The organism is Serratia sp. PAMC26656 (genome assembly GCF_016469055.2).
Lineage (GTDB): Bacteria > Pseudomonadota > Gammaproteobacteria > Enterobacterales > Enterobacteriaceae > Serratia > Serratia plymuthica.
In genome coordinates this window covers 1-56,989 of sequence record NZ_CP150485.1, presented here as the reverse complement: position 1 = coordinate 56,989, position 56,989 = coordinate 1, and the positions used below count along the sequence as shown (strand labels likewise).

Annotated in this window: 58 protein-coding genes and 5 pseudogenes (1 of these 63 cut by a window edge); 51 read left to right on the top strand and 12 right to left on the bottom strand. The window is 53.3% G+C overall.

Annotated features, from left to right (window positions below; all coding sequences use genetic code 11):
* The 7 genes from JEM67_RS00315 to JEM67_RS00285 all read left to right on the top strand — a co-directional run.
* Positions 1-849 carry the end of a DUF637 domain-containing protein gene (locus tag JEM67_RS00315; protein WP_426406329.1) on the top strand. Its footprint begins 5,034 nt before the window's first position, so the window shows 849 of its 5,883 coding nt (coding positions 5,035-5,883); its start codon lies off the left edge, out of view; it ends in the stop codon at positions 847-849.
* A gap of 5 nt (positions 850-854) precedes the next feature.
* Positions 855-1,223 carry a DUF596 domain-containing protein gene (locus tag JEM67_RS00310; RefSeq protein ID WP_233527578.1) on the top strand — a complete coding sequence of 123 codons (369 nt, stop codon included), beginning with the start codon at positions 855-857 and terminating at the stop codon, positions 1,221-1,223.
* Between the two features lie 268 nt (positions 1,224-1,491).
* Positions 1,492-2,115: a hypothetical protein gene (locus JEM67_RS00305; protein WP_233527577.1), complete on the top strand. Its 624-nt coding sequence runs from the start codon at positions 1,492-1,494 to the stop codon at positions 2,113-2,115.
* A gap of 218 nt (positions 2,116-2,333) precedes the next feature.
* Positions 2,334-2,585: a type II toxin-antitoxin system Phd/YefM family antitoxin gene (locus JEM67_RS00300; protein ID WP_199635057.1), complete on the top strand. Its 252-nt coding sequence runs from the start codon at positions 2,334-2,336 to the stop codon at positions 2,583-2,585.
* A complete protein-coding gene (locus JEM67_RS00295; protein WP_199635056.1) occupies positions 2,582-2,869 on the top strand; it encodes a type II toxin-antitoxin system RelE family toxin in 288 nt (95 codons plus the stop codon). Before JEM67_RS00300 ends, JEM67_RS00295 begins: the two co-directional genes overlap by 4 nt.
* 984 nt (positions 2,870-3,853) lie before the next feature.
* Positions 3,854-4,681, top strand: a complete 828-nt coding sequence (locus tag JEM67_RS00290; RefSeq protein ID WP_199635055.1) for a DUF932 domain-containing protein — start codon at positions 3,854-3,856, stop codon at positions 4,679-4,681.
* Positions 4,682-4,771: 90 nt separating this feature from the next.
* Positions 4,772-5,068 carry a DUF5983 family protein gene (locus JEM67_RS00285; protein ID WP_370576131.1) on the top strand — a complete coding sequence of 99 codons (297 nt, stop codon included), beginning with the start codon at positions 4,772-4,774 and terminating at the stop codon, positions 5,066-5,068.
* Between the two features lie 281 nt (positions 5,069-5,349).
* On the opposite strand, the gene JEM67_RS00280 is transcribed toward JEM67_RS00285, so the two are convergent.
* On the bottom strand, positions 5,350-5,820 hold the full coding sequence (locus JEM67_RS00280; RefSeq protein WP_199635054.1) for a transglycosylase SLT domain-containing protein: 471 nt from the start codon (positions 5,818-5,820) through the stop codon (positions 5,350-5,352).
* A gap of 421 nt (positions 5,821-6,241) precedes the next feature.
* Here JEM67_RS00280 and traM point away from each other — a divergent pair, with 421 nt between their 5' ends.
* Positions 6,242-6,640, top strand: a complete 399-nt coding sequence (gene traM / locus JEM67_RS00275) for a conjugal transfer relaxosome DNA-binding protein TraM (protein ID WP_199635053.1) — start codon at positions 6,242-6,244, stop codon at positions 6,638-6,640.
* A 100-nt stretch (positions 6,641-6,740) separates the two neighbouring features.
* Here the strand turns inward: traM and JEM67_RS00270 are convergent, their stop codons facing one another.
* Both JEM67_RS00270 and JEM67_RS00265 read right to left on the bottom strand, forming a co-directional pair.
* On the bottom strand, positions 6,741-7,577 hold the full coding sequence (locus JEM67_RS00270; RefSeq protein ID WP_199635052.1) for a VUT family protein: 837 nt from the start codon (positions 7,575-7,577) through the stop codon (positions 6,741-6,743).
* Positions 7,568-8,155 (bottom strand): helix-turn-helix domain-containing protein, encoded by a 588-nt coding sequence (locus JEM67_RS00265; protein ID WP_199635051.1) that lies wholly within the window; start codon positions 8,153-8,155, stop codon positions 7,568-7,570. Before JEM67_RS00265 ends, JEM67_RS00270 begins: the two co-directional genes overlap by 10 nt.
* Positions 8,156-8,321: 166 nt before the next feature.
* On the opposite strand from JEM67_RS00265, the gene JEM67_RS00260 reads away from it, so the two are divergent.
* From JEM67_RS00260 to traD, 26 genes are all read left to right on the top strand, one after another.
* Positions 8,322-8,528, top strand: coding sequence for a TraY domain-containing protein (locus tag JEM67_RS00260; protein WP_199635050.1), 207 nt, complete (start codon positions 8,322-8,324; stop codon positions 8,526-8,528).
* Between the two features lie 110 nt (positions 8,529-8,638).
* The gene (gene traA / locus JEM67_RS00255; RefSeq protein ID WP_199635049.1) at positions 8,639-9,010 is read left to right on the top strand and encodes a type IV conjugative transfer system pilin TraA; all 372 of its coding nucleotides are present in this window, start codon (positions 8,639-8,641) and stop codon (positions 9,008-9,010) included.
* A gap of 11 nt (positions 9,011-9,021) precedes the next feature.
* On the top strand, positions 9,022-9,327 hold the full coding sequence (traL, locus tag JEM67_RS00250) for a type IV conjugative transfer system protein TraL (protein ID WP_199635048.1): 306 nt from the start codon (positions 9,022-9,024) through the stop codon (positions 9,325-9,327).
* Between the two features lie 10 nt (positions 9,328-9,337).
* Positions 9,338-9,904: a type IV conjugative transfer system protein TraE gene (gene traE / locus JEM67_RS00245; RefSeq protein ID WP_199635047.1), complete on the top strand. Its 567-nt coding sequence runs from the start codon at positions 9,338-9,340 to the stop codon at positions 9,902-9,904.
* On the top strand, positions 9,891-10,622 hold the full coding sequence (gene traK, locus JEM67_RS00240) for a type-F conjugative transfer system secretin TraK (protein ID WP_199635046.1): 732 nt from the start codon (positions 9,891-9,893) through the stop codon (positions 10,620-10,622). Before traE ends, traK begins: the two co-directional genes overlap by 14 nt.
* Complete coding sequence (traB, locus tag JEM67_RS00235; protein ID WP_199635045.1) at positions 10,622-12,016, top strand: F-type conjugal transfer pilus assembly protein TraB; 1,395 nt, start codon at positions 10,622-10,624, stop codon at positions 12,014-12,016. Before traK ends, traB begins: the two co-directional genes overlap by 1 nt.
* A gap of 253 nt (positions 12,017-12,269) precedes the next feature.
* On the top strand, positions 12,270-12,656 hold the full coding sequence (locus JEM67_RS00230) for a hypothetical protein (protein WP_199635044.1): 387 nt from the start codon (positions 12,270-12,272) through the stop codon (positions 12,654-12,656).
* Between the two features lie 9 nt (positions 12,657-12,665).
* Positions 12,666-13,220 (top strand): type IV conjugative transfer system lipoprotein TraV, encoded by a 555-nt coding sequence (gene traV / locus JEM67_RS00225; protein ID WP_370576130.1) that lies wholly within the window; start codon positions 12,666-12,668, stop codon positions 13,218-13,220.
* Between the two features lie 13 nt (positions 13,221-13,233).
* Positions 13,234-15,864, top strand: a complete 2,631-nt coding sequence (gene traC, locus JEM67_RS00220; protein WP_199635043.1) for a type IV secretion system protein TraC — start codon at positions 13,234-13,236, stop codon at positions 15,862-15,864.
* The gene (gene trbI, locus JEM67_RS00215; RefSeq protein ID WP_199635042.1) at positions 15,861-16,280 is read left to right on the top strand and encodes a type-F conjugative transfer system protein TrbI; all 420 of its coding nucleotides are present in this window, start codon (positions 15,861-15,863) and stop codon (positions 16,278-16,280) included. Before traC ends, trbI begins: the two co-directional genes overlap by 4 nt.
* Positions 16,277-17,143, top strand: coding sequence for a DsbA family protein (locus JEM67_RS00210; protein ID WP_199635041.1), 867 nt, complete (start codon positions 16,277-16,279; stop codon positions 17,141-17,143). The genes trbI and JEM67_RS00210 overlap by 4 nt, the downstream gene beginning before the upstream one ends.
* Entirely contained in the window at positions 17,143-17,778 is a 636-nt protein-coding gene (gene traW, locus JEM67_RS00205; RefSeq protein ID WP_233527576.1) for a type-F conjugative transfer system protein TraW, read from the top strand. Before JEM67_RS00210 ends, traW begins: the two co-directional genes overlap by 1 nt.
* A 14-nt stretch (positions 17,779-17,792) precedes the next feature.
* Complete coding sequence (locus JEM67_RS00200; protein WP_199635040.1) at positions 17,793-18,170, top strand: hypothetical protein; 378 nt, start codon at positions 17,793-17,795, stop codon at positions 18,168-18,170.
* Complete coding sequence (traU, locus tag JEM67_RS00195; RefSeq protein WP_199635039.1) at positions 18,167-19,165, top strand: conjugal transfer pilus assembly protein TraU; 999 nt, start codon at positions 18,167-18,169, stop codon at positions 19,163-19,165. Before JEM67_RS00200 ends, traU begins: the two co-directional genes overlap by 4 nt.
* 249 nt (positions 19,166-19,414) lie before the next feature.
* Positions 19,415-20,089: a type-F conjugative transfer system pilin assembly protein TrbC gene (gene trbC, locus JEM67_RS00190; RefSeq protein ID WP_233527575.1), complete on the top strand. Its 675-nt coding sequence runs from the start codon at positions 19,415-19,417 to the stop codon at positions 20,087-20,089.
* Positions 20,086-21,990 (top strand): type-F conjugative transfer system mating-pair stabilization protein TraN, encoded by a 1,905-nt coding sequence (gene traN, locus JEM67_RS00185; protein ID WP_199635038.1) that lies wholly within the window; start codon positions 20,086-20,088, stop codon positions 21,988-21,990. Before trbC ends, traN begins: the two co-directional genes overlap by 4 nt.
* A gap of 41 nt (positions 21,991-22,031) precedes the next feature.
* Positions 22,032-22,781, top strand: coding sequence for a type-F conjugative transfer system pilin assembly protein TraF (gene traF, locus JEM67_RS00180; RefSeq protein WP_370576133.1), 750 nt, complete (start codon positions 22,032-22,034; stop codon positions 22,779-22,781).
* A gap of 10 nt (positions 22,782-22,791) precedes the next feature.
* On the top strand, positions 22,792-23,118 hold the full coding sequence (locus JEM67_RS00175; RefSeq protein ID WP_199635036.1) for a type-F conjugative transfer system pilin chaperone TraQ: 327 nt from the start codon (positions 22,792-22,794) through the stop codon (positions 23,116-23,118).
* Positions 23,105-23,644, top strand: a complete 540-nt coding sequence (gene trbB, locus JEM67_RS00170) for a type-F conjugative transfer system pilin assembly thiol-disulfide isomerase TrbB (RefSeq protein ID WP_199635035.1) — start codon at positions 23,105-23,107, stop codon at positions 23,642-23,644. The genes JEM67_RS00175 and trbB overlap by 14 nt, the downstream gene beginning before the upstream one ends.
* A complete protein-coding gene (locus JEM67_RS00165; RefSeq protein ID WP_199635034.1) occupies positions 23,637-24,053 on the top strand; it encodes a hypothetical protein in 417 nt (138 codons plus the stop codon). Before trbB ends, JEM67_RS00165 begins: the two co-directional genes overlap by 8 nt.
* On the top strand, positions 24,050-25,417 hold the full coding sequence (gene traH, locus JEM67_RS00160; RefSeq protein WP_199635033.1) for a conjugal transfer pilus assembly protein TraH: 1,368 nt from the start codon (positions 24,050-24,052) through the stop codon (positions 25,415-25,417). Before JEM67_RS00165 ends, traH begins: the two co-directional genes overlap by 4 nt.
* Position 25,418: 1 nt before the next feature.
* The gene (gene traG / locus JEM67_RS00155) at positions 25,419-28,250 is read left to right on the top strand and encodes a conjugal transfer mating-pair stabilization protein TraG (protein ID WP_199635032.1); all 2,832 of its coding nucleotides are present in this window, start codon (positions 25,419-25,421) and stop codon (positions 28,248-28,250) included.
* Positions 28,247-28,780, top strand: coding sequence for a hypothetical protein (locus tag JEM67_RS00150; RefSeq protein ID WP_199635031.1), 534 nt, complete (start codon positions 28,247-28,249; stop codon positions 28,778-28,780). Before traG ends, JEM67_RS00150 begins: the two co-directional genes overlap by 4 nt.
* A gap of 7 nt (positions 28,781-28,787) precedes the next feature.
* Positions 28,788-29,441 carry a hypothetical protein gene (locus JEM67_RS00145; RefSeq protein ID WP_199635030.1) on the top strand — a complete coding sequence of 218 codons (654 nt, stop codon included), beginning with the start codon at positions 28,788-28,790 and terminating at the stop codon, positions 29,439-29,441.
* Positions 29,438-29,983, top strand: coding sequence for a hypothetical protein (locus JEM67_RS00140; protein WP_199635029.1), 546 nt, complete (start codon positions 29,438-29,440; stop codon positions 29,981-29,983). Before JEM67_RS00145 ends, JEM67_RS00140 begins: the two co-directional genes overlap by 4 nt.
* Positions 29,984-30,094: 111 nt before the next feature.
* Positions 30,095-32,293 carry a type IV conjugative transfer system coupling protein TraD gene (traD, locus tag JEM67_RS00135; RefSeq protein ID WP_199635028.1) on the top strand — a complete coding sequence of 733 codons (2,199 nt, stop codon included), beginning with the start codon at positions 30,095-30,097 and terminating at the stop codon, positions 32,291-32,293.
* 32 nt (positions 32,294-32,325) lie between these two features.
* On the opposite strand, the gene vapC is transcribed toward traD, so the two are convergent.
* Both vapC and vapB read right to left on the bottom strand, forming a co-directional pair.
* Entirely contained in the window at positions 32,326-32,724 is a 399-nt protein-coding gene (gene vapC, locus JEM67_RS00130) for a type II toxin-antitoxin system tRNA(fMet)-specific endonuclease VapC (protein ID WP_199635027.1), read from the bottom strand.
* A complete protein-coding gene (vapB, locus tag JEM67_RS00125; RefSeq protein WP_199635026.1) occupies positions 32,724-32,951 on the bottom strand; it encodes a toxin-antitoxin system antitoxin VapB in 228 nt (75 codons plus the stop codon). The genes vapC and vapB overlap by 1 nt, the downstream gene beginning before the upstream one ends.
* Before the next feature lie 117 nt (positions 32,952-33,068).
* On the opposite strand from vapB, the gene traI reads away from it, so the two are divergent.
* From traI to JEM67_RS00100, 5 genes are all read left to right on the top strand, one after another.
* Complete coding sequence (traI, locus tag JEM67_RS00120; RefSeq protein WP_199635025.1) at positions 33,069-38,375, top strand: conjugative transfer relaxase/helicase TraI; 5,307 nt, start codon at positions 33,069-33,071, stop codon at positions 38,373-38,375.
* A 337-nt stretch (positions 38,376-38,712) separates the two neighbouring features.
* Entirely contained in the window at positions 38,713-39,216 is a 504-nt protein-coding gene (locus JEM67_RS00115) for a phospholipase D family protein (RefSeq protein ID WP_199635062.1), read from the top strand.
* A gap of 14 nt (positions 39,217-39,230) precedes the next feature.
* Positions 39,231-40,013, top strand: a complete 783-nt coding sequence (gene traX / locus JEM67_RS00110) for a type-F conjugative transfer system pilin acetylase TraX (RefSeq protein WP_199635024.1) — start codon at positions 39,231-39,233, stop codon at positions 40,011-40,013.
* 341 nt (positions 40,014-40,354) lie between these two features.
* A complete protein-coding gene (locus JEM67_RS00105; RefSeq protein ID WP_370576129.1) occupies positions 40,355-41,446 on the top strand; it encodes a Replication protein in 1,092 nt (363 codons plus the stop codon).
* Positions 41,447-42,213: 767 nt separating this feature from the next.
* Entirely contained in the window at positions 42,214-42,747 is a 534-nt protein-coding gene (locus tag JEM67_RS00100) for a LysE family translocator (RefSeq protein WP_199635023.1), read from the top strand.
* Positions 42,748-42,988: 241 nt separating this feature from the next.
* On the opposite strand, the gene JEM67_RS00095 is transcribed toward JEM67_RS00100, so the two are convergent.
* Positions 42,989-43,888 (bottom strand): AraC family transcriptional regulator, encoded by a 900-nt coding sequence (locus tag JEM67_RS00095; RefSeq protein WP_199635022.1) that lies wholly within the window; start codon positions 43,886-43,888, stop codon positions 42,989-42,991.
* Between the two features lie 160 nt (positions 43,889-44,048).
* Here JEM67_RS00095 and JEM67_RS00090 point away from each other — a divergent pair, with 160 nt between their 5' ends.
* Positions 44,049-44,807, top strand: coding sequence for an SDR family NAD(P)-dependent oxidoreductase (locus JEM67_RS00090; RefSeq protein ID WP_199635021.1), 759 nt, complete (start codon positions 44,049-44,051; stop codon positions 44,805-44,807).
* Between the two features lie 231 nt (positions 44,808-45,038).
* Here the strand turns inward: JEM67_RS00090 and JEM67_RS00085 are convergent.
* Positions 45,039-45,236: pseudogene (locus JEM67_RS00085) on the bottom strand (Tn3 family transposase); the annotation flags it as partial.
* Positions 45,237-45,560: 324 nt separating this feature from the next.
* Here JEM67_RS00085 and JEM67_RS00080 point away from each other — a divergent pair.
* The 3 genes from JEM67_RS00080 to JEM67_RS00070 all read left to right on the top strand — a co-directional run bounded on the left by JEM67_RS00080 (position 45,561) and on the right by JEM67_RS00070 (position 46,658).
* Complete coding sequence (locus tag JEM67_RS00080) at positions 45,561-45,809, top strand: DUF883 family protein (RefSeq protein WP_199635020.1); 249 nt, start codon at positions 45,561-45,563, stop codon at positions 45,807-45,809.
* 157 nt (positions 45,810-45,966) lie between these two features.
* Positions 45,967-46,368, top strand: a complete 402-nt coding sequence (locus tag JEM67_RS00075; RefSeq protein ID WP_199635019.1) for a phage holin family protein — start codon at positions 45,967-45,969, stop codon at positions 46,366-46,368.
* Complete coding sequence (locus JEM67_RS00070) at positions 46,365-46,658, top strand: YqjK-like family protein (protein WP_199635018.1); 294 nt, start codon at positions 46,365-46,367, stop codon at positions 46,656-46,658. Before JEM67_RS00075 ends, JEM67_RS00070 begins: the two co-directional genes overlap by 4 nt.
* Positions 46,659-46,835: 177 nt before the next feature.
* Here the strand turns inward: JEM67_RS00070 and JEM67_RS00065 are convergent, their stop codons facing one another.
* Complete coding sequence (locus JEM67_RS00065) at positions 46,836-47,495, bottom strand: DUF421 domain-containing protein (RefSeq protein WP_199635017.1); 660 nt, start codon at positions 47,493-47,495, stop codon at positions 46,836-46,838.
* A gap of 101 nt (positions 47,496-47,596) precedes the next feature.
* Here JEM67_RS00065 and JEM67_RS00060 point away from each other — a divergent pair.
* Positions 47,597-47,757, top strand: a pseudogene (locus tag JEM67_RS00060) (transposase); the annotation flags it as partial.
* Positions 47,753-47,990, top strand: a pseudogene (locus JEM67_RS00055) (Tn3 family transposase); the annotation flags it as partial. The pseudogenes JEM67_RS00060 and JEM67_RS00055, both read left to right, overlap by 5 nt.
* Positions 47,991-48,593: 603 nt before the next feature.
* On the opposite strand, the gene JEM67_RS00050 reads toward JEM67_RS00055, so the two are convergent.
* From JEM67_RS00050 to JEM67_RS00040, 3 genes and pseudogenes are all read right to left on the bottom strand, one after another.
* Complete coding sequence (locus tag JEM67_RS00050) at positions 48,594-49,724, bottom strand: RNA-guided endonuclease InsQ/TnpB family protein (RefSeq protein WP_199635016.1); 1,131 nt, start codon at positions 49,722-49,724, stop codon at positions 48,594-48,596.
* 217 nt (positions 49,725-49,941) lie between these two features.
* A complete protein-coding gene (locus JEM67_RS00045; RefSeq protein ID WP_199635069.1) occupies positions 49,942-50,277 on the bottom strand; it encodes a hypothetical protein in 336 nt (111 codons plus the stop codon).
* A gap of 28 nt (positions 50,278-50,305) precedes the next feature.
* Positions 50,306-50,473 (bottom strand): annotated as a pseudogene (locus JEM67_RS00040) (ISNCY family transposase); the annotation flags it as partial.
* A 98-nt stretch (positions 50,474-50,571) separates the two neighbouring features.
* On the opposite strand from JEM67_RS00040, the gene katE reads away from it, so the two are divergent.
* From katE to JEM67_RS00010, 6 genes and pseudogenes are all read left to right on the top strand, one after another.
* On the top strand, positions 50,572-52,821 hold the full coding sequence (katE, locus tag JEM67_RS00035; protein ID WP_199635060.1) for a catalase HPII: 2,250 nt from the start codon (positions 50,572-50,574) through the stop codon (positions 52,819-52,821).
* An 80-nt stretch (positions 52,822-52,901) separates the two neighbouring features.
* Positions 52,902-53,144: pseudogene (locus JEM67_RS00030) on the top strand (DUF421 domain-containing protein); the annotation flags it as partial.
* A 49-nt stretch (positions 53,145-53,193) separates the two neighbouring features.
* Entirely contained in the window at positions 53,194-54,228 is a 1,035-nt protein-coding gene (locus tag JEM67_RS00025; RefSeq protein ID WP_199635015.1) for a YrzE family protein, read from the top strand.
* Between the two features lie 310 nt (positions 54,229-54,538).
* Complete coding sequence (locus JEM67_RS00020) at positions 54,539-54,739, top strand: hypothetical protein (RefSeq protein ID WP_199635014.1); 201 nt, start codon at positions 54,539-54,541, stop codon at positions 54,737-54,739.
* Between the two features lie 270 nt (positions 54,740-55,009).
* Positions 55,010-55,378, top strand: a complete 369-nt coding sequence (locus JEM67_RS00015) for a glyoxalase (protein ID WP_233527573.1) — start codon at positions 55,010-55,012, stop codon at positions 55,376-55,378.
* A 188-nt stretch (positions 55,379-55,566) separates the two neighbouring features.
* Positions 55,567-56,100 (top strand): hypothetical protein, encoded by a 534-nt coding sequence (locus JEM67_RS00010; protein WP_199635013.1) that lies wholly within the window; start codon positions 55,567-55,569, stop codon positions 56,098-56,100.
* 133 nt (positions 56,101-56,233) lie between these two features.
* Here the strand turns inward: JEM67_RS00010 and JEM67_RS00005 are convergent, their stop codons facing one another.
* On the bottom strand, positions 56,234-56,947 hold the full coding sequence (locus JEM67_RS00005) for a replication initiation protein (RefSeq protein WP_233527572.1): 714 nt from the start codon (positions 56,945-56,947) through the stop codon (positions 56,234-56,236).
* Positions 56,948-56,989: the final 42 nt, after the last annotated feature.

The window sequence follows — 56,989 nt, the reverse complement described above, 5'->3', positions numbered from 1 at the left end:
GACAAAGGGGACAAAGATGCCGCGAAACGTGTGGCAGCCCGTCGCGAAGGCGCCGCTGCAGTTGCCGTGATTGGCGGCGGTGGCATGGTGTTGACGGCCGGCGGCCTGACGTTGCTGGGCGCTGCACCTGAGCTGGTTGCGGCCGCCCGACTGGTTATCTCGGGGTGCAAGACTAACCCGGCACTCTGCCTTAATCAGGCCGGGATTTATGCCGCCGATATCGCGGCGCCGGATGCGGCCATTGGCACCGGGGCCATCGCCTCCGGCACCACGCTGGTTGTCGGCAAGACGCAGGATGCGGCGAAGAAACTGGCGCAGCAAACGGTGAAGACCGTTGATGAATCGCTGAAGAGCAAGGTATTCAACACCCAGCCGGTTGCGGATTTGGTTAAAATGCAAACCGCTGCTGACGCCAGATTGTCGGCGCAGGCGGCAGAAAAACTGCAGGCGCTGCAGAAAACCAGCACTGACCAACTGGTTAAGGTGTTTGATCCGAAACAGAGCGAAAGTAAGCTGAATGTGTTCGGTCAGCAGTTCGAGCAAGTGCTGGGCGAGGGGGGAAGTAACAAAACCGGTACAGCAAAAGTATTTGCGACGGAGAAGTTATCACGTCAGGAAATTATCGACTACGCCCAAACACTAGCAGGAACGGTTCCATTGGAAGAGAAGCGAACGCCATTAGGGACAATCTATGTTGCTAAGAAAGACGGAATGACCATCAACCTGAGAGATTTTTCGAGCAGTCAGGAAGATACGAAAGCACGCTGGACTATTGACGTCATTGGGGATAAATCGGTCACAGACGTAGTAGGAGAGAAAGTCAAACGTGTAGAAATTAAGTTTAGGTGAATATAATGAAAATTACAGCATCGCTCTACGATGAAAGAGCAAGGGCATTAGAAGGTATGTCTATAGGAGCCCTTTGGGAAGTCAGTTGCCCAGATGAAGACATCTGGAATGACGGCTTCCCTTTTGAAGAGAAGAAAGAGTATTTCTTTGCGTTTCTCCAGCGCTTACTCGAAGACGGGAAGATCAAACTGGCCAGCCGAGGCAAATTCTTGGAAGGAAGTATCGCTGAGCAGATTGCACTGTATCGCGAAAAATTCCCTAAAAATCAAGAGGGAATGGATGCCGATGCCTTTGACGGATTCTGGTTTCTGACAGAGGAATGCCCCGGCGGTATTGTCTGGATCCATGACAGCGGCTATGAAGATTGGACCTGACCCGCACATAGAAACGGCTCTTCGGAGCCGTTTTTTTTAATGATTTTTCTTCCTGCCTCAACTGAAAATACACACAAAAATAAAACTTCCCATTAAAAGCAAATAATATCAATGAATTGCCTGTAAGGTGACACATAGAACATAACCTAACAGATGCACCCGGCCGATCAGGTGACTGCGTTCCGCGATTTGTCGGCGGGCGGGCAGATACCGGCATCTGTTGGGGTTCAGCACGCGGCATGTTCAACGTTGTCTGCGTCTTGCGACGATGGCGCCGGAGCTGCTTGATGCACTGGCCGAAGACAAAATCACTCTCGACCAGTTGCAGGCGCTGTCGGCAACCGAAGACCATCAACGTCAATGTGACGTGTGGGCCAACGCGCACGGCTGGGCTGCCGCGCCGCAGCATCTGCGCGAGGCCGTGCTGAAAGACGAAGTCTCGGCCAAGGACAACAGCCAGCTGGCGTTCGTCGGACGCGAAGTCTACGAGTCGGCTGGCGGCACTTTCAAATTCGATCTGTTTACCGACGAGGGTTTTTTGACCGAACCGGCGCTGCTGGAGCGTCTTGCCCGCGAAAAGCTGCACGCGCTGGCGCAGCAAGTTGCCGAGGACGAGGGCTGGAGCTGGGCGGAAGGGCGTATTTCGGCCATTAAAACGTGGGGCGAGGATGCGGAGCTGTACCGCGAGATGGCCGAACCGCAGCCGGAATTCTCCGATGACGAACAGGCCAAGATCACTTGGCTGAAAGCGCGGTTCGCCGAACTGGAGGCGGTATTTGAGGCGGCGGATGACGATACTGACACGATGGTTGCCGAAATCGACGCTGTTCGGTTGTGTACTCAAAAGATGAAAAGCCAAAAGTCGATTATGAAATCATCCAGTATTGGGTGAAAGCGCAGCGATGCACTCGCGAGTGGTTCGGTGTCATTGGAGAAAGAGCGTTTGAGCATGCGCGGTATCGACTGGATCTGACTCTTAGAGTCGAGAACTCTTACAGGTAGCTGCTTTTTAGTGAGATACCGTCGAGTTTATCGGGGTAAAGACCTGTTAACAGGTCTTGTGATAAGGTATAATAAGACCTGTTAAGTGGTCTTATTTATGGAGGCAACATGCCAAATATCATTCTTAGCGATACCAGCGCGAGTATCAGTGAACTGAAGAAAAATCCGATGGAGACTGTCGGTGCGGGTGACGGCTATCCTGTGGCTATTTTGAACAGGAACCAGCCAGCTTTTTATTGCGTGCCTGCCGCATTGTATGAGCAAATGCTGGATGCCTTGGACGATCAGGAGCTGGTCAAACTTGTTACCGAACGTCGCAAAGAGGCACTGATTGACGTCGATTTGGACAATTTTGCATGACATATACGGTCAAGTTTCGCGAATCGGCGGCCAAGGAATGGGGTAAGCTGGATAAGGCGCTACAACAGCAGTTTGCCAAGAAATTGAAAAAGTGTTGCGAAAATCCGCACGTACCGTCGTCCAAGCTTCGCGGGATGCCGGGGTGCTACAAAATTAAGCTGCGTGCATCAGGTTTCCGATTGGTCTATGAAGTCATTGACGACACCCTCGTGATCGCTGTTGTTGCCGTGGGTAAAAGAGATCGGGGTGATGTCTATCAACTGGCCAGTGAGCGTTTGAAATAACCCTAACCCAGGAGCAGCTGGCGACCCTGTAGTGTCAACATCATCGAAAGACGGCGCCTGCGGCGCCGTTTGTCGTTGGGTTGCCGTGCAGCTGTTGCATATGACAACCTGGTCTGTGTCATTCCATTGGCCAGCTTTCTTTGCTCGCGATGCCATGTGCTTCCTGGAAATGGAGGAGGGCGCTCCGCCCTGCTGCCGGTGACGGTGGCTCCGGTTAGTACCGCGCGGTAAAAGACGAAAAGAACGAAAGGCCGGAGCCTGCGGCACCGGCCATTCTTTCTCTTCTAGCACTCTGTCAAAAAAACAAAGTGTCGGTTTTCCTTCCTGTCCCTTGCTGCCTGCTGGATTTCCTGCGGGGAACGTCGCTCAGGTACATAGTGTGGGCGTGCCCTTTCGGGCCCGGCTGTCGTGCTGCGCAGGGAGCCGGCAAGCCGTCTCCCCCCTCGTCTCCCCCCTTCGGGCTTCCATCCGTCACGCATCAGATCCGCTTGCAGCCGGCGAAGCCGGCGCCGCTTTTCACTGCTCGCCAGCAGGCCAGCGAGCGCTAAGGACGCCCCGGCTGTTCGCCGTGTCGGCCATGTTCCTCCTCGTTGCAGTTCCGGTGAGCCATCGGACGGCCGTTCACCGGCGGAGGGCTGTTCGTAGCACCGCCGAGTCGCCCCACAAGGGGTGAAATGCACTTCGCTGAAAACTTTTTCCAGGGAAAAAACTTTTCGCTTCGCCCCTTGCTGGTCTCCTTACGCCGTTGCTACTTCGCCCTTTGCCGCCAGGGAACTCACCGAACGATGGAATAACCACCAGAAAGGAGCAAAAGCAGGATGAACACGCAAAACGTCAACACCGCCACCAAAGAGCCTTCCAAACGATGGGGGAAAAAGCCCGGACGTTAAAGTTTCAGCAGTCTATCAACTACTCATACCGTTAATTGAACGTTGACCATTAAAAACCTATGACCGGCATTACTCAAAAAGAAAGGAGAATATTATGCGTTTAGCTTCCCGTTTTGGCCGTTATAACTCTATCCGTAAAGACCGCCCGCTAACCAACGATGAATTAATGCACGTCGTGCCGAGCGTATTTTCTGAAGATAAACACGATTCGCGCAGTGATCGCTATACCTATATTCCCACAATCGCGTTACTGGATAAATTACGTGAGGAAGGTTTTCAGCCATTTTATGCCTGTCAAACCCGCGTTCGGGATGAAAGCAAACGCGGCCATACCAAACACATGTTGCGGTTGCGTCGGGAAAATATGATTGTCTCCGGTGATAAAGAGGTGCCGGAAATCGTATTATTGAACAGCCACGACGGGAGCAGTAGTTACCAAATGATCCCCGGCATGTTCCGCTATGTTTGTGCCAACGGCATGGTATTCGGCCAATCGTTCGGTGATGTTCGTGTACCACATAAAGGGGACGTAATAGGGCAGGTTATTGAAGGGGCTTATGAAGTGCTCGGTATATTTGACCGTGTTGATAACGATCTCGATACCATGAAGTGTATTTCACTCACCGAGGGCGATCAGGAGTTGTTTGCGCGCGCGGCATTGAGTTACCGTTACGAGTACGAAGATAAATCACCGATCACCCCATCACAAGTTTTACGGCCGCGCCGGAGGGAAGATTACGGCACCGATTTATGGACGACATTCCAGCGTGTTCAGGAAAATATGATTAAAGGCGGATTGCCGGGTAAAAGTTCCACCGGAAAAAATATCCGGACACGTGCGGTCAATAGCATCGATGGGGATATCAAACTGAATCGTGCGCTATGGTTGATTGCAGATGAATTCAAAAATCGCATGAAATAACAGGTTGCCCCGGTAATGACGCCCATCAATACCGGGGGCTTCTACTGCTACAGAACTAACCATTAGTATTATGGAATAAGAGACTGCAAAATGCAAACAGATACAGTATTGGTATGCAGCACGGCACATTTTACAGCGGAAGATAACCAGCTGTTATCGACAATGGCAACGCAGGATACTTTTGGTTCCTGGGTGGTCAACATAAATTACGGTTATATTATTGTGCTGACTTACTATCGACGCCGGTTATTGGAGTTAAAGTCGCAAGGGGCTTCAAAGGCACTTAGGTGTTTTTTAATTAATCAGTTGAAATTTCGCAATGTGAGCTATATACATTTTGATTGCGATGCACAGATTTTACCTGATTGCGAAATTTTTGAATGGTAGCACGCTGATAGTTACCTTCCCCTTCGAGGGGATGGTAGCTATTTTCCCCGCCCGCCCAGCGGGAAATAAATTTCCCACTTCCACTGCCCCAAGGGGGCTCCCTGGTTAGCACCAAAATCATGTCTGATTTTGGCAGTGTCCGGGCTTGCAAATAGGCTTACCCACATCTAAACAATCGATGTAATTTCACCTTGCTCCGGTGAAATTACCGCTCCCGCTCATTTCCCGTTGTGGTGATGGGAAGCTTCGCTGGCTCTCTCTCATGTGCATATGTGGATAAACTACGGGTTATGACCGAGGAGGGGTTGTTGCTTGCTGGCTTTTATCGCCCGGTAGGTCTTCTCGATTTTAGTTGCATACTTGTAACGTCGTTGCGCTTGTTTGGGGGAGTCTTTAAATCCTGCATTATATGCCCCCACTGCCTGCCAGGTCGCTCCCCACTTCTTAAATGCAATCGCGAGATAATAAGCACCGGTGTAGATGTTCATACACGGATCTTGCTTGAGGTGACGTTCTGAAACCCCTATCAGCGAGAGCGAATTAAAATGCTGAGAATCAATTTGCATTAACCCTACACCGTATCCAGTGGTTGGGTTTGGACCGATAGCAACGGGATTAAAACGAGACTCGTTCCATGATATAGCCCGTAAAAGGTCCGGGTCGATGTGATAATCTTTGCCAGCCATGTCAAAACAATCAGCGAGTGTGGCCGATGAACTAAATAACATGAGTGCTGCGATGATCTTCTTCATGGTTTCCTTAAAATCCCTAGTCTTGGTGAAAATCTAGCCTTTTCGGGATCTCGAGTCAACATATTTGCGCCCCTTAACCAAACAGCTTCACACCCCACGCAAAAATTAATTTTGCAGATAAATCTTTTTAAATCATTCTATTATTTAATATCCTCATATGCGTTGTTTTGAGGGTGTTTAAAATATACGAGTCGTTAAAGACCCTAATAAGGGTCGTCTATAGAGTTTACATACAACCCTATTTAGAGTTATTGTTATATTTCATATGGATGAATAAACTCACCTCTAGATGCGGGTTGTGGATTTTTGCTTTCAAATCCATCCCTAAACTCGCAATTAAAGTCGCTTATGGTTTGCGTATGACTATTCAATATATGTACAGTTTATCTGTAAATTAATAATACCATGGAGTGAAATTTATATGGCCAGAATTCAAGCATATGTCAGCAAGGACGCGGTTCAAAAGATTCGTTCGATTGTTGAACAGCGCCGCCAGGAAGGGGCTGCAGAAACTGAGGTAAGCACTTCTAGTGTTATTTCTATGCTTCTGGAGCTTGGTCTCAGAGTCTATGAGGCACAGATGGAAAGAAAAGATGACCCTTTTAATCAGACTGAGTTTAACAAAATTCTTTTGGAAAATGTACTGAAAACTCAACTTGCAATGGCAAAGGTTCTTGGTGCGAGCACATTAGCTCCACATGTTGCAGATAAACCAAAACTTAATAACTACCAGCAAATCGTTTCTGAAATAAAAGAATCTGTTAATGATGAGTTGGAGCGATTTTTCATGGGTGTTGATTCAGATAATAAAAGTGAGTGAATTATTGTTAATAGTTAAAAAATTACCTCGTGAAAATTTATCAGGTGAGGTGGTTATGTTTAATTGTCCTACACAATTATTATTGCGTAGGACAATTTTGTTAGCGAAAAAGTTTTTTCTCATGTGCATGATATATGTATTTTCTCGCCAGCCAAACTGTAAGCAAAGTAAGTGGTGCACAAATAACTAAACTATATAAAACCTTGAATTCGTAATTATTTAATATGTAGATTAATTTATCGTGCCAATTTAACTTACCATGAAAAAATGCCAAAATCCACACTATAGAATAAACAAGTTGTCCTATTATGGTTGATATGAAAAATCTAAACATTAAATAACCACCTCTTAAATGCGCCTTGAGGTTGCTATAAATAAAATTGTTAAAATTGTCTGCCAAAAGAACGCATGCTGCATTTATTAATAACAAATATGGGAGTTCACTATATACTGCAATAAAATTTGCATGGCTTGTATATTCTACGCCACTTAATCTTAAGCTAATCGATATAAAAATCGCACTAATAGCTAATGACAATGACGCTGTCGAAACTGCTAACTTTCCTTTTTTTCTTCCGAATATCTCATTGATAGAGTCAAGAAAAACAAAGGTAATGGGAAAGACCAATATTCCACCTGGTTGGATGTATGATAAAATTGTAACCTTTGTTTGAGATAAAGGTATTGCTACGAACAAGCAGGTTATGAAAAGTGCTAACAGTATGTTTAATACAGCTTCACCCTTGGTAAGAAAAACAGGAGCGTCTGAAACACCATATGATGCTAATATTTTACTCTTATCATCTTCATTAAAGAAATCCACTAAGTTTTTATGTAGTATTGTATCTACTTTATCAGAAAAAATGGCACCTCCGTCTCTTATTTTATAAGAGATTTTATTATTCGCTATGTCAACTAAAATAAACCTCACATCCATATATCTTCCTCGTCTATTGATGTTAATTGAACTATTTTCCCTAGTACTTTGAAGTTGAAGTTATCTACAATCTTATTAGTATTATGCACCCACTTGACGCTTACAACATGATCAAAACGTGTGGAAATTAAAGCGTTGTCATTGTATACGATCAAAAATAAACCCGAGCCATTCCCATTTATATCAACAACAACATTTAATTCTGTGTTAAATAATTCGGACTCTCTAATTCTGTAAGCTTTAAGATTGTTTTTTTTGTTTTCTATTAAGCATGGAATGCTATATAACTCAGATTCTTCTTCTGGATTGAAAACTTCATAAACAGGCATAAGAGGGTATGAGATGATTTCATTTATATCATCGACTTCGACCTCTCCTTTTCCGGTTAAAAGCCATTTTTCTTTAATTCTTAGTGCAGTACATATGGCTGATAGATTTTTTTTAGGTTGAGAAATATATCCTGAAAGTAGCTTTGATACGTAGCCATTGCTTACCCCGACAGCGCGAGCCAACTCAGCCGGAGTCATCCCCCTTGCAACAAGCGCCTCACTCAGTCTGTCCTGTATGGAATTGGCCATTGTGATTCCCAGAGTCTAATCAAAAGGAAATCATACACATACAAAAAGAACTAAAAATAACTTAACATTGTAATTTTTGGTGCTAAAATCCACAAAAGTAACCAAAAGGAAACTTTTGTTAACTAAGTTTTTTTCATTCAAATCATTCCACTAAGGTATTTAACATATGGATTTATATGAAAAAATTAACAATGAGTGTTCTGACAGAGTGATTACGCTCTCACTTCAGCTTGGAGAAGATGTTAATGAACTGCTTACCCAAGCAGTAAAACGCTCTGGAAGAACTAAGCGCCAAGAAGTACTTCTGCGTCTGACAGACCACTTAATGCAAGTGCAGGACATAGCTGCTGCTGGCAAAACCTTTAAATTTTAACCGGTTAAACCACTATGTAAGGAGGTTCATCTTATAAAAATACGATATCAATTTAATTAGCAATTTAAAGTATTGATTCAACTAAACTTATTTATGTGACGAGGATAATAATGAATGCTTCATTAAGCGCTCCGGGGCCTTCTGTTGCCCAACGTCAGGGATTTTCACTTCGTCAGCTGTTTTCTCGGCAGCGCGTCGTGAATTTCCTCAAGGTGATCCTGCCGTTTGCCGTACTGGCTTCGTTCTTCCCGGATGTGGCACTCGCTGCCGGTGCCGGTGCGGGTAAAGACATGCTGAAAGCCGGCGATGCCGATGTGAAGGCAACGGCAGGCTCCGGTTCCACCTTGGTCAAATGGATTATCCTGGGTGAAGTGCTGGTTGGTGGCGTGATGTATTTGGCCACCAAAAACCTCAAATACCTCGGCGGCTTCATCGTGCTCTCTATTTTGTTCACGGTGGGTATGAAAGTCGCCGGGTATTAATCGGGGGCGGTATGTCGGGAAATGATCTGAATAAATACCGTTTCCCGAAAACACTGAGAACACAAAGCCGCTGGTTTGGCTTTTGTCTTGATGAATTAATCCCCGTGGCTATTACTGGCGGCTGGTTTATCTGGCAGCAGAAATATATCACGGGGATTATTTTGGGGGCACTGGTGTTCTGGGCCATTCACAAAGCCAAAAAAGGGAAGGGCAGTAACTGGTTGCGTGATCTTGCGTATTGGTATTTACCGACCTCTCTCGGAAAAGGTGTTTACAAGGTGGTCCCTGAATCCTGTTTTCGGAAATGGATAAAATAGGCTGACGATAATGGAGCACTCAGCACGACTCAACTCTAATCGTATTATTGCCATTGGTTTTATTGTCATGGCGCTGTTGATTGCTGCGCTGACGGTGACCGTCATTATCATGGCTATCAACAACTATCGCCTGCAGAACGAGAAACAGGTGGTGGCAGTCCCCATGTTGTTTAAGGCGCCGTTCGGCGTCTCGCAAAATAGCGCTGATGCATCGTATCTCGAGCAAATGGCGCTCTCCTTTGTCGCGTTACGTCTCAATGTGACCCCTGAGACTGTCAACGCCTCACATTCCACCCTGCTCATGATGGTCAAGCCGGCGGCGCAAAACGCCCTCAAGATTGTCCTGGCCGAGGAGGCCAACCGTATCCGGGCCAGCAACGTTAATGCGGCCTTCTTCCAGACCAGCGTGAAAGTTTATCCCGCCCAGGGGCGTGTTGATATTCGCGGTGAGCTGCGTACCTGGATCGGTGATAGCGCCCCGGAAAAAAACCTCAAGCACTACTCCTTATATATCGATCGCAGTGAGGGTGTGACCTGGCTGGCCAAGTTCGTCGAGGTAAACGATGAAAGTCACTAAACGACGCTATGCGCTGATGGTTGTCGGTCTGATGGTCTGCGCCGGCGCTCAGGCCGGCACGGTTGATGCGCCGGTCACTATCCCACTGCAAAACGGCAGTCAGGCGCATGTTTCACTCAGTAACAGCGAACCCAACCTGTTCAACGTCCCCGGCGATCGCGTGACGTTCGTCAGCGGCGTGGATGAAAGCCTGGTGAATTATGAGCCAACGGCCAACGGGGGGTTGGTGCTGAGCACGCTCAATAAAAAGCCGTTCAGTTTTGTGATCGAAACCGAGCGGGGCATGAACTATTCCATTCGCGCCGTGCCACGTGCCGGTGTCGGCCGCACGTTCTCACTGGTTGGTGAGAGCCAGGGCGTTTCTGTTGCCGCCAAAGGTTGGGAGGAGGGGCAACCCTACGAGTCCATGCTGGTCTCGCTCAACAAGTCATTGATGGAGGGCCGGTTGCCGGCCGGTTATGGGCAGAGGCCGGTCACGCGTGAAGCGCTGGCAGCGCCTTACGGTTTACGGGCGCAGGCGCAGCAGGTCTGGACTGGGCATCACCTGAAGGTGGTCCGTTTTGAGGTTACCAACCCCGGCAGCGCCAGTCAGTGGGTCAACGAGCACGATTTCTGGCAACGGGGTGTGCGGGCAGTGATGTTCGATTCGCCTACCCGGCAGATTATCGGCGGCGGTCGCATGAGCGCCTGGATCACCTTATCCGAGGGAGGCCGCTGATGGCGAACATCAATGTGCTGGTCAAGCGCAAGCAATACCTCTGGCTGGGTGCGGTCGCACTGGCAGTCGCCACGGCCATCGGCGGCGGTTTTTACTTCTCGCAGGATGGGGAGCTGGAGACACAGCAACTTGCCGAACCGGCCCCTGACCTGACCGGGGTGGTCGACAATACCTTTGATGATCGCGTGCAACAGCATGCCATCACTCAGACTCAGGCCGCGCAGGCCGAAATCAACAAGCAGTTTACTGCCCTGCGTCAGGAGATCGACCTACTGAACAAATCGCGCCTGGAAGATCAGAAACGCATGCAGCAGTTGGAAGATGAAAACAAGAACCTGAAACAGTTTGGCGGAGCGGGGAGTCAAGCAACACCAGGGAACCCGACTCTCGGTTCCGCCGCCTCTTTACCGCCGTTGGTTAACGGCGTGACGCCCGAGGGTGAGCCCATGCCGACCCAGTTCCCGCCGGCACCGGGAGGCGCTGTTCCGCCGCCGACGGCCTTCTATCCGGGCAAAGGCGTCACACCGCCACCAAGCGTTGATTACAAGCCTATCCCGGTGCCCGGCCGTCTCTATCGCAAGTCACTGGTACCGCAGCCGACCGGCCCCAGGAAAAAGAAGTACCCCTACATCCCGACTGGCAGCTTCGCCAAATCCATCCTGATTGAGGGGGCGGATGCTAACGCCTCGGTGACCGGGAACACGGCCACGGTGCCGATGCAGGTGCGGTTGACCGGCCGGATCGAGATGCCGAACGGTAAGACCTACGACGCGACCGGCTGTTTTATCAGTATGGAGGCCTACGGGGATGTTTCCAGCGAGCGCGCCATCGTGCGTACCCGCAAAATCAGCTGCATCAAGGGTGACGACATTATTGATCAGGACATCGACGGTCACGTCAGCTTTATGGGCAAGAACGGCGTCAAGGGCGAGGTGGTGATGCGCAATGGCAAGATCCTCGGCTTTGCCTGGGGCGCCGGGTTCCTCGACGGGTTAGGCGAAGGTGCAGGCAGGGCGGCACAGCCGACCGTTGGCCTGGGGGCAACGGCCAGCATGGGCGTCGGCGATATTGCCAAATCGGCCATCGGTGGGGGGGCCAGTAAAGCCGCCTCAACGCTCAGCGATTACTACATCAAGCGTGCCGAACAGTATCACCCGGTTATTCCGATCGGTGCCGGCAATGAAGTCACTGTGGTGTTCCAGGAAGGGTTCCAGATGAAAACTATCGAGGAAGTAGCGGCGGAGAAAGAGAGCCGTCAGCAGGGGCAGACCGAAGGGACCGATCAGCCCAAATCCGGACAGAATCTGAACGGATTCAACACCGACCAGATGCTGAACCACCTCGGCAAGCTTGACCCGGCTCAGTTCGGCATCGGTTCAGGGAGTGGTCAGTGATGGACATAAAAGAGCAGAAGTCCACGTTGGGGGCGTTATTGCATTTGTCCGAAAGCACTCGCGGAGTGCGGGGGACGTTTGGACGCAGCCAAAGGAAACCCATGCCGAAATTGCAAAAACGCTGCAGGAGAATAACCGCAATGTGGTGGTGTTCCGCAAACTTGCACCAGACCAACAGGAAAACAAGGAAACAGTCCGAGTGGCAGGGCATTTCTATTGCACCGACACCACCTTTTGATGATGAGGCCAAATCATGACTGAACGAAAAATGGCGGGGCTATATGTCTTCTTATTGCTGGCTTGGTGGGGCAGTTGGCTGGCGCTCGATGCGTGGCGCATTGAGCATCTGCTGACCGATGCCGACAAGTGGGCCGGTTTTCGGCGAGACATTCTCTGGTGTGCAGCGTCGGCGGTGCTCTCCGTGATTTTTTTCATGATAACCGCCGAGAAAAGACTCGCTGTTTACGTACTGCTGGGATGCCTGGCTCTGACAGTGAGCATCTCGAGCGCGTTCGTCTTTGGCGATGCTTTTATTCACTGGAAGTTTGATATGTTGCTGTTATCAATGACGATTTCGTGGGTTGGGATAGTAACGGTGGGGATGTTGCCGTTAACGGCTTTTCTCATGGCAAGGTCTTAAGGAGGCTTAATGAATTCGCACATCATGAAATCACTGCTTTTAATCCCCGTTATGGGGGGCGTGCTGCTGATGACCGGTTGTGCCGGCGTCAGCAGCGAGTTCGGCTGTAACGCCACCTCCTCCGACAGCTGCATGACCATGGAGCAGGCCAACGAGAAAGCCAAGTCACTGGAGGAGGGCAGCGAAGCAAAGCCGGCTGCGGCCGCATTGCCTCGCCTGGCTGACGGCGACTTTGCGGCAGTGGGGCGAGATACCGGCCCGGTGCCGGTTGCGGTCGGCAGTTCATCCCGCTTGCTGCCCCGTCAGGGGGCTGCATCCCTGGAACCATCGGCGCCGACGTCCCCGGCGATTGCTGCGCCGGCCCCCATCGTGACGACCGTCAGTACCTGCACGTCGCCGCGCTGTGCCGGTGTCGGTAGCACCCGACCGGCACGCCAGGCCGAGCAGACCGCGCAGTTGTGGATCGCACCCTGGATTGACAATCAGGACGTGTATCACCAGCCGGGCAAGGTGCTGTTCGTGGTTAAACCTGCCGTCTGGGGCAAGCCCCAGTCCGTGTACTGACGGGGAGACGTAGATGAATTTGCTCGACAAAGTCACTCATACTGCCAACAGCTTGCTGTCGGCATTGAAAATGCCGGATGAAGCCTCCGCTGCCAACAAGGTATTGGGTGACATGAACTTTCCCCAGCTGAGCAGCGTGCTGCCCTATCGCGACTACGACGAAGAGAGCGGGCTGTTCATCAATGCCGGCTCCATCGGATTTGTGCTGGAAGCGCTGCCGCTGGCCGGTGCCAACGAGCAGGTGGTCTTGACGCTTGAGAGCCTGCTGCGCACCAAGTTGCCGCGAGGGATCGCGCTGTCCGTTCACCTGATGGCCAGCAAACGCGTCGGGGATTTGGTCGAGTCCGGCCTGCGTGACTTCTCCTGGTCGGGCAAGGATGCGAACAAATTCAACGCCATTACGCGTGCCTACTACCTGATGGCGGCGGCAGACCGCTTTTCCCTGCCGCCGGGCGTCGATATGCCGCTGACGCTGCGTAACTACCGGGTATTTATCTCCTACTGCGTCAAGAGCAAGCGCCACAACAAGGCGCTCATCACCGAACTGGAGAACTTGGTCAAGGTGCTGCGCGCGTCGCTGATGGGGGCAAAAATTCCCACCCAGTCGCTGAACGCCGCGGACTTTATCAACGTCGTGGGTGAAATCATTAACCACGATCCGAACCAGCTGTACAACAAGCCGCGCAAACTCGACCCGCTGAAAGACCTGAATTTCCAGTGCATCGACAACGGGTTTGGCATGGACGTTTACCCCGACTGCGTCAAAATCAATCTGCGCGATGCCGGCAGCAAGAGCGACAGCGTGGCGCGGGTGATGAATTTCCAGCTCGAGCAGAACCCGGAGATGGCCTTTTTGTGGAACACCGCCGACAACTACGGCAACCTGTTGTACCCAGAATTGTCGATTGCCACGCCGTTCATTATTACGCTGACGCTGGTCGTTGAAGAGCAGACCAAGACCTCTTTCGAAGCGAACCGCAAGTACATCGATCTGGAGAAAAAATCCCGCACCTCCTACGCCAAATTCTTCCCCGGCACGCTGGAGGAGATGAAGGAGTGGGGCGATCTGCGCCAGAGTTTGGCGTCCAACCAGACGGCGATCGTTTCCTTCTTCTATAACGTGACGGTGTTTTGCGAAGACAACGACAGCGTGGCGCTGCGTTGCGAACAGGACGTTATCAACAGCTACCGCAAGAACGGTTTTGATTTGATATCGCCGCGCTTCAAGCAGCACTGGAATTTCCTGGCCTGCCTGCCGTTTATGGCCGAGCACGGCATCTTCCAGGATTTGGCGATGCACGGCGCGGTACACCGCGCCAAGACCCTGAACGTGGTCAACCTGATGCCGATCGTCGCCGACAACCGCCTGGCACCGTCTGGTTTGCTGGCGCCCACCTACCGCAATCAGCTGGCGTTCATCGACATCTACTCCGAGGTGATGCGCAACACCAACTACAACATGGCGGTATGTGGGACCTCCGGTGCCGGTAAAACCGGCCTGATCCAGCCGATGCTGCGCAGCGTGCTGGATACCGGTGGCGCCGCCTGGGTGTTCGATATGGGCGATGGCTACAAGAGCCTGTGCGAAAACATGGGCGGGGTTTACATCGACGCTCAGACGTTGAAATTCAACCCGTTCGCCAATGTGAAAGACATCAACCTGTCGGCGACGCAGATCGCCAACCTGATTTCGGTAATGGCCAGCCCCGACGGCAACCTGGACGAAGTTCATGAAAGCCTGCTGGAGATGGCGGTCAAGGCGGCCTGGCTGAGCAAGCAAAAGAATGCCCGCATCGATGATGTGCGTGATTTTCTGCGCGAGGCGATGGATGAGGAGGTTTACCGTGAGTCACCGACCATCCGCAACCGCCTGCATGAAATGACCATCCTGCTGGATAAATACTGCTCCGACGGCACCTATGGTGAGTTCTTCAACTCTGACGAACCGTCACTTCGCGATGACGTCAACATGGTGGTGCTGGAGATGGGCGGCCTGAAAAACCGCCCTGATCTGCTGGTTGCCGTGATGTTCTCGCTGATGATCTACATCGAGGGGCGGATGTACCAGACATCGCGTCAGAGCAAAAAGCTGTGCGTTATCGACGAAGGCTGGAAGCTGCTCAACTTCAAGAACGCCAAGGCGGGCGAGTTTATCGAAGAGGGCTACCGTACCGCGCGCCGTCACCGCGGGGCGTACATCACCATTACCCAGAACATCAAAGACTTTGACTCGGATTCCGCCAGCTCGGCCGCGAAAGCCGCCTGGGGCAACTCCTCCTACAAGATCATCCTGATGCAGGACGCCTCCGAGTTCAAAACCTATCTGCAGAAAAACCCGGACAATTTCACCCAGCTGCAGCAGGACATGATCGGGAAGTTCGAATCGGCCAAAGACCAATGGTTCAGCTCCTTCATGCTGATGGTCTCCGGCAAGGTCAGCTGGCACCGCCTGTTTGTCGATCCGCTGAGCCGCGCCATGTACTCCTCCCAGGGCCAGGACTTCGAGTTCATGCAGGCCCGGCGTGAACAGGGGGTATCGGTACACGACGCCGTGTATGAGCTGGCGCACCGCAACTTTGGCGAGGAGATGATGCGCATCGAGCGCTGGGTGGAAGAGAACTACACGGGGAGGGCGGCCGCATGACACTGCCTGCCATTATCACGACGGTAAACAGCCCGGTACAGAAACGCGCCATTGTGCTGTGGGGGGCGGTCTGCGTGCTGATTGCCGTTCTGTTCAGCGTGGGGGCCACGTTGTGGCTGCTGCAGCGTCAGCCGGCGATCGTCACTTTCGACATGAAACAGACCATGGAAGCTTTCTACGAGAGCGCCGCCAAACAATCCTTGCCGCCGGAGCGCAGCAAGCTGCTGGCCGAACGTTTTACCGGCGCGCTGCAAACCAGCATCACGCAATACCAGCAGCGCAACAACGTGATCATTTTGGTTTCGCCGGCGGTGGTGGGAGGGGCCAGGGATGTGACGCGCGAGTTGCAGCGGGATATTGCCGCCCGGATGCAACGGGGCAATACCGTCAGCGTTGATAAGGAGTCGCAACCATGAATCGAAATATCGGAATTTTATTGGCCACTCTGTTTGTGAGTATCGCTATGTTCGGCAGGTTGGTGAAGCACTCTCAGGAAAATCAGGCTGAATCTGTGGCGGTTTCTCAGACTCAGCAAAAGGATAGCAGCCCCACCGTCCCTGCGACATTTTCCCCGGCGCAGCAGGAGGCCATCGGCCCGCTTGCCCGCGATTACCTGCTGGCGCACCCGGAAATCCTGCTTCAAATGAGCGAGAAGCTGGAAGCGCAACAGCAAAGTGCGGCCAATCGCACCGCGCAAACCGCGGTGACAACGCAGCCGGCGTTACAGGCAGCCTTATTGCATGATCCGGCGACGCCGGTTGTGCACCCTGACGGTGCCGTGACCGTGGTGCAGTTTTTCGACTATCAGTGCATCTGGTGCGCGCGTATGGCGCCGGTGGTGGCCGACTTTGTGCGGGACAATCCCGATGTGCGCTTTGTGTTCAAGGAGTTCCCCATTTTCGGCAGCCGCTGGCCGATGTCGGTGCAGGCGGCACGTACCGGCCTGACGCTGTGGCAACTCAAGGGCGGTGAGGCCTATCTGGCCTACCACAATGCGGTCTTTTCCTCCGGTGAGAACGAAGGGCGGTTGTCGCAACCGACGGTCAATGCGGCACTCCAGACCGCCGGTGCAGCGCCGATGACCGTGCTGCCCGAGACGGAGAAAACGCTGTTGGCCACACGCGAGCTGGCCCAGCAGCTGAACATCAGCGGCACCCCCGCCTTTATCGTCATGCCGACTCGAGGAGCGCGGGCGGATCAAGTGACGCCGCTGTACGGCGCCGTGGATGTGAAGGCGCTGCAGGCCGCGGTCGCACAGGCAAAAGCAGGAGGCCACTGATGCGAGTTGTCTGCTTGGTGTTCTCCTTATCACTGCTGCCTTGCATGACGTTGGCCAAAGACTTCGGCACCTGGGGCGACCTGTACCCGGTGGCCGAGCCTGACATGCTGCAGACCATTCACGAACGTCTGACCGAATTGCAGCGCAGCGGCCGTTGGGAAAAGGAAATGACGGCGTTTAAGGAGCGCACTGTGAAACACAGCCAGCGCCCTGAGCCGGTCGCCGGCATCGGCAAGACCGAGCGCTATGCCGAACGCTTCTTCGACCCAAGCGTGCAGCTTTCTTCTGACCTGAAAGACGACAAGGGGCGCGTGTTTGCCCGCAAAGGCGACGTTATCAATCCGCTGGCCACCGTGCCGTTCGCGCAGACGCTGTATTTCATCGATGGCGACGATCCGCAGCAGGTTGCCTGGATGAAGGCGCAGCAGCCGGAAACCCTGATGGTGAAGATCATTCTGGTCAACGGCGACATTCCCAAGACCTCTGCCGCGCTGGACAGCCGTATCTACTTCGATCAGGGCGGGGCGTTGTCGCGCCGGTTCGGGTTGACGACTGTGCCGGCGCGTATCACGGCGGCGCCGAGCGGCTCGCGCCTGCGTATCGAATCCATTCCTGTCGCCGGCAGCGCAAACTGAATCAGGGGGGCAACATGTTTGTGACACGTAAACGTTTTATTGCGACCGAGAATCAGCTGCAGAGCTGTCGGCAACAGCTGGCCGCGCGCCACGACGAGTTGATGGCCATTCGCCAGGCTGCGTCCTCACGCGGTGGTATTTACAAGTGCATTCTTGAGTGCCGCGAGGTGGCCCACGAAATGCGTGAGCAATTGCCTGCAGATCAGCAAGGTCACAGTCCATACCTGTTCGATAAGCTGGCGCTTATCGACAGTCTGCTGAGCACCCTTGCGGCGTTATTACCGCCGCAGGATGAGGCGCGCCCCACCGCCGGGATCGTTGCAGCCGGTGATGTGCAAGAGATTTACCGGGGAACCGACTGGGCAACTCATTGCCAGGAGCGTCGCGCATGACCCGTTGCTGGCTTTCGGTGTTACTGGTTGTGGCAGGTGTGTTTTCAGCGCCCTCTCAGGCGGCGGATGCAGCCTGTCAGGGGCGTTTTGTCAACCCGATCACCGATATCTGCTGGCGCTGCATCTTCCCGCTCTCGATCGGCAGCATTCCGGTCGGCAAGGGGGATTTGCCTGATACCGCCAATCCGGGCAGCCCCATCCAGTTTTGCCCGGCGCCGCCGCCGATTTTTCAGCGTATCGGGATGGCGATGGGGTACTGGGAGCCGATGGCCATGACTGACGTGACCCGTTCGCCCGGCTGCATGGTCAACCTGGGCGGTTTCAGCGTCAACCTCGGCAAGATTGGCACCGGCACCGGCGGCAGCAGTGGCAAAGGGGATGTGACCACCGCGTTCTATCACGTCCACTGGTACAAGTACCCGCTGACTTACTGGCTGAACATCATCACCTCCGCGGGCTGCTTGCAGGGCGGTGATATGGACATCGCCTACCTGTCGGAAATCGACCCGACCTGGGTGGACAGCAGCCTGACCACCATTCTCAACCCGGAGGCGGTGGTCTTTGCCAACCCGCTGGCGCAGGGCGCCTGCGCGGCCGATGCCATTGCCAGCGGCTTCCATCTGCCGATCGACGCATTGTTCTGGTGCGCCGGCAGTCAGGGTTCGATGTACCCGTTCAACGGCTGGGTCGCCAAGGAAATCAGTCCGCTGCAGTCGTCGGTGTTGGTCTCGGAAAAGATGGCGTTCAAGCTGCACCGACAGGGGCAAATCATGGAGTCCATCGGCAAAGACCGGGCGGTCTGTTTCGAGTACCCGTCGCCGATCATGCCGAAAGAGCGCTGGCGTTATCAGATGGTGAACATGTACCCGGACAGCGCGCGCTGTCACCCAATGGGGCGCAGCGTGATGCGCTGGGAGGTGGGCCACAATTCGCCGGCCAGTAAGAAGAACTTTGGCTACGTCATGTGGCGCAAGCGCAACTGCGTATTTTTATAGGGAGTTACCCATGCTTATTCACCATAGTTCGATGTTGTGGTTCGTTGTGTTCGGTGTGCACGTCTTTATTTTGTGGGGAATAGCCTTCCGCTTATTTGCTTCATCTTTAGCCATGTTTATTGCCTGTCTGGTCGGTTTGGCCTTCTGGGGATTGTGCGCCATTGTTTTGTCGAATCGCTTTTCTTCCTTGGAATTTTGGTCTGTGTAGGGAAGGTTAGGATGGTGATACACAGTAATGAAAGTACCACGATGAATAAACACTATTTTTTCGCCTTGGCGCTGACGCTTTCGGCGTTTTATGTGGCGAAGAGTTGGGCTGCAGATAGCGCCGCACCTGTCGGCGAGATGACGATTGCACAGCAACAGGCGGCAGCCCAGGTAGACAGCAACCGGGCTTGGCTGCGCGAGCAGGAAAAGCGCTCGGCCGATCTGCACAAAAACACCCCGGTGCCGGAGTTCCTGCGTAATCAGCCCCCGCGTTCGCTGGCGCAGGACGACCAGTCCTTTATCGACCAGTTGGCCGCGAAGCAGCGCCAGGACGGCGCCGAGCAACCGGCCGAGGGGGCGCTGTACTTCGTGTCCTTTGGCATTCCCGAGGAGGGGATGCGCCGCATGTTGCAAGAGGCACGTCGCTTCGCCATCCCTGCCACGTTGCGCGGCATGGTGAATGGCGACATGCGTGAAACGGTGCAGCGGGTGCAAAAACTGGTGGAATCCGGCGGTATTGATGGCGTGCAAATCGACCCGCAGCCCTACAGCCAGTTCGGCGTGACAGCTGTACCGGCGTTGGTCGTGCGCTGCGCGGCCGGTTTCGATGTGGTGCGCGGCAACCTGCTGATGGAACAGGCGCTGAAGAAGATTGCTAAAGACGGTGACTGTGCCGCTACCGCTCAGGCGTTGCTGGATAAGGGGGACGGAAAATGACCCTCCTGGCGAAGTCTCTGCCCGGTCTGCTGGCGACACATGCCCTGGTGCTGGGGACGTTTATCTTCTCGGTTGGAGACTGCCGGGCGGAAGGTGATGACGTGTTTCAGACTGGCAGCGAGTTTGCCAAACAAATCGCCGGACAGGGCACTGGAACGCTCCAGAACATAAACCCGGCCAACGTGCTGCCGAACTACACCGACAATCCGAAAGAGAAAGGCTACTACGGCGGCGTGACGGCCGGGGATGCCAACAACCTCAAAACCGACGGCGGTTCGGCCTGGAGCCGGACCGCGGTGGGGCAAGCGGTGACCGATTCGGTGCTTAAAAAACCCAAGGAGCCGATTTCGCACGATGCGCCCTTTATCCAGGCCGGCAAGGAAATTGAAGGCAAGGCCGAGAGCATCGTCGGCAAGACCGGCCCGGATTGCAAGGCTGAGCAGGTGACGCGCAGTGAGTTCACCCACCATGTGTGCGAGCGCGATACGGCGGTGATGCGTACCTGTGAGCGCGCCACCGACATCGGTGGCCACCATGAGACCCGTTATGAAGACCGCAGCACGTACATCGACAAATCGATGATCCGTTGGTGGAAAGAGGGCAACCGCATTCACGGCACCTTTACCGCGCCGTTTACCGGCAAGCTCAATGCGGGGGCGATATACCTTGAACTGCAGAATGATCTGCACAGCTATGGTGTGCCGCTGGCCTTTTCACTGCTGGGTAATGAGGTGCGTTATGGCCGTCAGGACTGGGGTAGCCGTCCACTGAAAGTCGGAAACGTCACGCTCACGCAAGGCCAGCAGGTCGACATTTTCCTCACTATGGACCCCGGTGGCCACCTGGATACCTTTCTCGATGCGATGGTCAGGCAGCTGAGTGGCGGCGGGGGCGGCTCACCGATGGTGTTTTACGTGAAGTTCGACGGCAGTTCGTCGGTGCAGGTTTGGGTACCGACCACGTCGACGCCGGCAGACTGTCCACTGGCGCAGGAAGCCGGGGCGGTGAAGGTCAATACCGTCTGCAGTGAGCCGGGCGGCGAACGCACGGTCACGGTGAACGGCCAGACCTACCCGGTGTGGGCCAGCTGCTGGCGTTTTACCGACACCTATCGGCTGCAGGAGGCCGGCCAGGGCAGCTGCGAAGCTTATGCCAAGGATCCGGCCTGCACTATCGCCACGCACGGCTGCGCCTTCTCCGATGAGTATGGCCAGTGCCTGCACGAGAACGTGACCTACTCCTGTGAAACCCGCACCACTGGGAACGTGATGTTGTGCGGCGGTCAGATGTACTGCCTCGACGGTGAGTGCGACAAGGCGCAAAAGGGCACCCAGGGTAATGACTTTGCGCACGTCGTCTCCGAGCTGGCCGCGGTGGCGGCCGCCGGCAAGGACGTGGCGGCGCTGAACGGTATCGATGTGCGCGCCTTCACCGGCAAGGGGCAGTCCTGCCGCAAGGCGTTTGCCGGTTTCAGCGATTGTTGCAAGGACTCCGGGTGGGGTAACAGCGTCGGGCTGGCGCACTGCAACAGCGAAGAGAAGGCGCTGGGCAAGGCGAAAGAGAACAAGCTGACGGTCAGCGTCGGCGAATACTGCAGCAAGAAAGCGCTGGGTGTCTGCCTGCAGAAGAAACGCAGCTACTGCCAGTTCGACAGCAAGCTGGCGCAGATTGTTCAGCAGCAGGGGCGCGCGTGGCAGCTGGGTATCGGCTTTGGTGGCGCAAAATCACCGGACTGCCGGGGCATTACCGTGGATGAGCTGCAGCGCATCAACTTTGACCAGCTGGACTTTGCCAATTTCTATGAAGACCTGATGAAAAACCAGAAGGTGCCGGAAGACACGGCCCTGCTGGAGAAAGTGAAACAACAGATTGCACAACGTATGCAGGAGGCGGCCAAGTGAAAACGCGCGGGACTTCAAATTTCAATTTGGCGGCACTCGGGTTGGCCAACCGCAGGGCGGCAGCGCTATTGGGCCTGAGCCTGCTGGGCGCGGTGTTCTCCGCGCAGGCCGGCGGCTGGCAGTGGTATGAGCGGGAGGCCAAACCTGCTGCTGACGATATGCCACCGCCAGCGGCAACCCCAACCGCACCGGCCGGCGCACTGCAAAAGCTGCAGTTGCTGCAGCAGTCGCTCAAAGAGCGACTGGCAGACGCCATCCTGTACCCCAGCACGGAGAACTTCGTGAAATTTTTCCAGATGCAGAACTACTTTACCCAGCAGGCGGGACTGTTTGAGCGTTCCGCGCAGCGCGCGTTTTTAGCGCACCCGGAGTTGGATTACAACCTCAAATACAGTCACTACAACGGCACGGTGAAAAACCAGCTGGCCGCCGACTTTGCTGCGCAGCGCGAGGCCATCGGCAAAATGGCGCAGCAGTATGGGCTGATGCTGTTCTATCGCGGCGCTGAGCCGATCGACGGTCAGCTGGTCAGCGTGGTAAAGGGCTTTCGGGACAGCTACGGGCTGTCAGTGGTGCCGGTGACTATCGACGGGGTGGTCAACCCTGCGATGCCGGAGAGCCGGCGCGATGCGGGACAGTCACAGCGGCTGGGCATCAGCCACTTCCCGGCGCTGGTGCTGGTTGACCCGCGCAGCGGCGCGGTCAAACCGCTGGCCTATGGCTTTATCAGCCAGGACGATCTGGCCAAACAGTTCCTGAACGTTTTTACCGACTTCAAACCCAATTATTAAGGAGCGTTGAATGCGTAAATTTAAATTCCCTGACATCGACGCGACCGGCGCTTGGCTCGTGGCATTCGGGATCTGGTTCCATATCGTGGCCGGCTTGGTGCCCCGGGCGCCGGACATGGCGGTGACGCTTGCTGAGTTCATCGCGCTCGTCCTGACGGTGTGCGGTGGCTACAAAATCCTCGATGAGCTGGCTCGCGTCCCCAAACGGCAGCGTGAGGAGGCGGAAAAACAAGCCTACATCGCGGCACATCGTGAACAAGCACTGTCGCCGGCGGACGCTGTGGCGTCTACTGACGAGCAGCACCCGACCGGGGAGGTACAAAATGCGGATCGCTAACATCGCCTGGCTGGCACTGCTGTTAACCGGGCTGGCGCACGGCTCCACGATTGATGAGATAGCGGCGCTGCAGAAAAACGCCGGTGTCAATCGGTCGCAATCAGCGACGTCCGTCCCCGCACCGCCGCCGGCGTCAGCGCCGCGCTGGTTTACGCTCAGCAACGGCGCGCGCGTCAACCTCAATGACTGGAAGGTGGTGCTGTTCATGCAGGGGCACTGCCCGTATTGCCACCAGTTTGATCCGTTGCTGAAATCATTGTCGGAGCGGATCGGCTTTTCCGTGTTCGCCTACACCTTTGACGGCCAGGGTGATGCCGCGTTCCCGGAGGCCATTCCGGCGCCGCCGGAGGTGATGCGCACCTTCTTCCCCGGCTTGCCGGTGGCCTCGCCGACAACGTTTTTGGTGAACGTCAATACGCTGGCGACTTACCCGATGATCCAGGGGGCCAGCGATGAACGCGGCTTTATGGCGCGATTGGATACCGTGTTACAGGAAGCGACGTTAAGAGGTGATCATCGTGAATAAATCAGAACGTCACATTATCAGTGCTGAGCAGGGCGCAGGGTCTCCCGAACAGCGTATTGCCAAAGCGCGTGTGGAGTACAAGCGTGATAGCGCGCGGCTTACTGTCTTTCTTCATATGACGGTAATGTTTTTCGTGGCAGCCGTTGCGCTCTGGGTGGTCAGCCACTGGTGGTTTGGGGTGGTCTTTACCGACAGTCACCCAGCCTCCGATTCACGCATGTTTTACGTGATGAATATGTGGAATGTACTGATGTACTTCATTCCTGGCATGTTTGCCGCACTGTCAGCCGGGTGCCTCGCCGTCGTGCTGGTCTTTGAGAGTCTGGGGTTGCTTAGCCTTTATACCACCCTGCTGTGGCAAAAGTGTTGCATTTACCGCCAGTCTCGCCTGCGCCGGGAGGATGCATGAAATTACGTGCCCTCTTTATCTGCCTGACTTTGGGGGGGGCGACCTGTGCGCCGGCCGTCGCCGACATGAACAGCGACATGAACCAGTTTTTTGACAAGCTGGGCTTTGCGTCCAACACCACGGCACCGGCGGTCTGGCAGGGGCAGGCCGCCGGTTATGCGTCGGGCGGTTCGATTTACGCCCGCACTGGCGTCAAACAAATTCAGCTGATCTCGATGTCGTTGCCAGATATCAATGCCGGCTGCGGCGGCATTGATGCGTATCTGGGGGCGTTCAGCTTTATCAACGGCGAGTCGCTGCAGCGTTTTTCCAAACAGATCATGTCCAACGCCGCCGGCTACTTCTTCGATGTGGCGCTGCAGACCACTGTGCCGGAGCTGAAAGACGCCAAAGACTTCATCCAGAAAATGGCCAGCGACATCAATGGCATGAACATGAGCAGTTGCCAGGCGGCACAGGGCATTGTCGGCGGGCTGTTCCCGCGCACGCAGGTCTATCAGAAGAAAATCTGCCAGGACATTGCCGGCGAATCCAACATTTTCGCCGACTGGGCCGCGTCACAGCAGGGCTGCACCGTGGGCGGGAAAATGAATTCGGTATTGGATAAGGCCGGCGACAAAGACAAGGAACGCATCTCCAGGAATATCAACATCATGTGGGATGCGTTATCCAAAAACCGGATGTTCGACGGCAACAAGGAACTGAAGGAGTTTGTGATGACGCTGACCGGCTCGCTGGTATTCGGCCCCAACGGCGAAATCACGCCGCTGCCGCCGCGCACGACCGAGCAGAGCATCATCAAGGCACTGATGGAGGGGGGCACCGCCAAAATCTATCACTGTAACGACAGCGACAAGTGCCTGAAGGTGGTGGCTGACACCGATGTCACCATCAGCAGTGACAAGGCCCTGAAAGGGCAAATCAAGAATATGCTGATGAGCATCGAGAACAAGGCACGCAGCGACGATAAGTTGAGCGACGAGGAAAAAGGGCTGATTTCCAGCACGCATGTACCGTTGCTGACTTACCTGACCGATCCGCAGATGAACGGGGTGTCCAACGCGATGGTGCACCAGCTGGCCGACTACGTGGGGTTCGACATTCTGATGCAGTACCTGCAGGAGTTGATGGGCGGCGCGCGCGCCATGCTGGCGACCGGGAACTACCCGCAGTCGACTATCGACGTGATTAATTTCAATTTCACGCAGGCCGGGCAGCTTATCGCTTCCCTGCAATCGCGCGTGCAGGTGCAGACCGATGCCCTGCTGGTTGTCGAGCAGCAGATGCGTTACATGCGCCAGCAGGTGTCGGCACGCCTGCTGACACGTTACCAGAACAACTATCAGTTCGGGGAGGCGCAATAGCATGACGGAAATCTATGTCATCGGCGGCTCGGAGTGGCTGGCGCAGAACCTTAACGCGGTCGCGGCCTTTATGCAGACCGATACCTGGGACTGGATACGGAATTTTGCGGTGGCCATCAGCGTGCTGGTACTGGGCGCGCGGTATACCGCCCGCCGCGACCTGATGGATATCCTGGGCTGGGTGTTTGTGCTGATGTTCTCCTCGGCGTTGCTGACCAAGGCGCAGCCGGTGCAAATCATCGATCTGTCCAATCAGCGTTCGATTCAGCGGGTGGCCAATTTACCGCTGGGGATCGTGTTGCCGGCCACCATCATCACCCGCATCGGTTACGCCATGGTGCTGGGTTACGAAATGGTGTTCAGCCAGCCGGATGCGGTGACCTACAGCAAAACCGGCATGCTGTTCGGCGCGTCTCTGGTAGCAAAAAGCACCGATTTCACCTCGCGCAACCCGGAACTGAGTGACCTGTTCAGCGATTACGTACAAAACTGCGTGGTGGGCGACATGCTGCTAAACCGCAAGTACAGCTTTGATGAGTTGATGAATTCGCCCGATCCGTACACGTTGATTTTCAGCCGCCCCAGCCCGCTGCGCGGCGTGTTCAACAAGGACGGCCGCTTCCAGACGTGTGAGGAGGTTGCCGGACCACTCAAGAATCTGCTTGTCCACGATACCAGTAGTACCGGTCAGACCTTCCTTTATTATGCGAACCGCCTGTTTGGCAGTCGCCCGGACAGTAATCAGTTGTTCGCTCAACTGCTGGGGAACAGCTACCAGTATTTTTACCAGAACCAGAAGACGGCCAGCGACATCATCAAGCAGAACATCGTCATGAACGCCCTGCGCAGCGGCATCATGAGCTACTCGGCGCGCAGCGGTGACACGGCGGGCATGCTCAACATCGCCAGCACGTCGGCCATCGAGAAGCAGCGCCTGTCCCAGGCCACGCTCGGGCAGGTGATGATGCGCTCCTTACCGCTGCTGCAGGTCATCCTGATTGGCATGATGATGGGGATGTTCCCCATTCTGGTGGTTGTCGGCATGGTGAATCAGGGCAAGGAAGTGGCCAAATACTATGTGTTCGGCTGGCTGTGGGTGATGAGTTGGCCGCTGTTGTTCGCCATTCTCAACAGCGCGATGGCCTTTTACGGCCAAAAGGCCGGCTCGCCCGTGGTGCTGAGCAATCTGTCCACGGTGAAATTGAACTACTCCGATCTGGCCAATACCGCCGGCTATATCTCCGGCATGATCCCGTTTATCTCCTGGTATATCGCCAAAGGGCTGGGGCAGGGGCTGATGAGCGTCAGCCACAGCATGACGGGTGCCTACCAGAGTTCGGCGTTGTCGTCGGCGATGAGCGTGTCGGATGCCAACTACAGCTTCAACAACATGCAAACCGACAATGTGCAGGGTAACACCTGGGATACCAACAGCAGCGTGCGTGCGGGCCAAATGACCGCGCAGCTGCCGACCGGTGGTGCGCAGACCCGCACGAGCGATGGCAGCATTGTCTGGGATGCGAGCGGTGCGATGTCCAAATTGCCGGTCGATATTGGTGTGACGAAGCAGATTGCGACCGCGCAGCAGGAAATGGCGCGGGAAGCCGAGACCCAGGCGCAGACATCCATGCAGGGCTTCAACAGCAATATCAGCAGCGCCTGGACGCAACTGTCGCAGTTTACCGGCCAGCGTGGCAGCAGCGACAGCATGACCACCGGTGCCGACACGTCGCAAAACAGCCAGTCCAGCATCGCGGCACACAAAATGGCGAGCGCGGTGGAAAGTTATGCCAAGGCCAACAACATCAGTAAGGAACAGGCGACCCAAGAGCTGGCTGCAAGAGCCACTGATAAATCAGCGGGATTTGATGCAAGAGTTGGCGTTCGTGGTTCTGCCGGGCTAAGAGTGTTGGGAACTGGGGCGACGTTAGAAGGATATGGTGGAGGCAACGCCGGAATTAAATGGTCCGATTCTGAATCTCATTCTGCGAGGAGTGGAACGCGGGCGAGTGATGATACCCGTCACGACCAGAGCGCCCAGGCTGTGGCTGACTTTAAGGAAGGGATGGATTATCTGACGAGTCAACGCACCAGTCAGTCCGGCAGCCATACGGATAACAATGCAGACTCGCGCATTGATCAGCTTTCCTCGTCCTTGTCAGGCGCCAAAAGCAGCTACGAACAATACAGCAGAGCACATACCCGCAGTCAGGAACTGTCGCAGCAGGCTTCTCGTACCGAGAGCCTCAGCGGCGATATGCGCGAGAACCTGAGCCAGCAGTTTGCGCAGTACGTGATGGACAAAGCTCCGAATGATGCCGGCAACATTCTGACCGGCCAAACGCGGGAAGCCGTTGCCGCGCGTCAGTCGCTTGCGCGTGGTTTTGTGCGCGAACAGGTGGCATCGCAGGTCGATGCACGATATCAGTCCAATAGCAGTACGCTTGGCGCAGGCATGGGGTCTGTTGGCGGTGCTGGCTCCGGCCATGATATTCAGGCTGATTATAACAAACACCAGCGTGCGGTTGAAAATAGAACCTCACAAGCCGGTATACGTAATGATGTGGGGGCTCAGGTTAATGGCATGGTTGATAATAACCATGCAGCCCTACAAAAAGTTCAGTCAGATATTCATAGCCAACAGCAAAATGTTGAAGGGCAGAGAAACGAACTGCAGCAACATCATTCATCAGAACGAACCGCACAAAATAAAAAATATAATCTTGAAAAAGAGAAGCAGGAAAGTATAACTGGAGCCAGCAGTAAAGATGAAATGATGGAGCAAGCAAAGTTTATGCAAGATAAATTCAATAGAGTGCGGGGTGGTAAATGATAGTTACGCATAAAATAGTTCAACAAGAAGCTACAGAGTTAAAAAACATTCTTAATTCTGGGGATGTTCAAATTCCTGATTTCTGGAGTTGTGCATGGCCTTGTTTGGCGCTCATTTCATGGCTTGTCTGCATTCCTCTGGTTGCCTTTGGAGTTACCACTGGCATATCAGATGATGAGGCATTTTTGTCAATTTTTGATGCCTTTTTTGGGTTTTTGCTATCAATGATGCTTTTTAGCATGAGAAGTTTTTATCTGTCGATACCTGCATCTTTTCGCAATACCTCCAAAGTGCTGGGTTTGTTAGTTAAGAAAGTGCGAATATATATATTGGTTGCGGCCATTTTAAATTTACTCTGTATGGTTTTCGCTATCCGCACTAACCTAGGAACTCTTGGGTATCATGTGCCTAATATATTTATATTATGCATTATTGGTTTTGTCTTCTCTGCTGATATCGGACGTTATCGCCTGTCTGCATTTACCGCCGCTCTGGAGCTTATTAAATCCCGCAAACAGGGAGGTGAGTAAAGTAACGGTGGCTAAGATCTCTGCCAAAAACACCAGTCAGGAACTGTCGCAGCAGGCTTCGCGTACCGAGAGCCTCAGTGGCGATATGCGCGAGAACCTGAGCCAGCAGTTTGCGCAGTACGTGATGGACAAGGCACCGAATGATGCCGGCAACATTTTGACCGGCCAATCGCGGGAAGCCGTTGCTGCACGTCAGTCGCTTGCACGTGATTTTGCGCGCGAACAGGCGGCATCGCAGGTCGATGCACAATATCAGTCCAATAGCGGTACGCTTGGCGTAGGCATGGGGTCTGTTGGCGGTGCTGGCTCCGGCCATGATATTCAGGCTGATTATAACAAACACCAGAGTGTGGTTGAAAATAGAACCTCACAAGCCGGTATACGCAATGATGTGGGGGCTCAGGTTAATGGCATGGTTGATAATAACCATGCAGCCCTACAAAAAGTTCAGTCAGATATTCATAGGCAACAGCAAAATGTTGAAGGGCAGAGAAACGAGCTGCAGCAACATCATTCATCAGAACGAACCGCACAAAATAAAAAATATAATCTTGAAAAAGAGAAGAAGGAAAGTATAACTGGAGCCAGCAGTAAAGATGAAATGATGGCGCAGGCAAAGGCCATGCAAGATAAATTCAATAGAGATCGGGGTGGTAAATGATGGTTACTCATAAGATGGTTACTCATAAGATAATAAAAGATGAGGCTGCACAGTTGAAAGAACTGATGGATGAACAACTTGAGATACCATCATTCTTTTCTTGTGTTAAACCTGCACTACTATTGGAAGCCTGGATGGTTTTATGCCCACTGATTAGTTTCTTTTTGGCTAATCAAAGTGATTCGGAATTACTCAGTGCAACAGGAATGAGCGCGTTTCTTGGTTTGTTAATATCAGTAAGCATTGTCAATGGACGGAGTTTGTATCTCTCATTGCCAGTTCAATTTAGAGAGCATTCGCAAGTGTTGGTGTTGTTAAGTAAAAAAATAAAAAACTACGCGATGGTATTTTTATCACTGGTACTGATATTGTCGGTTTTGGCGTCAAATAGTGCTTTAGGTTCTATAGCATATATCATACCGCTTACTTTCTTCACAGTAGTGATGGCATTCATTTTTAATATGGATATTGGCCGCTATCGTCTTTCAGCATTTACTTCGGTGTTGGAACTTCTCAAATCCCGCAAACAGGGAGGTGAGTAACTGTGGTCAGGATCTCTGCCAAAACTCATACCACCACCCTGTTGGCCCTCAGTCGATTAACTTACAGTGAACGTGAAGCCTGCATTCTGGCCGCGGCGAAAGGGGAGGGAGATGAGTTTTAACGCCAAGGACATGACGCAGGGTGGGCAGATCGCCTTTATGCGCCTGCGCATGTTTACGCAGATCGGTAATCTGATTTTCTACTGCCTGTTTATCGCCTTCTTCCTGGTGGCGATTTGCACGCTGTTGTGGCGCGTGTCCATCCAGAACCTCACGAACGGCCTGATTTATTGGTGGGTCTGGATGGTGGAAGGCTGGCCGAGCATATCGCCGTCAGAGACCATCTACCATCTGGATTATTACGGCAAGACGTTGACCTACACCGCCAAACAAGTGTTGCTCGACAGTTATGTCTCCTACTGCGGTCAACTGATCTGGCGTGAAGGGATCTTTGCCTGCCTCGTGGCGGCTGTCGTGTGTGTGGTGGGTTTTGTGGCCGCAGTGTGGATACTTGGCCGTCAGGGCAAGCAGCAGAGCGAAGATGAGATCACCGGCGGGCGAACACTTACCGATAAACCTGCGGTGGTGGCCAACATGCTCAAACGCGATGGTATGGTGTCAGACATTATTATTGACGGTCTGCCGTTGATAAAAAACAGCGAAGTTAAAAATTTCTGCATCATGGGCAGCGTCGGTACGGGTAAGTCACGGCTTTACCGCAAGCTGATGGAGTATGCCCGTAAACGCGGTGACATGGTTATCGTCTTCGACAAGTCCTGTGATTTTGTCAAAGACTACTACGATCCGCAGCACGATAAAATCCTCAACCCGCGGGATGCCCGCTGCGTCGCCTGGGATTTATGGTCGGAATGTCTGACACTCCCGGACTTTGAGAACGTCGCCGATATCCTCATCCCCATGGGCAGCAACGAAGATCCGTTCTGGCAGGGGTCGGCCCGCACCATCTTTGTGGAAGCGGCCTACCGCATGCGCAATGATGAGGACCGCAGCTACGCCAAGTTGCTCAATACGCTGTTGTCCATCGATCTGCCGCGTCTGCGCGCTTATCTGGAGGGCACGCCGGCGGCTAATCTGGTGGACGGTAAAATCGAGAAGACCGCCATTTCCATCCGCAGCGTGCTGACCAATTACGCGAAAGCGCTGCGTTACATGCAGGGCGTGGAGAAACTGGGGGCACCGTTCACCATTCGTGACTGGATGCGCGGCGTGAAGGACAACGGCAAAAACGGCTGGTTGTTCCTGACCTCCGATACCGCCAGCCACAAGGCGCTCAAACCGCTGATCTCCATGTGGCTCTCTATCGCATCACACAGCTTGTTGTCGATGGGCGAAAACCCTGACCGCCGTGTGTGGATCTTTGCCGATGAATTACCCACCCTGCACAAGCTGCCGGACTTGGTGTCCATCGTGCCGGAAGCGCGCAAGTTCGGTGGGTGCTTTGCGTTGGGATTCCAGACCTACTCACAGCTTGAAGATATCTATGGCGTCAAGGCGGCGGCCACCTTGTTCGGGGTGCTGCGTACCCGCTTCTTCTTCAGCGTACCGGATCGCGTGGGCGCCGAGTTCGCCGCCGGCGAAGTGGGTGAAAAAGAGTACCGCAAGGCCTCCGAACAGTATTCCTACGGGGCCGACCCCGTCAGGGACGGGGTGTCCGTCGGCAAGGATTTGGAACGTATGCAGCTGGTGAGCTACAGCGATATCCAGATGCTGCCTGATTTGTGCTGCTATGTGACGCTGCCGGGGCCGTACCCGGCCGTCAGGCTACAGATGGTGTACAAAAAAGTCAGGCAGGTTGCGCATCCCTATGAGCCTCGCAAAATTGATGCTGCTGCCGATGGGCGGCTTGTGTCGGCGATCGAAGCGCGGGAAGCCGAAACCGGCAATATCGATGCATTGTTCGCTGCTACCCCTATCCTGTCGGCGGAAAGTGCGAACAAACCCGCTGATGAACCTGTCTCTGCCGTGAGTGCGGCGCTGACAGAGAGCCCTGCCAGTGGAGTGACTGTTGTGTCCGCCGCTACCACCGCGACAGGGGGGCAGGAGGCCGAACTGAAACAGAAACCGGCGCTCGGTGATGATGATGCAGAACGGGGGGAGCTGCCCCCTGGGATCAGTGGCGACGGCGAAGTGGTGGACATCGCGCAATATGAAGCCTGGCAGGCGCAGCAGCAAGCCATGAGGCAGCAAACCATGCAGCGCCGGGAAGAGACCAACATCAATATCGACAGGCATCGGCGCGAGCTGGCCGAAGTTCATCATGGGGGTAGCGAACCGGGAGATGAATTCTGATGATCATCGACAAATCTGCGCAAGTGAAAAAGTCAGCACCAATCTTCGATGCGCAACCCGTCAACACGCGCAAATTCTCGTGTGTTATTGGTAACTACGATCAGCCCCTGGCTGCGGGCATGGCCGGCGATCATCACATCGAATGGGCCAATAGGGAGCCCTTGTCGGCTCAATTCGGCCCGGATTTGGCCGCTGTGCGCGGCAGCGGCGGCATCGTAATTCAGAACGTCGAGACGCGCGATGAACCCTTCGATCACCGCCAGATTACGTTCCGGTGCCTGGCTTTTTTCCGCGCCGTAAATCAGCTCCATCAACGTGACCGAACTGATGCACAGGCGAGACGTATTCAGGCTGAAGTGTTCTCTGACGTGCGCGGGCTTGTTCTTGATGGTGAAGATGCACGTGTTGGTGTCCAGCAGGTACTTCAACATCAGAACGCCTCCCGCTCTTGCATTGCGGGTTGGTCGCGTGACGTCATGAAATCGGCGCTGACATCCTCACCGTCAAACCAACTGTCCCAGCTCTCGCCGGCCGGCGTAATGATGCGCGTGCGGCCAACGGCGATGATCTCCACGCGTTTGACGTCTTCAGGCAGCGCCACCGCTTTGGGCAGCCGAACGGCTTGGCTACGGTTGCTGAGAAATACGGTTGTTTCCATGAGATACCTCCAATATTGGATATACCAACTGTATATCCATTGTGGTGATTGGTGTGGGATATGTCAATGGGATATGTCTTTTGCCGGTCAGGATCGGATGGTTGGGAGAGACTGCAGATGATGAGCATTGGTCAGGTCGGACCCGCCGGTAAAGCCGGCGACTACTACACCCATCAGGACAACTACTACGTGTTGGGCAGTATGGACGAACGCTGGGTTGGTCAGGGCGCGGAAGCGTTGGGGCTGACGGGCAAGGTGGACGTCAAAGACTTCGTGGCCGTGCTGGAAGGCAAGTTGCCGGACGGCAGTGACCTGACCCGCATGGTTGGTGGCGAGAATAAACACCGTCCCGGCTATGACCTGACGTTCTCGGCGCCCAAGGGCATCTCCGTTCTGGCAATGTTGGGGGGCGACAAACGCCTTATTGCCGCGCATAACCACGCGGTAGAAGTCGCGGTGCGGGAGGTGGAGAAGCTGGCCTCGACGCGGGTGATGACCGAGGGTGTCTCCGAGACCAAACTAACCGGTAACCTGGTAGTGGCGCTGTTCAACCACGATACGTCACGCGACCTGGACCCGCAGTTGCACACCCATGCGGTAGTGGCCAACGTCACGCAATATGACGGCAAGTGGCAGACCCTGTCCTCCGATACGGTCGGCAAGACCGGATTTATCGAGAACGTGTATGCCAATCAGGTGCCCATTGGGCAGATATACCGCCATGTGTTTCGTCAGGATGTGGAAGCCATGGGGTACAAGACCAAGACGGTCGGGCCGCACGGTATGTGGGAGCCCGACAATATGGACTCAGTGATTGATGTGTTCTCCAAGCGCAGTCATGCCATTGACGCCGCTGCCGGCCCTGATGCCTCGCTCAAGTCGCGAGATATGGCGACGCTCGATACCCGCAAGGCCAAGGTCGCCAGCGATCCGGCCGAATTAGCGGTTGTCTTGATGCAAGAAATGAAGGCCACCGGTTTTGATATTCAGGCTTACATGGCCGAGGCGCAGTCTCGCACGATGGTGACGCCGTCCCCGACGCCGCTGGAAGCGGGAGGCGACGCGCTGATCGACCAGGCGGTGGGGCAGGCCATTTCGGCGCTCTCTGACCGGCAGGTCAACTTCACGCACAACCAGGTGGCCAACAAGGCCATCAGCTATCTCTCCGGTGAGCCGGGCATACTGGACGCAGTGCGTGACGGCATCGATCGTGCTATCGAGCGCGAGCAGCTGATCCCGCTAGACAAGGAAAAAGGGGTATTCACCTCCGATATTCATCTGCTCGATGAGCTGAGCGTGGCGCAGCTCAGCCGCACGCACCTTGATGAGAGCGCGGTGGTGATAGGTGCGCCAAGGCCCGCCCCCCGCACCGGCAGCACACCGACCTACAGCGATGCCGTGCAGCAGCTGGCACAACATGCGCCGGCGATGGCGGTGTTGTCGGGTATTGGGGGCGCGTCGGTTAACCGTTCCCGCGTGGTGGAAGTGGTGGAGCTGGCACGTCAGCAGGGCCGCGACGCCATCGTGCTGACCGTTGACCGGCAGTCACAGCAGTATCTGCAGCAAAGCGTCCATCTCGATGAAGGCCGCGTGGTGACGCGCGCCGCGCTCGGCAGCGAGGCGCTGTTTGCGCCGAACAGCACGCTGGTTGTTGACCAGGCGGAGAAGCTGACGCTCAAAGAGACCGTGGCACTGCTGGATGGTGCCGTACGTAACAACGTGCAGCTGGTGTTGATGGATACCGAAAAGCGCAAGGGGACGGGCAATGCCTTTGCCGTCATGAAAGAGGCCGGCGTACCGCGCTATCAGTTCAGTGGCCGTCAGGCGGTGGCGGCGGTGGTGGTGAGTGAGCCGGACAAGGTGCAACGCTTCGGCCAACTGGCCAAAGGCGTGGTGCAGGCGTTTGCTCAAGAGCGGCCGGCGGTCGCGCAGGTAAACGGCCCGGCCGACCAGAGGATGCTGACGGCCATGATACGTGACGAGCTGAAAGACGCCGGGCTGTTGGGACGAGAAGAGACCACCGTGGCGACGCTGACACCGGTGTGGCTGGACAGCAAAAACCGCGGTGCCATCGATACCTACCGGGAAGGCATGGTGATGGAGCGCTGGGATGCGGAAAGCAAGCGGCGCGAACGGTTTGTTGTCGACCGGGTCGGTACTCAAACGCGTAACCTGGTGTTGCGTGCAGTCGATGGTGAAAAACAGACGCTTGCCGTCAAAGATGTGGACAAGGACTGGTCGTTGTTCCGGGCCGGCACGATGGTGGTGGCCGACGGCGAGCGCCTGCAGGTGCTGGGTCATGAAGGACGGGGTAAGGATGCGCTGAAGGCCGGCACGGCGCTGACGGTTATTCGTGCCGGTGACGGCGAGCTGCAGGTGAAAGTGGCCGGCGAGCCGGATGTGACGCAGAAGCCAGAGACTCGGATGCTCACGGTCGGCACTGACGTCTTCAGCGCCGTCAAGGTGGCGCCGGCGTATGTGGAAAGTCTCGGCGCATCGGTGAGCAGCACGTCGGCGGTCTATGCCGCGGTGAAGAAAAACGAGCTTAACAGCGCCACGTTGAGTGGCATTGCCCGCAGTGGCGGGCACATCACCCTCTATTCAGCGCTCGATGAGCGCAAGACGCAGGAGAAAGTAGCCCGGCACCCGGCGTATCGCCTGGCGAGTGAGCAGGTCAAACAACTGGCCGGCAAAGAAGGGCTTGATGCAGCGATCGCCGGGCAGAAATCGGCACTGTTTACCCCGGCACAGCAGGCCATTCATTTGGCCATTCCGACGCTGGAAGGGGATAACGTCGCGTTCGGCCAGGCCAAACTGCTCGCCGGCAGCCTGAGTTTCGCGGCCAAAGGCGTGTCGATAGATGCTATCCAGAAGGAAATCGATGCGCAGGTCAAGCGCGGGGAGTTGCTGAAAGTGGATGTCGCGCCCGGCGTAGGGGCGGATTTATTGGTCTCACGTGCCAGCTTCGAGGTGGAGAAGAACATTATCCGATTGATTGCGGATGGCAAGGACAGCCTGCCGCCGTTGGTAACAACCAGTGGTAAAACCCACAACGAGGACGGCCCCGGTCAGCGGGAGGGAAAGAAGGCTCCGTACCTGACCCAGGGACAGCGGCAGGCTGTCGACCTTATTTTAAACACAACCGACCGTTTTGTGGCAATACAGGGCTATGCAGGTGTGGGGAAAACCACCCAGTTTAAAGCCGTTCTGGCCGGAATAAGCCAGTTGCCTGAAAGCGAACGACCACGCGTGGTCGGGCTGGCGCCGACGCACCGCGCGGTGGGAGAAATGCAGGCCGCCGGGGTCGATGCCCAAACCCTGGCGTCGTTCCTGCACGATGAAGGGCTGAAGATCGCCGGCGGCGAGAAACCGGACTACAGCAACACGCTGTTTGTGGTGGACGAGAGTTCGATGGTGGGCAACAGCGATATGGCGCGTGCCTATGCGCTGATTGCCGAGGGCAACGGCCGCGCGGTCATGAGTGGTGACGAGGCCCAGTTGGAGGCGATTGCGCCGGGCGCACCGTTCCGGCTGGCGCAGGGGCGCAGCGCTATCGATATGGCGGTCATGAAAGAGATTGTGCGTCAGACCCCCGAGCTGAAGCCGGCAGTGTACAAGATGATTGATAACGATGTGCCCGGCGCGCTGGACGTGGTGCGTTCAGTGGCACCGACCAACGTCCCCCGACAAGCTGATGCCTGGGTGCCGGCGCAGTCGGTGGTTGAGTATCCTGCCAGGGGGCCGGATGACATTCATGCCGCGATTGTCAGCGATTACCTGGGGCGCACCGAGGCGGCCCGACGGGATACGCTCATTATTACTCACCTCAATGCCGACCGGCACATCATCAATGCCGGCATTCACGAGGAACGTAAAGCCGCGGGTGAGCTGAAGGGCGAGTCCGTCTCCCTGCCAACCCTTGAGACCGCCAATATCCGTGACGGCGAGCTGCGCAAGCTGGATACCTGGGCACGTAACCGGGACGCGGTCGTCCTGCTGGATAACACCTACTACCGGATGACTGACATCGATAGTCAGTCCCGTACCGTCAGCCTGCAGGACAGCGAGGGCAATACCCGGCAGTTTTCCCCGGCAAGTGCGGTGCGTGAAGGGGTGACGCTGTACAACCCGCGAACCATCGAGGTAAGCGTGGGTGATCGTATGCGTTTTTCTAAATCGGACGTCGAGCGCGGGTATGTGGCCAACAGCACCTGGACGGTCGAGGCCATCAAAGGTGACAAGGTCACTCTTTCCGATGGGCAACAAACCCGCACCGTCAATCCCCGCGAGCAGCAAAATGACCGACACATTGATTTGGCCTATGCCATCACCGCGCACGGCGCACAGGGGGCCAGCGAACGTTTTGCCATCACGCTCGAGGGTGTGGAAGGCGGGCGTGAGGCGCTGGTCAACCGGGCGTCGGCCTATGTGGCGCTGTCGCGCGCCAAGGAGCACGTGCAGGTGTACACCGATAACGAAGCCGGGTGGCTGAAAGCCATCGGCAAAGCGAAGGCACGTATTACGGCACATGACGCGGTGCTGGGTATGGCGCCGGGCAGCCAGAAAGTGGCCGCCGACCTCTACGGCAAGGCCGTATCCCTGTCCGACAACGCCCTGGGGCGTGCGGTGCTGCGCGGTAGCAATCTCAGCGGCGACACGCTGGCGCACTATGTGTCGTCGGGTAAAAAATACCCTCAACCGCATGCCATGCTGCCGATGTTTGACGCCAACGGCAAAGCCGCCGGTGCCTGGCTGGCGCCACTTACGGACACCCAGGGAAAAAGCGTCGGCGGGCTGCCGACGCAGGGCCGGGTGTTCGGCAGTGACAGCGCGCAGTTTGTGGCGCTGCAGGGGAGTCGCAACAACGAAACCCGCCTGGCCGGGACGATGCAGGACGGTATCCGGCTGGCGGCGCGCTATCCCGACAGTGGCGTAGTGGTACGCCTGCAGGGGGACGGCGTACCGTTCAACCCCCAGGCGATGACTGGCGGCAGGGTGTGGGTGAACGACGATACGCTCAAGGCCACCGTGCGGGAAAGTGCCACATCCGACAGTGCTATCAAACTGCCGGAGACCCCGGAAGAACGCCTGCAGCGTGAACTGCAGACGCAGGCCGACAAACTGGGCCGTGAACCGGCCTCCCCTGAGCGGCAACGTCTGGCCGGACTTAATGGCGAACAGCTGCGCGCGTTGCTCGCGCGCGGCGAACTGCGTACCGAGGACGTGAAAGACCGTCTGCCGGAGGCGGTCATGCGGGAGGTGATGGGCCAGGATGCGGTCTTGCAGCGCGATGCAGCTATCCGCCAGGTGGCGCGCGAGTCGGTATCTCCCCGCAGTCGACTGCAGCGAAACGAGCAGGATCTGGTGCGTTATACCCATGCGGAGCGGGAACTGAACAAAGAGAAAACTCTGGGCGGCGACTGACGCGCTGCGCTTGTCCAACCCCGGACACACCTGGTGACAAGCCCCATGTGTGCACGGCGTTACCAAAAGGAAAAACTGATGAACACAACCAAAAAATGTATCAAAGGCGCAGAGCGTCTTGTTAACCACAGCGGTCTTGCTGTCCGGTGCCGCGCCGCTCTGGGGATATATGCAGTGGGACGCGCTGAGCGATCTGCCGTTGTATTGGCGCAATGCGCTTCACCCGCTGCCGCTGCTGGTCTTCATGGGCATAAAACCGTTGCAGACCTGGACAGGGCGGCCTCGCATGCATAAGACGCGGCGGTTGCCGGCTGGCGTATTTGGCGTAGCCGCCCTGATGCTCAGCGGCTGGCTGCCGGTGTCTCCACTGTTGGCGGCACCATCGGTGCAGACCGGATTTTCGCCGGAAGGGTCGGCGCAGCAGCTGGTGCTGACTGTGATAGGTGAAGCGCAGCGCGATATTCGCCTGATGGGGTACGCCTTTACCTCGCCGGAGGTGGCGCGGGCGCTGATTGCGGCACACCGGCGCGGGGTGGGCGTCTGGGTAGTGGTCGATGCGAAGGCTAATCAGAACGGCGGCGGCCGGGCGGCACTGAACCTACTGGCCAACGCCGGCGTGAACGTCAGGACGGTGAACACCTATAAAATTTTGCACGACAAGGTGATCGTCGTGGATGGCGTGACGACCGAAACGGGAAGCTTCAATTTTAGCCGATCGGCACACCGTGCCAACTCGGAAAATGTGTTGGTGCTGCGCGACATGCCGGAGGTGGCCAAACAGTACCTGGCGCACTGGCAATCCCGCTGGGCGCAGGGCCAGGACTGGCAGTCGACTTACTGAGGGACGGGAAACGGATGGCGATATTCGATCCGCATAGCGGAAAACTGCAGCAGGTACGTGAGGTGGTGCGCTTCACGCCGCTGCAGCAGGACGTACTGAAATTTTTGGCGCTGGTGCTGATGGTGTTCGACCACGCCAACCGGGCGCTGGGGTTGCATGAGCCGGTGCTGTTGCTGCTGGGGCGGGGGGCATTTCCGCTGTTTGCGCTGGTGTGGGGCTACAACCTGGCGTCGCGGCCTGTTCGGCAGTCACAGGCGACCCGGCTGTGGCTGTGGGCTGTTGTTGCGCAGCCGGGGTATGCCTTGGTGATGCAACATGACGGGCGTGATTTTTTTGAACCGAACATTCTTTTTTTATTTGCCGTGGTGACGCAAGCGATTGTGCTGGCCTCACGGCCAATGATCAAAGGTTCCCCTAACCCGTTGTTGGTCGGTGTCGTTCTGTTGGCGCTGTGGGTTGTGTATGGCGCTACCGATGGTACTTACGGTACTACCGGTGTTTTGATGCTGTTGGCCAGTTATGGGTTGTGCGTTTCCCTGCCGGGGTACGTGACGGCCGTCTGGCCGGTGCGCGGGTTGGCGATCGTTGCCTGGCCGCTACTGGTGCTGATGCTCAATACCGACCTGGGCGGCACGATGATGCTGGCCGGGCTGCTGTTGCCGACACTGCTCATCCTGGGGACGCTGCCGCTGGCGACGACGTTCAATCAACGACGCCTGTTGCCGCGGGGATTTTTCCTGCAGGCCTATGTGGCGCACCTGCTGGCGCTGGGGCTGGCCGGCGTGTTTTTACCCTGAGTCGCAGCTGATGTTATCGACCGCTTTGCACTTTGCCTATACATCGTTACTTGACCAGGTGACGAGCTCTACGGCCGCGGGGCGGGTTGTCCGCTTTACCGATATGATGGCTTTTGGTAGAGTAGGAAAAATTTTGTATTCGATGGTTGTCCACGCCAGAAGGTGGGCGGGATGGAGCGGAGCTCCAAACGCAAAAACCCCGATAATCTTCTCATCTTGGCGGAGGGAAAGACTACCGGGGCTCACTCAAAACAGTATAGAAGCTGTTGCTCTATACGGGGAGTATAGTTTTATGCCTTTTAAAGGTCAACTCCTAGTGTGCAACATAAGCGAAGGGCTATTTGAATAGCCAATTTGCTAACGTTGAGCACCACTTCAATGAATCCCGTGGCTCCCGGCGTGGCGAGGCTAATGCGTTGCGGCGTGGGCAACAAAAAATTCATCGCCGTTACACCCCAACGCTGTGCTGCCGGGTGCCGAAGGGCATGGCGAGCAAGGTGGTGGCGCGCATGAGCAGCCACGACTGGCGGCGTAATGATGACCTCATCGAGCTACGCCGGCAGGGCTATATTCCCTATACCCAGCGCAATAACCCGAACTACCGTCCCAAACCGATGCGCATTGCCGCGCGGTCGGAGAGCCGTGAAGCGCTGACGGTGCTTTCGCTTGTGCTGGGTGCCAACTGCGACTACAACCCGGACAGCGACTACCCGTTCGAGATCATGCTGCCGTTTGAGGACGTGGCCAAAGCCATGGGGGTGCTGCATGTCTACGAAAGTGGCCGCAAAGCGTATGACGTGGCGTTGCACGCGCTATCGGTGCTCGAGCAGCTGGACTACCTCATCGTGTCGCGCGGGCAGGATACCGACACTGGTCAAAACAAGCCGCTGCGCATCTGGCTGACGGAGAAATTTTTCATCAGTCGGGGCATTCAGGTGGACGAAATTCGCCAGTGGCTGAACCAGTACCGCCTGTGGGCCATCAAGAACGGGCTGACGGAAAGCCTGCGCAAGAAATACGAGCGGCACCTGGTGCGTATTGCGCATCTGGGGATCGACATCGAGCGCAAGCACTCGCTGAAAAACCGGCTGAAAAAGATCCGCCGCTGGGTGGTGAGTCCCGATCTGCAAAACCTCAAGCGCAACGCGGAGCAGGTGATTGGCAACGAACTGGCCAAGCGGCAGCAGGACGCGCAGCGGCTCGATACGCTGCTGGATGACACCGCTGCCGGCATCAAAAAACTGGCCGCCGCCCGGCGCCAGAAGCAGAACGGCTTTTATCAGGCCTGGGTGCAGTGGACGATGGGCCGTTCGCCGCTGACGGCGATGCAGATGGAGAATACGCTCAAGCATGAACAGCCCGGGTTGCTGAACAGTGACCCGGAGGCGTTCTATCGCCTGTTGCTGGAGCGCGCCGGCGCTATCCCTACCTGAGTCCCCCAACATACCTTGTTTTACCCTGCCGGACCTGCGGGGGTTTTGTGCTGCCTGTTTTCCGCCGCTGATGCCCGGTGGGGCATTGGGCCAGGCTGTTTCGGTTGATGCCGGCGTGATTTTTGCGTCCGTCGACGTCGATCCGGGGCGCCGACAACAGCGATCGACGTCGAACAACCCTTTAGCTTCGATATTAACTTCGTAGGGAGAATTAACTTCGAAAAGGCGCTCAGTAATATGCTTAATTTCGAAGGTTATTTCTGAACAAACTAAGCCCTTTAAAAAGGGAGTAACTCAGCGCACCGGCTTACGCCGTTGCCGTTGAGTACCTCCCTCACTCCGTTCGGGCAAAAAACAGTGCCACACTCAGCTCGCTACCTCACTTAGCAAAAACCTGAGTTAGAAATATTGCTGCAAGTTCTGCGTACACGCCCGTAAGCGGCCCTTACGGCCCGCTAACGCGGAGATACGCCCCGGCGGCATACGCCTTGCCGTGACCACTCCGACGGCGCACACAAAGATACACATCGCGTTAAGCAGTTTTGGCTTTGCAGGGCGAGGGATGGGATAGGCGATACCTATCAGGTCTGGGCGGCTACGCCGCGTCACCGGCGCCATTCACAAAAGTGCAATATTCATTTACAGCTGGCGCCTGCATGCCGCTAAGCGGCATTAGAAAGACCGACTGCACGCCTGTCCGGTAAGCTATGGTATAAATATTTGAGCAAATATTTAGGAGTCCGCTTGGAAGAGGGGTTCGAGGGTCAATGGAACGAAAACGTACGCTAAGAAATCTGGCGACAATAAGGAGAAAGCACAACAACAGGATGGGAATATATGAGTATCACAGTGCAGCAATTGAGTTCCTTTCGGGTACTTGCTGTCGTTATGTCAGTCACCCCAGGTCCAAACAACCTTATGGTTTTTTTTCCAGCGTTCGCTTTGGTGCGCGTAGAACACTGGGCCACATCTCTGGAGCGGGTGCCGGAAGCGCATTCATGCTACTTTCAGTTGGTTTGGGATTGCATGAAATCTTTACTCTGTACCCCTATATCCAGGTGGTCATGAAATACTGCGGGGCCACCTATATTCTTTATTTGTCCTGGAAGATTTTGGGAAACACAGATGCTATCCAGGCGGCAGGCGCATCGCACCCAATGAGTTTCATCGGAGCCGCTTTTTTCCAGTTAATCAACCCGAAATCCTGGATTATGGCAAGTGTGGCAATTTCCACATGTCTGCCCACCGTGTTTTCAATTACAGATATACGCTCTATACATCGTTCTTTTTGCAGCCATTAGTTTCCCATGCGTTGGGATCTGGGCCTGGTTTGGTTCAATGATCAAACGTTGCCTGATGGATCCGAGATTAGTCAGGCGGTTCAACCAGACTTGTGCAGGCTTGCTCGCCATTTCAGCATTGTCCATGACGCTGTTTTAATCATCACAAGACAGCACGACAACCGCCAGATGTGCCCGGCATCTTTTGCACAACAGTATGCCCGGCATTGAACTTGCCGGAAATGAATAAAACTGCCTGCGTTTACTCCTTTACTGAAGTACCGATCGCCTGTCGTATCTCGCGCACGTTGCGCACAGGCGGTGCACCGAATTGCCGCAGGTATTCACGGCTAAACTGTGAAGCACTTTCATAACCGACGGCAAACGCCACGTCAGAGGCGCGATGCTCGCCGGCAAGCAAAAGCTGGCGGGCTTCCTGCAATCTAAGCTGTTTCTGATACTGGATGGGACTGAGGCCGGTCATCGACAAAAAATGACGATGCAGGCTCGCCCGACTCATGCCGCTGACATCGCACAACGCGTCGATGCGTAGTCGGGTATTGTAATTATCCCGGATCCAGGCGACGGCTCGCCGGATACTACTCAGCGCACCGTCGGGTTGGGCAATCTGACGCAGCAGTCGCCCCTGGGGGCCCTGCAGGAGACGATAAAGCAATTCCCGCTCGAGCATAGGCCCAAGAACAGGTATATCATCAGGGGTGTCGAGCAATGACATCAAGCGGAGTAACGTATCGCGGAGCGAGGCAGTCATCGGGTTTATCATGATACCGACCCCCTTTTGTTCGCGCTCGCGAACCGGCGGTATCGCTGCGGCTAATTCCGCCAGTATGGCCGGATCCAGCACCAGCGAAATCGCAACGTAGGGCTGCCCCCCTTCATCATCAAAAATTTGTCCGATCAAAGGCAGGTCAAGGGCACTGATAAGATACTGTTCGCTGTCGTAGCTCAGAAGGTTGTCGTTTATCGCGACGCGCTTCGAGCCTTGCAGGATGAAGCAGATCATCGAGCGATACAGGCAGGGTGATTTGTCTGTCGTGCCTTGTCCGACACAGATGTCTACACGGGGGATCCGTGTGACAGTCAAACCCGGCGTCGCATGCCTCAGGGCGATATCAAGATGGGGTGCAAGAGAGTTATTCATGGACCGACTATACCCATGATCCGAGAGTCCGCAAAGCGATTGATATAATCAGGCAATAAATTGAGCTTATCAGGCGTAGGTTACACATCGTTCATTGCCTAACATGGGCAGGTCAAGCACGCATCGAAGGGTGCACCTAATAACCAAAACGAGACAGCCCATGACCAACAAAATTGCACTTATCACTGGCGCGAGCCGTGGCCTCGGCCGCAACATGGCTCTTCACCTCGCTAAACGCGGCGTTCACATCATCGGCACCTATCGTAGCGGCGCTGCAGAAGCCCAGGCGCTGAAACAAGAGATAGAAGCACTGGGTGGCAAAGCCGCGATGCTGCCGCTCGATATCACCGATACCGCCAGTTATCAGGATTTTTCTAACGCCGTGACTGAAACGCTGATGGCTGACTTCGGTCGTGAACGCTTCGATTTTCTCGTTAACAATGCCGGTAACGGCCTCTTCGCGAACTTTGTGGATGCGACCGAGGATCAGTTTACTTCACTGGTCACCACGCACCTACAGGGGCCGATTTTTCTGACTCAGAAATTGTTACCATTTGTGGAAGATGGCGGTCGCATCCTCAATGTTTCGTCCGGCTTCGTCCGCTTTACTTTGCCGGGATACAGCATTTATGCAGCAGTGAAGGCCGCAATAGAGGTTCTGACCCGTTACATGGCGTTAGAACTAGGTGCGCGACAGATCCGGGTGAATGCGATTGCCCCTGGGGCCATTGCAACTGATTTTGGCGGTGGTGCGGTACGCGACAATGAGGGGGTAAACTCCTGGGTTGCTCAGGGGATCGCGCTAGGCCGCGTCGGTTTACCGGACGATGTGGGTGGAGCGGTAGCCGCTATCCTGTCTGATGACATGGCATGGGCTAACGGGACGACCTTTGATATTTCTGGCGGCCAGTTGTTGTAAACCCGAACTCATTAATTCCATCCAGAGAGCATCATGCCGAACGTTAAACTTACGCTTATCAGTCCCGTTCGTTCAACGAGCGGCAATTGTGCTCCTGGAAAAGAAGGTGAACTTTGAGAGGAACGAAGTTGATCTGACTAACAAAGGGGTCTGAAGCCCAACTGTACGAAAACATACGTTAAGTATGGTTTTTAACCAGTTCAGAACTTTATTGCATTGATAACTAGGTCGTCATAAAGGCCAATCATCCACCTCGCCCGCCTGCTTAAGAGGTCTGAATTGGCCCTTTGTTACCTGTTCTGCAAGCATGAAGGAATAATGGCCGAGCATTTTGATATGTCCGTAGCAAAGCGGGGAGGGGCGTGCGATATCTTCATCATTCAGTGTTTCACCCTTCGCCCGGAGATGAGCCAAGGCTGCCTGCATATAAGATGGTAATTCGTCACAATGACGATCTGGTTATCAATTGCCCCGTATTTTTTTAACTACTTCTAGTGGGTTTCCTCGCTTCTTTGGTTTTTCACAGTCAAAATCTCTTAACGTGAGTTTTCGTGCCACTGAGCATCAGACCCCTGAAAATACGGTAATGAATTTGACTAAACTATGGCACATAATAACTGTGCCATCTATATTCAGATAAGTGCGAACAGCCTTACCTGTACATTATAAGGATGGCGCGTTTTTTGCCTAACACCAGTGACCTGTACAATGCTATCGGTCACTTTTCTTGTTAATAATTTTACGGAGAACATCATGTTTGAAAAAGCTGAAGACAAAGTAAAAGAAGTTGCAGGAGATGCGCAGGAGAAATACGGTGAGCTGACAGATGACTACGGTCATCAGCTAAAAGGCGCCGCCCGTAAAGTCACGGCTCAGGGTAGCCAGGCAGCTCAGGAAGTGGCTGACGTGGTACGTGATAACGTGGAAAACAATCCCTTCGCGGCAATTTCCATCGCCGCGGGTGTGGGCTTGCTGATTGGCCTGCTCATCGGACGAAAATAAGATAAACGCGGGCGAACAGCCTGCTTTCGTTTTTTCTGGTAGCCAACATTGCATTATCATATAAGTGCCTTCCCTCCCCCGGACTGTCCGGGGGATACCGGAGGACGTACCGCATACGGCAAAATAATTCTGCGTAACAAAACAGAAGGATACCGTTTTGAGCACAAGAAATGATCAGACCCGGGGCCCCTCCCGTGGACTGGTGGACAATATCCACCGTGTTTTTATCGCCCTTACCGGAACACTGCATACCCGTCTGGAGCTTGTGGCCGTTGAGCTGGAAGAAGAGAAAAGCCGCATTTTCGGCCTGCTGATAATGGCGGGACTGACCCTGATATTCACTGCATTCGGTGTCATATCCTTTCTGGTGTTTATTCTGCTGTCAGTCCCGCCGGAGCACCGCTTGATGATACTGGGTAGCGCCTCTGCCGTGTTTCTTGTTCTCGCATTAACTTTTGCCATCTTTATCAGACAAAGGATTACCGGAAGCCGGATGTTACCCGAAACCCGCAAACAGCTCAGTAAAGACCTGAGTCATCTTAAAGGGGAAGGAGCATGAATACCCGGGAACGCAGAGACAACCGTAAAGAACAACTGTTGCAACAGATAGCGCAACAACGACAGGCATTAAGTTTGTTAAAGGCCGACTGGCTCAGGTTGACGGCGCCGGTTGACCGCGGCTGGCAGTCATTATACCGGTGCAGAGCTGTTATCGTTCCCGGTGTCGGGATAGCCGCCCTGTATGCGCTGAAATTTAAACCACGTCGTCTGATCGTATGGCCACGCAGAGCACTGGCTGCCTGGGGGGCAATGAAATTTATTCGACGACGGCTCCCTCTGCTCAGGTAACATAACAACGGAAAGGTGAGGGTAACCTCACCTTTCCGTTGTTAGCGTATCGAAGTTACGGATACACCAATATTTTTATCCAGTGCGCCGTAAAACCTCGTCCTTCAGGGCGGGGAGCAGTCAAAGTTCTTACCTATTTGTCATATAAAATTTATTAGAAGTTTAAACGAATAAATCTCAATGTTGATGCCGCTTCACATTCCCATCTTTAAGGATAAAAGTGATCTCTCCATCCCAGAACTCTGCGATGAATACCTGCTCTCTTTCTATCCCGGAATCTCTGAGTAGGTTATCGAGCCACTCTTCGTCTTTCTCAATGCCATTGAGTTCTGAAAGGCGTGCTCTGCCATCTTTCATAAGGATTATTGACGGCATTTTACCACCTTCACAAACCACAGACAGAGAACCACTTGGCTCTATTTGTGCATAGCGTATTTCCTGAAATGAATGCACGCCCTGAGAATGAAGTTGAGACGCGACATTGATGATATCTATTTTATTGCGACGCCTGAGTATATTGTCCATCAGAAACTTACCGTTCTTAATGATCGGTATCGGCTCACCAATGGTAAATGACCTGAAAAACCAGACATGTTTACTTACCCAATTGAGTAAAGAAATAAGAGCAACACCGATAAACAATGTAATGATGTATTGGTGCATGGGTATGGCATCATTATATATAACCCCACCTATAATCCCACCAAGAACAAAGTTTCCGATAAAGTCAACTGGGGTCATTTGTGAAAGCTGGGTTTTGCCAGAAAAGTTAAGATGAGATATGACGACAACAAAACCGATAACAAACTTAAGCAGAACAATTCCGTAATATTCCATGTTTAAGTCCTTTTTTTGTTCGCAACACTATTTGTATTTTTCAAATATAATGACATATTAAGTCCGGTCAAGAAAAGACCTGAGTCAGCCCCCTAAAACACCAGACACTGGAACCCGGCATGACAGTGTCCCATGGGGCTCGTTTGCATGGTATTCAGCCCAGCCTGTTGTTTAAGTGGAAAAACAATATCAGGATGGAAGTCTCACTGCTGTTGCTGCTGGTGAGGATGTCGGTCCTGCTTCAGAGCTGGCAGCCGCTATTAACTGCGGCGATCACGTTGTGGAATACGGTGTATATAGAAAGGGCCATCGAATCGCTAAAACGAAAGGGGGGGCCAGATTAATGAGCCGTTGGTTTCTCACCTGTCCCCACTGGGCTGGGAGCATATCAACCTGAGCGGAGATTACATCTGGCGCAATAATCTTAAGCTGGGATCCGGTAAATACCGACCGTTACGCACAGTTGATGCCAGTCTGTACAAAAAACAGGCTTAGCGTGGGATATTTTCCGCTTTCCAAGCGGACCCCTTATCGGGATGGTAGCTATCGGCTGAAGAGTCCGGCTGGCATCAGGGATTTACGCCAGTCGCCATTATCAGTGAAATTGATGCCTTCTGGCATATTGTGCCAGAAAAACCACCGTGCTACGAGTGGCGAACAGTAGGTGAGCGATATCTGGTATCGCTACGCGTGGGCGCTGGACCAGGCAGATTTCACACTTTTCAGCACATGTTTTAGTGAAAACGCCGCGGATAACTTTACCCCCCTGGGCTATATCTCAGGGAGATGAAATATCATTGCCGCCATGAAAGCCTTCCGGCTTCCATGGCCCTGGATGCAGCATTTTGGTAAACCTCTGAAAGTATGTGTCCACTCCGATCGCCAGTCAGGCTTCCTGATAATAGGCCGGGTTATTGCCGAGAAGACGTATGACTCAGTGGGTCGCAAAATCTACGGTGCGCGTTACCGGGTTGGAATGGAAAAAGACGCTCACAACCAGTGGTCAATTTGCTGGAGCGAATATAATCCTGGCTGGCTTTCAATAGTTGACTGCTCCCCGTCCTGAAGGACGGGGATTCCCACTTCAACGAGCCGAACCTAAGCCGCGTGTTGCGGTTCAGGATTTACAGGCTCTCCGTGGGCTAACACTGCCAGCCCGGCAGCTTTGATATTACGTGCCGCGTTAATGTCCCGGTCATGAGCTGCGCCGCATTCAGGGCACTGCCATTTACGCACATCAAGAGGCATTTTTTGCATGGTGAAGCCGCAACAGCTACAGCGTTTGGAAGAAGGGAAATACTGGTCGATAGCGACAACGCTACGACCCGCCCATTTGCCTTTGTACTGTAGCTGGCGAACAAGTTCGCTCCAGCCAGCATCAGCTATCGCTTTAGACAGCTTCAGGTTGCAGATCATGTTTTTCACTTTGAGGGATTCGACGCAAACAACTTGGTTTTCGGTAATCAGTTTGCGGGACAACTTGTGCAGGTTGTCCATCCGGCAATCGGCTATTTTCGCGTGGAGACGGGCGACCTTTAAGCGTGCTTTGGCACGGTTCTTTGAGCCTTTTTTCTTTCTGCTCAACCTGCGCTGTTGCAACGCCAGTCGCTTCGCATATTTAGCGGTGTGTCGGGGATTGCCGGTCTTGAACCCGGTGTCAGTGACGAACAGGTCTTTTAAGCCAACATCAATGCCGACAGTTTTATCGGTAACAGGCATTGATACAGGTTCAAACTCACACAGACAGGAAACAAAGTATCTGCCGGCGGCATCTTTACTGATGGTAACGGTTGACGGTACAGAAGGTAATTCACGGCTCCAGCGAATGTCCAGTGGAGACTTGCTTTTTGCCATGTACAACTTGCCGTCACGGTATTTAAACGCGCTTGCAGTGAACTCAGCCGCCTGCTTGTGCCGTTTGCTTTTGAAGGCCGGATATGCGGCGCGTCCGGCGAAGAAGTTAGCAAAAGCGGTTTGTTGGTGGCGGAGAGACTGCTGGAGTGGGACGCAGGAAACATCGTTAAGCCAGGCGTAATAAGACTCTTTTTTGAGTGCTGTAAGGCGGGCATTAGCCTGTAGATAACCGATTTTTTCCTTTCGCTCGTAGTACGCATCGGTTCGCCAGCGGAGGATGGAGTTGTAGACGAAGCGCACACAGCCGAACGTCTGAGCCAAAAGCTCAGCCTGCTCTGGTGTCGGGTAAAACCGGTATTTATATGCACGTTTCATGGTTTCACATACTAAAGAGGAAAAATGTGATTATGCAAAAGGCCGTTAGCCGGAAAACCGCCTCCTTTCCTCCCCGGCCTGAAGGCCGAGGTTTTACGGAGGCATGCTGATGATGTATCCGGCATTGATACTTCATTACCGCGCAACAGATGAACGCTGCGCTCTCGACAAGTGTGCCGGCAACTCTTTTTTCAGTTCTTCAATCAAGGCTCTCACTTTAGGAAGGACCGTGTGAGTCCTGGGCCACATTGCAGAAATGGGGGGGCGGTGCCTGAAATGTGGGTAGAATTGCACGAAGCTGCCCCTTTTTGATGGCATCACCGCATAACCAGTCCGGAAGTTGCGTCACCCCACATCCGGCAATAGCCGCCTCCAGCATGGCTTGACCATTATTATTTTGCTTCTGAGCGGTGGCCAGCCAGCGGATAAGGAATAGGTTTTCGGCATAGGGCGTGCTGGCGATACCGTCCTGGCGTGCCACCCCCAGCGCCGCCAGGGCGCAGAACGCCAGATGGCTAAGCGCTGAGGTGGTGTTTTCGGTTTTATCTGTCAATGGCTACCTTGTCCCTCTAAGCGAAAAATTAGTGCCGGATCTGCGTCAGGTCGTCAGCGGTCAGCCCGATCATCTTCATCACCGAGTCGCGATAGAGGCCATTGGCCAGCATGGCACGGGTAATTTTCAGTGATGCTTCAATACCGCGCTGTTCACCCAACTGGATACCCTTCTCGATACCTCTTTGTTCAAGCTGTTACTACCAAGTCCATAATATATTAACTATGCTTTATAAGTGGCTAATGGTTTGTTGATTCTAAGTGATTGTTTTTATTGAAAATGGAGATTTTTGTGATGAAGAAAAACAAAGCTGATTTTACTTCTAACGGAAGTAATGATAAGACAATCTCTACAGTTGAACCGCACTATGAAGATACTGCACCCGCCGAAAAGGTAATTAAACCCCTTACTAGTATAAGTCCCCCGGGTGCGGAACCTATGATGCCGGGTTCTGATAAGACACCTAAAAATAGAAACGAGAAGCTCAAACAGTTAGATAAATTTCGGTCTGATCCTCAGGGAGAGTCGCTGCGCACGAATCAGGGCGTGAAGATTTCCGATAATCAAAATTCACTAAAGTCAGGAGCTCGCGGCTCAACCTTGCTCGAAGACTTTATTCTGCGAGAAAAGATCACACATTTTGATCATGAGCGCATTCCTGAAAGGGTAGTCCACGCACGAGGTGCTGGTGCACATGGTTATTTTCAGGTCTATGAATCGCTAGCCTCCTATACCACAGCCGAATTCCTTCAGGATCCCAGTGTTAAAACACCTGTCTTTGTGCGTTTTTCTACTGTCCAGGGCTCCCGAGGCTCTGCTGATACGGTAAGAGATATTCGAGGCTGGGCAACAAAATTCTATACTAAAGAAGGCAATTTTGATCTCGTAGGTAATAATACGCCCGTATTTTTCATTCAGGATGCGATTAAGTTCCCGGACTTTGTTCATGCAGTGAAGCCAGAGCCTCATAATGAAATACCGCAAGGACAAAGCGCGCATGATACTTTTTGGGATTATATCTCACTTCAGCCAGAGACGCTGCATAACGTTATGTGGGCAATGTCAGATCGCGGTATTCCCCGTAGCTATCGTATGATGGAGGGATTCGGCATCCATACCTATAAAATGATTAATGCTGAAGGCCAATGCCACTTTATACGTTTCCACTGGAAGCCTGTATACGGCGTCTCCTCTCTAATATGGGATGAAGCTCAATTGCTGACAGGCCGCGACCCAGATTTTCATCGCCGTGAGTTGTGGGAGTCCATTGAAGCGGGTGACTATCCTGAATATGAACTCGGGTTGCAGATAATTCCAGAGGAAGATGAACATAAATTCGATTTTGATATACTTGATCCAACTAAGTTGATCCCAGAGTCTTTGGTTCCCGTTCATCTCGTTGGCAAAATGGTATTGAATCGCAATCCAGATAATTACTTTAGTGAAACCGAACAGGTAGCATTTTGTCCTGGTAACATCGTTCCAGGTATAGACTTTTCTGATGACCCACTACTTCAGGGGCGACTCTTTTCTTACATTGATACCCAAATTAGCCGTTTGGGGGGAGTAAATTTCCACGAAATTCCTATTAATAAACCAATTTGCCCTTTCCACAACCATCAGCGTGATGGGATGCATCGTATGGGTATTTCTGGAACAGCCAATTATGAACCTAACTCTATAAATAACAATTGGCCACGAGAAACCCCCCCGGCAGAGGGAGGGTTTACAACCTACCCACAACCAATAAATGGTGACAAAGCTCGCAAAAGGAGTAGCACTTTTGTTGACTTCTATTCCCAGCCACGGTTATTTTGGCTGAGTCAAACCAAAGTGGAACAAAATCATATTGTCGGAGGGTTCAGTTTCGAATTAGGCAAGGTAGTGCGCCCTTGGATACGTGAACGTGTGGTTGATCAACTTACTTATATTGATCACCAGTTGGCCCAATCTGTCGCGGATAATCTTGGGATAAAATTGAGCCAAGAACAACTGAAGCATCCACTACCTGGCCCCGTCAACGGGTTATCTAAGGATCGTTCATTAAGTATGTACGATGGGCATCATCAGATATTGAAATCACGCCAAGTGGCTATTCTTGCTGCCGATGGCGTTTGTGGGGACGCTATTGATAATATTATGAAAACACTTAAAAAATATGGTGTTCATGGTAAGATTTTTGCTCCGCACGTGGGTAGAATAACTTCTTTGCAAGGTAATGAAATAGAGGTCGATGGTACCATAGAAGGCAACCCATCTGTGATGGTGGATGCCGTTATTATACCGGATGGAGAAGACAGCATTGACTCCTTGATGAAAAACGGCAACGCCAAACATTACGTGATCCAGGCATTTAAGCATCTGAAAGCGATAGGGTTGCAAGGTAAAGCGTTTAAACTTTATGATGCGTTGCCGTTGCCCAAACCAGATGAAGGTATTGTCGTGGGGGATAAGGCTGCGGATTTGGCAGAGGCGTTCTGTAATGTTATGAGAGGACATCGTATTTGGTCCAGAGAAAGCGTAGCACAGGAAATTGCTGGCTAAAATAGTAGTTAATTAGGGCTCTCATTTAAGGGAGCCCTACGAATGAGGAGCAATACTATGGCTATACACTTGTTAAGTTTATAATAGGTTTTGTTATTGTGATTATTCATCTAAATCTATCGGGTAAAACTCAGCTTTCTCAGATTCCCCCGTAGACTTTATCGGTGAATTTCTTATCGCATTATCGAATGCATTAAGTAAGTGCATACACTTTTTTCGCACTGTTACGATAGGACAACCAATACCAATTATTAATGAGGGCCGCTTTCTTATTGATGCCATATCGAGTAAAAAAACAAATTGATATATTGAATATCTCGTCTTTGAGACGGTGATATCTATACACAGCAAATGTAACACAATGTTAACTACATGAAGAAGGAAAATAGAATGATTGCCGAAAGAAAAATATCATGGGGTAGCGTAATAGGTGGTGTTATCACTGTATTGGCCGTGTCATTACTGTTGTCAACGTTGGGTACAAGTCTTGGGCTTTCCATTGTTGACCCGGTTTCGGACGATCCAGTAAACGGAGCGGGAACCACAGTTGCCGTCTGGTCTGCAATCTCGATTATTGTCAGTCTTGCAGTTGGCGCTTTCGTTGCCGGGCGTCTGGCAGCAAATGATGGTCTCATTCATGGCTTCCTAGTGTGGGCTACATCGCTCATTGTTGCTGCAGTTCTGGGAACCTTGTTGGTTGGCTCAGCCGTTAAGATGACTGGTAACGCGCTCGGTGCCATAGCTTCAACCTCAGGTAGCCTGCTTTCAGGTGCAGGCTCTGCCCTTGGAGACGGTGCTTCCGGAGTGGCAAATATGGGAAAAAATCTCTTTGACCAGCTGGACATTGACACAAAACTTGAGCCGGAGTACCTAAAATCGGATGTGGTAGCTGCATTGAAAAAGAGTGATATTCCTTCGTTGCAGCCAGAATTTATGCAGCAGCAGCTTGATGGTGCTAAAACGGATTTGAGTGATGCGATTAAAGCTTTCTTCAACGAGCCTGATAGCAATGACGCTATCATACAGAAACTGATTAGTAAGCTGAAAATGCGCGCTGATGCAATTACTCAGGATGTTGATCAGGATTCATTGAAAAAAGCGCTGAGTGAAAATACCGACATGACTCCCGCAGAGGTTGATAAAACAGTCACTAACTTGATCGATACGAAAGAAAAAACAGCTCAAATCGTTAAGCAACGTCTCGATGAAGCAGAAGCGAAAATTGATGAGGCGAAGCAAAAGTATGCCGAGCTTAAACAGAAAGCCCGTGAGCAGGCTGCCGCAGCTGCAGATGCTTTAGCGAGTGCGGCTCTGTGGTCATTCTTTGCCTTGCTTCTTGGTGCAATCATCAGTGCGTTGGCCGGATTGTGGGGCGTGAAGACTAATGACCGTCATATTCGAATTTGATTAACCAGTCTGAAGTGAAAGAAATTTCAGAGATCCCATAATGAAGTTACTAGGATAGAAGTAAACATAAATTAACTAAGTAACAGTCTTATATTAAATGAAGGCCCTTGTTATAAGGGCCTTCATTAACCAACAGAACTAATTGTTATCTATGAATATTAAAATGTTACGCCAACCACCCAACCATCAAGATGCAGTATAAAAATTCCACTTGTTAATGATAGAGGGGGGTTTCATATAAAAAGATACATTTGATTTTAATAGAATAGGTTTAGATCGTGTTTTATGCTTTTAATCAATTTAGGAAAGTATGATGGGTAAATTTAGCCTGGCAATTTTACGATTTACTCTGATATTTATTTTTACGTTAGGTCTTGTAGGTTGTCCCGAAATCCCTAATAAATCTTTGCGAGAGCAGGTAAGGGATGCTGAAAAGGCTTCTGGGTATAACTCAGACCCTGCGATAATTGAAAAAAATGATGAGGTTAATATGGTTCGTGCAAGATTTTAAATTTCGTCGCCAAACGGGATTTATTGACGATTGTCGTCGTGCAAAACCGGCGGGCAAACCCTGGAAAGTCGATCTCACCTCATCCTGCCGCCTTACATGCGCTTATCGCACTAATTGCTGAGTCAAATCAACCGAGCCGTACGTTTGCTGCGAGAAGCGGACGTTATGGATTCCGCTAATATGGCACTGAAAAGTCAAGATTAGACGTGGTGATTCAGTTAGTCGTAGTATAAATTTAGGAGTCAATTCCAGACAGTTAGGGAAGCAGGTATGTCGCAGAATTTACCGGGAATTGAAGTCTTGTTTATCGCTGGGCTTGGCCCCATATCGAAAAATACTGAATCCAGCTCCGAATTTTATGTGCAGGTACTCGGTCTACCGCTTAAGCCAATGGAGGGTAACTGCGATTACCTGCTTTCGGAAGAAAGTATGCTGAAGGGCGTTAAGCATTTTGCCGTCTGGCCGTTATCACAGGCCGCAAATTCATGTTTTGGCGCTGACCTGTGGCCAACCGAATACCCAATACCGCAGGGATGGATTGAATATGAGGTACAGGATCTCGATTCAGCTACCCGTATCGCCTGTTGGTGGCTACGTGCAACATCACTATATCCGACAGACTGGTTGGGAGCTCTATAAATATGGTCGTAGCTGGGGAAATTTGTGCCATGTTGTACCGAGTCCATTTATCGCCTGGCTAGAAACGCACAAAGATAACCCTCGAGCTGTCGAAATTGAAGGTATACCTTAGTTCAGAAGAAGGGGTTGTTGACCCTTCTATAGCCGTGTACATCCCTCTCAGTTGGTTATGTATTACGATCCCTCCAATGAACGAAGCATTGCGCGAGCATTGGCAAACCCGGATTGGCACTGTTTTGTCTGATCCGCTGCCCGTGAGTGTCCCAACGCTTAAGCCTTCCGATTATTATCTGTTGTGTGAAGGACGGGCAATTCCCAATGTCTGGCAGCACCATTTTGAGCTGTGCATGAGAAATAGCATGCCGTTTATTGTGTTGTGGCACTTTCCACCTAAGCAAGCCCGTTTTGTTACTCGATACGACATCTTGTTTTCCTGGGAGCCCTTGGTAAAAAGCCATCTGCACGTTTTCGAAAACCCCGAGTATCCTGACATAGCCAAGATCATCACCAAGCGTATTACTCAGTTATTGAAAGAAAGGCGTCACCTGGAAGGGTTCAAACGAGTCACATTGCAAAATGTGTTGGGTGAAGGGCAAATCAACATTCTTAAACTCAGTTTTGAGGCTGCTGAACAATTGACGTTAGACCTGGTGAAAATGCTCCAGCTGATGATCGACGAAATAGAACTAAAGCTTAAGAAAAAGACGATTCGGATGCATTGAAAATGCATTGGTATGGGAAATAGCTAAAGTTACTATTATTTTGCATGCCGTTCGGCAGAAGGTGAGATTTAGTCCAACGACTATGGGATACAGCACAAGTTCGTTAGGCCCATGTATGGGAAAAAGCTAAAGTTCAAACGTTAGGTAAGGCTGGCTCCGGGTTTTTAGTAATGATGGTAAAAATCAATTTGCCGTCGTCGGTCTCTGACATCGAGGCCGTCAAGGGGGTTTCTTTACTGATCTTATCTAGGGCCGGCTTGATGAACGTCCGTTTCATCTCAGCAAAATTATCTCGTTGCGATTGTGGTAGTTGGTAACGTTCAGCTAACCAATTTGGTGTCGTGATCCATATGCCGGATTTTCTAAACTGACAAAGGCTTTCGTAAAGGCGGATAGCTCTCACACTGTTAATGCGGCCACAATCATAAAGATTGTAAGTAGTGAATTGACTACTAAGATCAAGAAGGTAGGGCATCACTTTATTATTGAATTCAATGTTCCATGAACCTCGACCTCGTTTTAAACCAGCTTCTGCCAGCCAAGGGCGTTTCCGTTCTTCATACTCCCCATCAGATGGAAAGAAGGTAACAGAGCTGTTTGACAAGGCATCAATGCCCTTCCTGACATCTGTACTGGCCGTAGCTTGGCTCACCTTGAACAATCGCTGGTAATCAGCAACCCGCACTGTAAACGTACCTGGATGGTCTTCTTGCCTATAGGTTTCCATAAGGCATAACCACAGTACTCGTTTTGCCTGCAGTGAGAGATAGTAAGCTGCCTCGGTCAGTTCATTAGATTGTGCAATAGCTGGGCGACTAGTTTTAACAATCCCTTTATTTTCATTCATATAACTATCTATGGGTTGTTTGTAATGTACCCATAGTTGCAT

Bases quoted from the DNA above. Each gene is read 5' to 3' on its own strand.
- JEM67_RS00310 (WP_233527578.1), top strand. From the start codon at position 855: ATGAAAATTACAGCATCGCTCTACGATGAAAGAGCAAGGGCATTAGAA.
- JEM67_RS00305 (WP_233527577.1), top strand. From the start codon at position 1,492: ATGGCGCCGGAGCTGCTTGATGCACTGGCCGAAGACAAAATCACTCTC.
- JEM67_RS00300 (WP_199635057.1), top strand. From the start codon at position 2,334: ATGCCAAATATCATTCTTAGCGATACCAGCGCGAGTATCAGTGAACTG.
- JEM67_RS00295 (WP_199635056.1), top strand. From the start codon at position 2,582: ATGACATATACGGTCAAGTTTCGCGAATCGGCGGCCAAGGAATGGGGT.
- JEM67_RS00290 (WP_199635055.1), top strand. From the start codon at position 3,854: ATGCGTTTAGCTTCCCGTTTTGGCCGTTATAACTCTATCCGTAAAGAC.
- JEM67_RS00285 (WP_370576131.1), top strand. From the start codon at position 4,772: ATGCAAACAGATACAGTATTGGTATGCAGCACGGCACATTTTACAGCG.
- JEM67_RS00280 (WP_199635054.1), bottom strand. From the start codon at position 5,820: ATGAAGAAGATCATCGCAGCACTCATGTTATTTAGTTCATCGGCCACA.
- traM (WP_199635053.1), top strand. From the start codon at position 6,242: ATGGCCAGAATTCAAGCATATGTCAGCAAGGACGCGGTTCAAAAGATT.
- JEM67_RS00270 (WP_199635052.1), bottom strand. From the start codon at position 7,577: ATGGATGTGAGGTTTATTTTAGTTGACATAGCGAATAATAAAATCTCT.
- JEM67_RS00265 (WP_199635051.1), bottom strand. From the start codon at position 8,155: ATGGCCAATTCCATACAGGACAGACTGAGTGAGGCGCTTGTTGCAAGG.
- JEM67_RS00260 (WP_199635050.1), top strand. From the start codon at position 8,322: ATGGATTTATATGAAAAAATTAACAATGAGTGTTCTGACAGAGTGATT.
- traA (WP_199635049.1), top strand. From the start codon at position 8,639: ATGAATGCTTCATTAAGCGCTCCGGGGCCTTCTGTTGCCCAACGTCAG.
- traL (WP_199635048.1), top strand. From the start codon at position 9,022: ATGTCGGGAAATGATCTGAATAAATACCGTTTCCCGAAAACACTGAGA.
- traE (WP_199635047.1), top strand. From the start codon at position 9,338: ATGGAGCACTCAGCACGACTCAACTCTAATCGTATTATTGCCATTGGT.
- traK (WP_199635046.1), top strand. From the start codon at position 9,891: ATGAAAGTCACTAAACGACGCTATGCGCTGATGGTTGTCGGTCTGATG.
- traB (WP_199635045.1), top strand. From the start codon at position 10,622: ATGGCGAACATCAATGTGCTGGTCAAGCGCAAGCAATACCTCTGGCTG.
- JEM67_RS00230 (WP_199635044.1), top strand. From the start codon at position 12,270: ATGACTGAACGAAAAATGGCGGGGCTATATGTCTTCTTATTGCTGGCT.
- traV (WP_370576130.1), top strand. From the start codon at position 12,666: ATGAATTCGCACATCATGAAATCACTGCTTTTAATCCCCGTTATGGGG.
- traC (WP_199635043.1), top strand. From the start codon at position 13,234: ATGAATTTGCTCGACAAAGTCACTCATACTGCCAACAGCTTGCTGTCG.
- trbI (WP_199635042.1), top strand. From the start codon at position 15,861: ATGACACTGCCTGCCATTATCACGACGGTAAACAGCCCGGTACAGAAA.
- JEM67_RS00210 (WP_199635041.1), top strand. From the start codon at position 16,277: ATGAATCGAAATATCGGAATTTTATTGGCCACTCTGTTTGTGAGTATC.
- traW (WP_233527576.1), top strand. From the start codon at position 17,143: ATGCGAGTTGTCTGCTTGGTGTTCTCCTTATCACTGCTGCCTTGCATG.
- JEM67_RS00200 (WP_199635040.1), top strand. From the start codon at position 17,793: ATGTTTGTGACACGTAAACGTTTTATTGCGACCGAGAATCAGCTGCAG.
- traU (WP_199635039.1), top strand. From the start codon at position 18,167: ATGACCCGTTGCTGGCTTTCGGTGTTACTGGTTGTGGCAGGTGTGTTT.
- trbC (WP_233527575.1), top strand. From the start codon at position 19,415: ATGAATAAACACTATTTTTTCGCCTTGGCGCTGACGCTTTCGGCGTTT.
- traN (WP_199635038.1), top strand. From the start codon at position 20,086: ATGACCCTCCTGGCGAAGTCTCTGCCCGGTCTGCTGGCGACACATGCC.
- JEM67_RS00175 (WP_199635036.1), top strand. From the start codon at position 22,792: ATGCGTAAATTTAAATTCCCTGACATCGACGCGACCGGCGCTTGGCTC.
- trbB (WP_199635035.1), top strand. From the start codon at position 23,105: ATGCGGATCGCTAACATCGCCTGGCTGGCACTGCTGTTAACCGGGCTG.
- traH (WP_199635033.1), top strand. From the start codon at position 24,050: ATGAAATTACGTGCCCTCTTTATCTGCCTGACTTTGGGGGGGGCGACC.
- traG (WP_199635032.1), top strand. From the start codon at position 25,419: ATGACGGAAATCTATGTCATCGGCGGCTCGGAGTGGCTGGCGCAGAAC.
- JEM67_RS00150 (WP_199635031.1), top strand. From the start codon at position 28,247: ATGATAGTTACGCATAAAATAGTTCAACAAGAAGCTACAGAGTTAAAA.
- JEM67_RS00140 (WP_199635029.1), top strand. From the start codon at position 29,438: ATGATGGTTACTCATAAGATGGTTACTCATAAGATAATAAAAGATGAG.
- traD (WP_199635028.1), top strand. From the start codon at position 30,095: ATGAGTTTTAACGCCAAGGACATGACGCAGGGTGGGCAGATCGCCTTT.
- vapC (WP_199635027.1), bottom strand. From the start codon at position 32,724: ATGTTGAAGTACCTGCTGGACACCAACACGTGCATCTTCACCATCAAG.
- vapB (WP_199635026.1), bottom strand. From the start codon at position 32,951: ATGGAAACAACCGTATTTCTCAGCAACCGTAGCCAAGCCGTTCGGCTG.
- traI (WP_199635025.1), top strand. From the start codon at position 33,069: ATGATGAGCATTGGTCAGGTCGGACCCGCCGGTAAAGCCGGCGACTAC.
- JEM67_RS00115 (WP_199635062.1), top strand. From the start codon at position 38,713: ATGCTCAGCGGCTGGCTGCCGGTGTCTCCACTGTTGGCGGCACCATCG.
- traX (WP_199635024.1), top strand. From the start codon at position 39,231: ATGGCGATATTCGATCCGCATAGCGGAAAACTGCAGCAGGTACGTGAG.
- JEM67_RS00100 (WP_199635023.1), top strand. From the start codon at position 42,214: ATGGAACGAAAACGTACGCTAAGAAATCTGGCGACAATAAGGAGAAAG.
- JEM67_RS00095 (WP_199635022.1), bottom strand. From the start codon at position 43,888: ATGAATAACTCTCTTGCACCCCATCTTGATATCGCCCTGAGGCATGCG.
- JEM67_RS00090 (WP_199635021.1), top strand. From the start codon at position 44,049: ATGACCAACAAAATTGCACTTATCACTGGCGCGAGCCGTGGCCTCGGC.
- JEM67_RS00080 (WP_199635020.1), top strand. From the start codon at position 45,561: ATGTTTGAAAAAGCTGAAGACAAAGTAAAAGAAGTTGCAGGAGATGCG.
- JEM67_RS00070 (WP_199635018.1), top strand. From the start codon at position 46,365: ATGAATACCCGGGAACGCAGAGACAACCGTAAAGAACAACTGTTGCAA.
- JEM67_RS00065 (WP_199635017.1), bottom strand. From the start codon at position 47,495: ATGGAATATTACGGAATTGTTCTGCTTAAGTTTGTTATCGGTTTTGTT.
- JEM67_RS00050 (WP_199635016.1), bottom strand. From the start codon at position 49,724: ATGAAACGTGCATATAAATACCGGTTTTACCCGACACCAGAGCAGGCT.
- katE (WP_199635060.1), top strand. From the start codon at position 50,572: ATGAAGAAAAACAAAGCTGATTTTACTTCTAACGGAAGTAATGATAAG.
- JEM67_RS00025 (WP_199635015.1), top strand. From the start codon at position 53,194: ATGAAGAAGGAAAATAGAATGATTGCCGAAAGAAAAATATCATGGGGT.
- JEM67_RS00020 (WP_199635014.1), top strand. From the start codon at position 54,539: ATGATGGGTAAATTTAGCCTGGCAATTTTACGATTTACTCTGATATTT.
- JEM67_RS00015 (WP_233527573.1), top strand. From the start codon at position 55,010: ATGTCGCAGAATTTACCGGGAATTGAAGTCTTGTTTATCGCTGGGCTT.
- JEM67_RS00010 (WP_199635013.1), top strand. From the start codon at position 55,567: ATGAACGAAGCATTGCGCGAGCATTGGCAAACCCGGATTGGCACTGTT.
- JEM67_RS00005 (WP_233527572.1), bottom strand. From the start codon at position 56,947: ATGAATGAAAATAAAGGGATTGTTAAAACTAGTCGCCCAGCTATTGCA.